The 56,184-nt window shown below is 73.3% G+C and carries 52 protein-coding genes and 1 tRNA gene (2 of these 53 only partly in view); 34 read left to right on the forward strand and 19 right to left on the reverse strand.

The genetic code is table 11. From position 1 onward, the window contains the following. On the forward strand, positions 1 to 1,170 hold the 3' portion of the coding sequence (locus HDG69_RS19585; protein ID WP_171783645.1) for a methyltransferase domain-containing protein. It extends 15 nt beyond the left edge of the window; 1,170 of the gene's 1,185 nt are visible here — the last part of the coding sequence; its start codon lies beyond the left edge, outside the window; it ends in the stop codon at positions 1,168 to 1,170. Here HDG69_RS19585 and HDG69_RS10060 read toward each other — a convergent pair. Then, positions 1,157 to 1,708, reverse strand: a complete 552-nt coding sequence (locus HDG69_RS10060; protein WP_171783646.1) for a dTDP-4-dehydrorhamnose 3,5-epimerase family protein — start codon at positions 1,706 to 1,708, stop codon at positions 1,157 to 1,159. The genes HDG69_RS19585 and HDG69_RS10060 overlap by 14 nt on opposite strands. Positions 1,709 to 1,867: 159 nt before the next feature. Between HDG69_RS10060 and HDG69_RS10065 the strand changes: the two genes are divergently transcribed. Genes HDG69_RS10065 through HDG69_RS10085 form a run of 5 tightly spaced genes read left to right on the forward strand, consistent with a single transcriptional unit; the run spans position 1,868 to position 6,854 of the window. After that, positions 1,868 to 3,289, forward strand: a complete 1,422-nt coding sequence (locus tag HDG69_RS10065; RefSeq protein WP_216645447.1) for a glutamate-1-semialdehyde 2,1-aminomutase — start codon at positions 1,868 to 1,870, stop codon at positions 3,287 to 3,289. Then, on the forward strand, positions 3,286 to 4,134 hold the full coding sequence (locus HDG69_RS10070; protein ID WP_171783648.1) for a sugar phosphate nucleotidyltransferase: 849 nt from the start codon (positions 3,286 to 3,288) through the stop codon (positions 4,132 to 4,134). The genes HDG69_RS10065 and HDG69_RS10070 overlap by 4 nt, the downstream gene beginning before the upstream one ends. Then, on the forward strand, positions 4,124 to 5,317 hold the full coding sequence (locus HDG69_RS10075; RefSeq protein WP_171783649.1) for a polysaccharide pyruvyl transferase family protein: 1,194 nt from the start codon (positions 4,124 to 4,126) through the stop codon (positions 5,315 to 5,317). Before HDG69_RS10070 ends, HDG69_RS10075 begins: the two co-directional genes overlap by 11 nt. After that, positions 5,314 to 5,949, forward strand: a complete 636-nt coding sequence (locus HDG69_RS10080) for a PIG-L deacetylase family protein (RefSeq protein ID WP_171783650.1) — start codon at positions 5,314 to 5,316, stop codon at positions 5,947 to 5,949. Before HDG69_RS10075 ends, HDG69_RS10080 begins: the two co-directional genes overlap by 4 nt. Further along, entirely contained in the window at positions 5,946 to 6,854 is a 909-nt protein-coding gene (locus tag HDG69_RS10085) for a glycosyltransferase (RefSeq protein WP_171783651.1), read from the forward strand. The genes HDG69_RS10080 and HDG69_RS10085 overlap by 4 nt, the downstream gene beginning before the upstream one ends. On the opposite strand, the gene HDG69_RS10090 is transcribed toward HDG69_RS10085, so the two are convergent. Genes HDG69_RS10090 through HDG69_RS10100 form a run of 3 tightly spaced genes read right to left on the reverse strand, consistent with a single transcriptional unit; the run spans position 6,805 to position 10,045 of the window. Further along, positions 6,805 to 7,737 (reverse strand): glycosyltransferase, encoded by a 933-nt coding sequence (locus tag HDG69_RS10090; RefSeq protein ID WP_171783652.1) that lies wholly within the window; start codon positions 7,735 to 7,737, stop codon positions 6,805 to 6,807. The two genes, HDG69_RS10085 and HDG69_RS10090, sit on opposite strands and share 50 nt — an antisense overlap. Continuing rightward, entirely contained in the window at positions 7,734 to 8,873 is a 1,140-nt protein-coding gene (locus HDG69_RS19590) for a glycosyltransferase (protein WP_171783653.1), read from the reverse strand. The genes HDG69_RS10090 and HDG69_RS19590 overlap by 4 nt, the downstream gene beginning before the upstream one ends. After that, entirely contained in the window at positions 8,870 to 10,045 is a 1,176-nt protein-coding gene (locus tag HDG69_RS10100) for a glycosyltransferase (RefSeq protein ID WP_171783654.1), read from the reverse strand. Before HDG69_RS10100 ends, HDG69_RS19590 begins: the two co-directional genes overlap by 4 nt. A 112-nt stretch (positions 10,046 to 10,157) precedes the next feature. On the opposite strand from HDG69_RS10100, the gene HDG69_RS10105 reads away from it, so the two are divergent. The 7 genes from HDG69_RS10105 to HDG69_RS10135 all read left to right on the forward strand — a co-directional run bounded on the left by HDG69_RS10105 (position 10,158) and on the right by HDG69_RS10135 (position 18,160). Continuing rightward, positions 10,158 to 11,222, forward strand: coding sequence for a glycosyltransferase family 4 protein (locus HDG69_RS10105; RefSeq protein WP_343036365.1), 1,065 nt, complete (start codon positions 10,158 to 10,160; stop codon positions 11,220 to 11,222). A 61-nt stretch (positions 11,223 to 11,283) separates the two neighbouring features. Next, on the forward strand, positions 11,284 to 12,498 hold the full coding sequence (locus HDG69_RS10110) for an ABC transporter ATP-binding protein (protein WP_216645448.1): 1,215 nt from the start codon (positions 11,284 to 11,286) through the stop codon (positions 12,496 to 12,498). Between the two features lies 1 nt (position 12,499). Next, positions 12,500 to 13,327, forward strand: coding sequence for an ABC transporter permease (locus HDG69_RS10115; protein WP_171783656.1), 828 nt, complete (start codon positions 12,500 to 12,502; stop codon positions 13,325 to 13,327). Beyond that, positions 13,327 to 14,184 (forward strand): glycosyltransferase family protein, encoded by an 858-nt coding sequence (locus tag HDG69_RS10120; RefSeq protein ID WP_171783657.1) that lies wholly within the window; start codon positions 13,327 to 13,329, stop codon positions 14,182 to 14,184. Before HDG69_RS10115 ends, HDG69_RS10120 begins: the two co-directional genes overlap by 1 nt. Beyond that, on the forward strand, positions 14,177 to 15,160 hold the full coding sequence (locus HDG69_RS10125; RefSeq protein ID WP_171783658.1) for a glycosyltransferase family 2 protein: 984 nt from the start codon (positions 14,177 to 14,179) through the stop codon (positions 15,158 to 15,160). The genes HDG69_RS10120 and HDG69_RS10125 overlap by 8 nt, the downstream gene beginning before the upstream one ends. Before the next feature lie 112 nt (positions 15,161 to 15,272). Further along, entirely contained in the window at positions 15,273 to 16,718 is a 1,446-nt protein-coding gene (locus tag HDG69_RS18685) for a hypothetical protein (protein ID WP_216645449.1), read from the forward strand. Further along, a complete protein-coding gene (locus HDG69_RS10135) occupies positions 16,715 to 18,160 on the forward strand; it encodes an apiosidase-like domain-containing protein (protein WP_171783659.1) in 1,446 nt (481 codons plus the stop codon). Before HDG69_RS18685 ends, HDG69_RS10135 begins: the two co-directional genes overlap by 4 nt. Before the next feature lie 16 nt (positions 18,161 to 18,176). On the opposite strand, the gene HDG69_RS10140 is transcribed toward HDG69_RS10135, so the two are convergent. After that, the gene (locus HDG69_RS10140) at positions 18,177 to 18,947 is read right to left on the reverse strand and encodes a phosphatase PAP2 family protein (protein ID WP_171783660.1); all 771 of its coding nucleotides are present in this window, start codon (positions 18,945 to 18,947) and stop codon (positions 18,177 to 18,179) included. Between HDG69_RS10140 and mfd the strand changes: the two genes are divergently transcribed. Further along, positions 18,946 to 22,581: a transcription-repair coupling factor gene (gene mfd / locus HDG69_RS10145; RefSeq protein ID WP_171783661.1), complete on the forward strand. Its 3,636-nt coding sequence runs from the start codon at positions 18,946 to 18,948 to the stop codon at positions 22,579 to 22,581. The two genes, HDG69_RS10140 and mfd, sit on opposite strands and share 2 nt — an antisense overlap. Before the next feature lie 39 nt (positions 22,582 to 22,620). Here mfd and HDG69_RS10150 read toward each other — a convergent pair whose 3' ends face one another. After that, positions 22,621 to 23,049, reverse strand: a complete 429-nt coding sequence (locus HDG69_RS10150) for a PPOX class F420-dependent oxidoreductase (protein WP_171783662.1) — start codon at positions 23,047 to 23,049, stop codon at positions 22,621 to 22,623. 201 nt (positions 23,050 to 23,250) lie between these two features. Here HDG69_RS10150 and HDG69_RS10155 point away from each other — a divergent pair, with 201 nt between their 5' ends. Then, entirely contained in the window at positions 23,251 to 26,658 is a 3,408-nt protein-coding gene (locus HDG69_RS10155; RefSeq protein ID WP_171783663.1) for an endo-1,4-beta-xylanase, read from the forward strand. An 88-nt stretch (positions 26,659 to 26,746) separates the two neighbouring features. Further along, complete coding sequence (locus HDG69_RS10160; RefSeq protein ID WP_171783664.1) at positions 26,747 to 27,427, forward strand: DNA alkylation repair protein; 681 nt, start codon at positions 26,747 to 26,749, stop codon at positions 27,425 to 27,427. Between the two features lie 6 nt (positions 27,428 to 27,433). Here the strand turns inward: HDG69_RS10160 and HDG69_RS10165 are convergent, their stop codons facing one another. Next, positions 27,434 to 28,156 carry a hypothetical protein gene (locus HDG69_RS10165; RefSeq protein WP_171783665.1) on the reverse strand — a complete coding sequence of 241 codons (723 nt, stop codon included), beginning with the start codon at positions 28,154 to 28,156 and terminating at the stop codon, positions 27,434 to 27,436. A 184-nt stretch (positions 28,157 to 28,340) separates the two neighbouring features. Here HDG69_RS10165 and eno point away from each other — a divergent pair, with 184 nt between their 5' ends. The 6 genes from eno (at position 28,341) to HDG69_RS10195 (ending at position 33,867) form a co-directional block, all read left to right on the forward strand. After that, entirely contained in the window at positions 28,341 to 29,621 is a 1,281-nt protein-coding gene (gene eno / locus HDG69_RS10170) for a phosphopyruvate hydratase (protein ID WP_171783666.1), read from the forward strand. A 172-nt stretch (positions 29,622 to 29,793) separates the two neighbouring features. Further along, entirely contained in the window at positions 29,794 to 30,468 is a 675-nt protein-coding gene (locus HDG69_RS10175) for an FtsB family cell division protein (RefSeq protein ID WP_343036366.1), read from the forward strand. A gap of 4 nt (positions 30,469 to 30,472) precedes the next feature. Further along, a complete protein-coding gene (locus HDG69_RS10180) occupies positions 30,473 to 30,994 on the forward strand; it encodes a DUF501 domain-containing protein (RefSeq protein WP_343036368.1) in 522 nt (173 codons plus the stop codon). A gap of 49 nt (positions 30,995 to 31,043) precedes the next feature. Further along, complete coding sequence (locus HDG69_RS10185) at positions 31,044 to 31,994, forward strand: Ppx/GppA phosphatase family protein (RefSeq protein WP_171783668.1); 951 nt, start codon at positions 31,044 to 31,046, stop codon at positions 31,992 to 31,994. A gap of 227 nt (positions 31,995 to 32,221) precedes the next feature. Beyond that, positions 32,222 to 33,673 carry an NAD(P)/FAD-dependent oxidoreductase gene (locus HDG69_RS10190; RefSeq protein ID WP_171783669.1) on the forward strand — a complete coding sequence of 484 codons (1,452 nt, stop codon included), beginning with the start codon at positions 32,222 to 32,224 and terminating at the stop codon, positions 33,671 to 33,673. A gap of 120 nt (positions 33,674 to 33,793) precedes the next feature. Next, positions 33,794 to 33,867: transfer RNA gene (locus HDG69_RS10195), tRNA-Leu, on the forward strand. 20 nt (positions 33,868 to 33,887) lie between these two features. Here the strand turns inward: HDG69_RS10195 and HDG69_RS10200 are convergent. Continuing rightward, positions 33,888 to 34,760, reverse strand: coding sequence for an alpha/beta fold hydrolase (locus tag HDG69_RS10200; protein ID WP_171783670.1), 873 nt, complete (start codon positions 34,758 to 34,760; stop codon positions 33,888 to 33,890). 116 nt (positions 34,761 to 34,876) lie between these two features. Here HDG69_RS10200 and HDG69_RS10205 point away from each other — a divergent pair, with 116 nt between their 5' ends. Together HDG69_RS10205 and HDG69_RS10210 are read left to right on the forward strand one after the other, a co-directional pair. Continuing rightward, entirely contained in the window at positions 34,877 to 35,356 is a 480-nt protein-coding gene (locus HDG69_RS10205; protein WP_246256409.1) for a CGNR zinc finger domain-containing protein, read from the forward strand. Between the two features lie 99 nt (positions 35,357 to 35,455). Beyond that, positions 35,456 to 35,815 (forward strand): helix-turn-helix domain-containing protein, encoded by a 360-nt coding sequence (locus tag HDG69_RS10210; RefSeq protein ID WP_171783672.1) that lies wholly within the window; start codon positions 35,456 to 35,458, stop codon positions 35,813 to 35,815. A 10-nt stretch (positions 35,816 to 35,825) separates the two neighbouring features. Here the strand turns inward: HDG69_RS10210 and HDG69_RS10215 are convergent, their stop codons facing one another. The 3 genes from HDG69_RS10215 to HDG69_RS10225 all read right to left on the reverse strand — a co-directional run bounded on the left by HDG69_RS10215 (position 35,826) and on the right by HDG69_RS10225 (position 38,059). Further along, complete coding sequence (locus HDG69_RS10215) at positions 35,826 to 36,437, reverse strand: ClpP family protease (protein WP_246256410.1); 612 nt, start codon at positions 36,435 to 36,437, stop codon at positions 35,826 to 35,828. 8 nt (positions 36,438 to 36,445) lie between these two features. Next, positions 36,446 to 37,069: a ClpP family protease gene (locus HDG69_RS10220; protein ID WP_171783674.1), complete on the reverse strand. Its 624-nt coding sequence runs from the start codon at positions 37,067 to 37,069 to the stop codon at positions 36,446 to 36,448. Between the two features lie 75 nt (positions 37,070 to 37,144). Then, positions 37,145 to 38,059: a LysR family transcriptional regulator gene (locus tag HDG69_RS10225; RefSeq protein WP_171783675.1), complete on the reverse strand. Its 915-nt coding sequence runs from the start codon at positions 38,057 to 38,059 to the stop codon at positions 37,145 to 37,147. Between the two features lie 71 nt (positions 38,060 to 38,130). Between HDG69_RS10225 and HDG69_RS10230 the strand changes: the two genes are divergently transcribed. Further along, positions 38,131 to 39,057: an EamA family transporter gene (locus HDG69_RS10230; protein WP_171783676.1), complete on the forward strand. Its 927-nt coding sequence runs from the start codon at positions 38,131 to 38,133 to the stop codon at positions 39,055 to 39,057. On the opposite strand, the gene HDG69_RS10235 is transcribed toward HDG69_RS10230, so the two are convergent. Then, a complete protein-coding gene (locus HDG69_RS10235) occupies positions 39,031 to 39,693 on the reverse strand; it encodes a winged helix-turn-helix domain-containing protein (RefSeq protein ID WP_171783677.1) in 663 nt (220 codons plus the stop codon). The two genes, HDG69_RS10230 and HDG69_RS10235, sit on opposite strands and share 27 nt — an antisense overlap. 534 nt (positions 39,694 to 40,227) lie before the next feature. Here HDG69_RS10235 and HDG69_RS10240 point away from each other — a divergent pair. After that, positions 40,228 to 43,554, forward strand: coding sequence for an efflux RND transporter permease subunit (locus HDG69_RS10240; RefSeq protein WP_246256411.1), 3,327 nt, complete (start codon positions 40,228 to 40,230; stop codon positions 43,552 to 43,554). A gap of 211 nt (positions 43,555 to 43,765) precedes the next feature. After that, positions 43,766 to 44,593, forward strand: a complete 828-nt coding sequence (locus tag HDG69_RS10245) for a Bax inhibitor-1/YccA family protein (protein WP_171783679.1) — start codon at positions 43,766 to 43,768, stop codon at positions 44,591 to 44,593. Between the two features lie 96 nt (positions 44,594 to 44,689). Here the strand turns inward: HDG69_RS10245 and HDG69_RS10250 are convergent, their stop codons facing one another. The 4 genes from HDG69_RS10250 to HDG69_RS10265 all read right to left on the reverse strand — a co-directional run bounded on the left by HDG69_RS10250 (position 44,690) and on the right by HDG69_RS10265 (position 48,790). Continuing rightward, positions 44,690 to 45,361, reverse strand: a complete 672-nt coding sequence (locus HDG69_RS10250) for a hypothetical protein (protein WP_171783680.1) — start codon at positions 45,359 to 45,361, stop codon at positions 44,690 to 44,692. Beyond that, entirely contained in the window at positions 45,358 to 45,954 is a 597-nt protein-coding gene (locus HDG69_RS10255) for a WHG domain-containing protein (RefSeq protein ID WP_171783681.1), read from the reverse strand. The genes HDG69_RS10250 and HDG69_RS10255 overlap by 4 nt, the downstream gene beginning before the upstream one ends. Then, on the reverse strand, positions 45,947 to 46,807 hold the full coding sequence (locus HDG69_RS10260) for an alpha/beta fold hydrolase (RefSeq protein ID WP_171783682.1): 861 nt from the start codon (positions 46,805 to 46,807) through the stop codon (positions 45,947 to 45,949). Before HDG69_RS10260 ends, HDG69_RS10255 begins: the two co-directional genes overlap by 8 nt. 66 nt (positions 46,808 to 46,873) lie before the next feature. Beyond that, positions 46,874 to 48,790, reverse strand: a complete 1,917-nt coding sequence (locus tag HDG69_RS10265) for a glycoside hydrolase family 15 protein (RefSeq protein WP_171783683.1) — start codon at positions 48,788 to 48,790, stop codon at positions 46,874 to 46,876. Between the two features lie 163 nt (positions 48,791 to 48,953). On the opposite strand from HDG69_RS10265, the gene HDG69_RS10270 reads away from it, so the two are divergent. The 3 genes from HDG69_RS10270 to HDG69_RS10280 are packed head-to-tail and all read left to right on the forward strand — an operon-like array spanning position 48,954 to position 51,177. After that, entirely contained in the window at positions 48,954 to 49,382 is a 429-nt protein-coding gene (locus HDG69_RS10270) for a YciI family protein (protein ID WP_171783684.1), read from the forward strand. A gap of 44 nt (positions 49,383 to 49,426) precedes the next feature. Further along, entirely contained in the window at positions 49,427 to 49,849 is a 423-nt protein-coding gene (locus tag HDG69_RS10275; RefSeq protein ID WP_216645450.1) for a YciI family protein, read from the forward strand. Then, the gene (locus HDG69_RS10280) at positions 49,846 to 51,177 is read left to right on the forward strand and encodes an RNA polymerase sigma factor (RefSeq protein WP_343036369.1); all 1,332 of its coding nucleotides are present in this window, start codon (positions 49,846 to 49,848) and stop codon (positions 51,175 to 51,177) included. Before HDG69_RS10275 ends, HDG69_RS10280 begins: the two co-directional genes overlap by 4 nt. Here HDG69_RS10280 and HDG69_RS10285 read toward each other — a convergent pair. Further along, a complete protein-coding gene (locus HDG69_RS10285) occupies positions 51,169 to 52,185 on the reverse strand; it encodes a DMT family transporter (RefSeq protein ID WP_171783685.1) in 1,017 nt (338 codons plus the stop codon). The genes HDG69_RS10280 and HDG69_RS10285 overlap by 9 nt on opposite strands. An 82-nt stretch (positions 52,186 to 52,267) precedes the next feature. Between HDG69_RS10285 and HDG69_RS10290 the strand changes: the two genes are divergently transcribed. Together HDG69_RS10290 and HDG69_RS10295 are read left to right on the forward strand one after the other, a co-directional pair. Continuing rightward, the gene (locus HDG69_RS10290) at positions 52,268 to 53,167 is read left to right on the forward strand and encodes a LysR family transcriptional regulator (RefSeq protein ID WP_171783686.1); all 900 of its coding nucleotides are present in this window, start codon (positions 52,268 to 52,270) and stop codon (positions 53,165 to 53,167) included. A 75-nt stretch (positions 53,168 to 53,242) separates the two neighbouring features. Then, on the forward strand, positions 53,243 to 53,644 hold the full coding sequence (locus tag HDG69_RS10295; protein ID WP_343036370.1) for an FKBP-type peptidyl-prolyl cis-trans isomerase: 402 nt from the start codon (positions 53,243 to 53,245) through the stop codon (positions 53,642 to 53,644). Positions 53,645 to 53,816: 172 nt separating this feature from the next. Here the strand turns inward: HDG69_RS10295 and HDG69_RS10300 are convergent, their stop codons facing one another. Continuing rightward, a complete protein-coding gene (locus tag HDG69_RS10300; RefSeq protein ID WP_343036371.1) occupies positions 53,817 to 55,055 on the reverse strand; it encodes a class I SAM-dependent methyltransferase in 1,239 nt (412 codons plus the stop codon). Positions 55,056 to 55,077: 22 nt separating this feature from the next. Between HDG69_RS10300 and HDG69_RS10305 the strand changes: the two genes are divergently transcribed. Then, positions 55,078 to 55,398: an Rdx family protein gene (locus HDG69_RS10305; protein WP_171783689.1), complete on the forward strand. Its 321-nt coding sequence runs from the start codon at positions 55,078 to 55,080 to the stop codon at positions 55,396 to 55,398. A 68-nt stretch (positions 55,399 to 55,466) separates the two neighbouring features. On the opposite strand, the gene HDG69_RS10310 is transcribed toward HDG69_RS10305, so the two are convergent. Then, on the reverse strand, positions 55,467 to 55,874 hold the full coding sequence (locus tag HDG69_RS10310) for a DUF5997 family protein (RefSeq protein ID WP_171783690.1): 408 nt from the start codon (positions 55,872 to 55,874) through the stop codon (positions 55,467 to 55,469). 52 nt (positions 55,875 to 55,926) lie between these two features. Here HDG69_RS10310 and HDG69_RS10315 point away from each other — a divergent pair, with 52 nt between their 5' ends. Then, positions 55,927 to 56,184, forward strand: the 5' portion of a protein-coding gene (locus HDG69_RS10315; protein WP_343036372.1) for a LysR substrate-binding domain-containing protein. It continues 645 nt past the right edge of the window; the window shows 258 of its 903 coding nt (coding positions 1–258); the start codon lies at positions 55,927 to 55,929; the stop codon falls past the right edge of the window.

Genomic DNA, 56,184 nt, shown 5'->3' on the forward strand with positions numbered 1-56,184 from the left:
CCCGCGGACGACCGCTCGCCCCGGGCGACCTGGAGCTGCCGCTGGTGCGCGGCACGGTCCGGCGAGGTGGTGCTCGACCTCGGCCGTCAGCCGGCCGCGGACCGGTTCCCGTCGGTCGGGGAGACCGAGCCGGACCCGCTGCACGAGCTGCGCATGGTGCTGTGCGGCCGCTGCGGGCTCGCCCAGCTCGAGGACGACCCGACCGGCGCCGAGGAGCCGCGGGGCGTCGAGCCGGTCGCGCTCGTGGAGCAGGCGCAGGACGCGGTCGCGGACCTGGTCGCCGCCGGCTGGGTCGCTGCGGGCTCGCGCGTCACCGAGTACGGCAGCCCGCACGGAGGTTCCTGGCTGGGACCCGTGGCGGCCGCCGTCCCTGCGGTGACGATCGTCGGCGACGGGGTCGCCGACCTGGTGATCGACTCGCTGGGCCTGATGCACGAGCCCGACGTCCGGGCGGCGTGGGACCGTCGCGTGGGTCGGCTGGCACCGGACGGCGTGCTGGCCCTGCACGTCCACCCGCTGTCGACCATCCTGCGGGACGGCACGTGGAACGCCCTGCGGCACGGCCACTACGCCTACTTCTCCCTCACCGTCCTGGTCGCGATGGCGCGCTCGTCAGGGCTCGTGCCGGTCGGGCTGTGGGACTACCCCCTGTACGGCGGTACCCAGGTCCTCACCCTGGCCCGTCACGGTTCCCGGCCGGCCGCTGCGGCGACCGCGGCGGAGCGGGTCGTCGCCGAGCTCACTCTCGACGTGAGGTCCGGTGTGTGCCGCGCGGAGGCGCTGCGCGACCTCGACCGGCACGTCGGTGCGTCGACGACGGCGTTGCGTGCGTGGCTCGACGCGCAGCCGGGCCCGGTGGTCGGGTACGGCGCCGCGTCGCGTGCCGTCGCGCTCCTCGCCGCGGCCGGGGTGACGTCGTCGGACGTGGAGGTCGTGGTGGACGCCTCGCCCGCCAAGCGGGGGCGGGCGATGCCGGGGCGGGCCGACGGCAGGGTGCCGATCGTCGGCCCGGAGGAGCTCGACCGGCTGCGGCCGGACCGGGTGCTGCTGCTCGTCCCTGATCTCCTGGACGAGGTCAGGCAGGCCTACCCGCAGGTGGAGCAGCACGGCGGGCGGTGGGTGGTCGCCGAACCCGAGCCTCGGGTCGTGCCGCCGCTCACCGGGAGCTGAGCCGGTCGACGAGCCGGGTCCACGAGCCCGCCGCGTCGTCGCGCGCGCTGACGACGGTCACCGGCTGCGGCCACTCGATCCCCAGGTGGGGGTCGAGGTGGTGGACCGCCACGTCCTCGGTCGGGTCGTGCTCGGCGTCGATGCGATAGCACACGTCCGACGTCTCGGTGAGCGTCTGGTGGCCGTGCAGGCAGCCTCGTGGCACGTGCAGCACCCGGAAGTCGACGTCGTCGAGCAGGAACGCCTCCCACCGTCCGAAGGTCGGCGAGCCCGGCCGGGCGTCGACCACGACGTCGTGGACGGCGCCGTGGGCCACCCGGACGAGCTTGGCCTCGCCGGACCCGGTCCGCCCGTGCAGCCCGCGCACCACGCCCCGGACAGAACGGGACTGGCTGTCCTGCACGAAGGACCGGGGGTCGAGGCCCGCCCGGGACGCGGTCTCGTCGTCGAACGTGCGGGTGAACAGACCGCGGTCGTCGCGGTGCGGCGTCGGCTCCAGGAGCAGCACCCCGGCCAGGGTCGTGGTCAGTACCTGCACGAGCCTCACGCTAGGCGAGCGCCGGGACGCCAGGGGGGTGAAATGCCCCGACGGACGGATGAAAAGCCGCCGCACGCCTTCAGCGAGGGGGCGTCGCGTCGGAGACTGGCCACGGGCGACCGGGTCGTGTCGCCCGTGGCCGTGCGGGAGGAGGGGACGATGTCCCAGCAGGTGCGCTTCGACGCCGGCGCAGCCGACGGCCCGCCCGACCAGCGGCTCGAGCGCTCGGTCGCCGCCCAGGCGCGCCTGCACGAGCTCGTCCCCGGGGGGGCCCACACGTACGCCCGTGCCTCCGACCAGTACCCGGAGGGTCTGGCGCCGGTCCTCGCGCGGGGCGCCGGCGCGCACGTCTGGGACGTGGACGGCAACGAGTACGTCGAGTACGGGATGGGTCTGCGCAGCGTCACCCTGGGCCACGGCTACCGCCCGGTGGTCGACGCGGTGACCACCGCGATCGCCGACGGCGTGAGCTTCTCGCGACCGAGCCGGTGGGAGCTCGACGCGGCCGAGGCCTTCTGCGCGCAGGTCCCCGGCGCGGAGATGGTCAAGTTCGCCAAGAACGGCTCGGACGCCACCACCGCCGCCGTGCGTCTCGCCCGGGCGGCGACCGGGCGGGACCTGGTGGCCGTGTGCACCGACCACCCGTTCTTCTCCACCGACGACTGGTTCATCGGCACCACCGCGATGGACGCCGGGATCCCGCGAGGGATCACCGACCTCACCGTCGGTTTCCGGTACGGCGACCTCGCGGGCACCGCCGAGCTCCTCGCCGCTCACCGCGGGGAGGTCGCCGCGCTCGTGCTGGAGGCCGCCACCGCCCACCAGGAGCCGCCGCCGGGCTACCTGGAAGGGCTGCGGGCGCTCTGCGACCGCGAGGGCGTGGTGCTGGTGTTCGACGAGATCATCACGGGGATGCGGTGGTCGTCGGGCGGGGCGCAGGCGGTCTACGGGGTCACCCCGGACCTGTCCACGTGGGGCAAGGCGATGGGCAACGGCTTCGCCGTCTCGGCGCTGGCGGGCCGGCGCGAGCTGATGGAGCTCGGCGGGCTCGCCACGGACGAGCGGAGGGTGTTCCTGCTGTCGACCACCCACGGGGCGGAGACCGCCGGCCTGGCGGCCTGGCTCGCGGTGCACCGTGAGTACGGCGCCCTCGACGTGCCGGCGGTGCTCGCCGAGCGCGGGCGTCGGCTGCGTGCCGGAGTCGAGCAGGTCGTGGGTGCCGCCGGACTGGCCGACCACGTGACGGTCTCCGGCCACCCGGCATGCCTCGTCTTCGGTACCCGGGACGGCTCGGGCGCGCCCTCTCAGCCGTTCCGCACGCTGTTCCTCGCCGAGCTGCTGCGCCGTGGCGTGCTGGCGCAGTCCTTCGTCGTCTCCGCCGCGCACACCGACACCGACCTCGACCGGACGGTGGACGCCGTCGCGGGCGCCCTGCCGACGTACGCGGCCGCCCTCGACGCCGGCAGCACCGACAAGTTCCTGGTCGGCCCCCCGGTGGCCCCCGCGCTGCGCGAGCGCGCCGCGCCCCGCCGGCTGCGGCACCGGCCCGAGCCCGTCCGACACCACGGAGGTGCGCGATGAAGGTCGTCCTGTTCTGCGGTGGCCTCGGCATGCGGATGCGGTCGGGCTCCGACTCGCTGCCCAAGCCGATGATGCCCATCGGCACCCGCCCGGTCCTGTGGCACATCATGAAGTACTACGCCCACTTCGGTCACACCGAGTTCATCCTGTGCCTGGGGCACGGCGCGAACGCGGTCAAGGACTACTTCCTCAACTACTCCGAGACACACTCGAACGACTTCGTGCTCACCAAGGGCGGCGAGCACGTCGAGCTGCTGTCGAGCGACATCAGCGAGTGGCGCATCACGTTCGTCGACACGGGCATGGACACGGCGATCGGTGAGCGGCTGCGCCGCGTGCGCCGCTACCTCGAGGACGACGACGTGTTCCTCGCCAACTACGGCGACGTGCTGACGGACGCCCCGATGAACCAGATCATCGACGACTTCGTCACGACCGACGCCGTGGGCACCCTGCTCGCGGTGCCTCCGCAGGACTCGTTCCACGTCGTGCGGTTCGACCCCGACGGCCGGATGCTGGACCTCGAACCCGTGGCCCGGATGAGCATGTGCATCAACGGCGGCTACTTCGTGCTGCGCCAGGGGATCTTCGACTACCTCGACGAGGGTGAGGACCTGGTGATGGACGCGTGCACCCGCGCCGCCCGCGACGGGAGGTTCAGGGTCCACCCGCACGCCGGGTTCTGGGCCCCGATGGACACGCTCAAGGAGCGCTCGGCGCTCGAGGAGATGAACCGGGTCGGTGACCGTCCGTGGGCGGTGTGGGACCGGGGTGCCCAGCACCGCGCGCGTCGCGTGCCGGAGGTCGCGGTGCCCGAGGTCGTGGGGCAGGTCCGTGGCGCCTGACGCCCCCGCGCCCCTGCGCCCGAGGGTGGCGCTCCTGGGCCAGTTCGGCATCGGCAACCTGGGCAACGAGGCGTCGCTCGACGCGATGCTCGACGTGCTCGGCGACGCCGACCTGGTCGTCCTCACCGAGGAGCCCGGCGCGGTCCTCGAGGCGCGGGGGCTGCCGGCCGTGGCGTTCACCGACCCCGGCGCCCGCCGCGGCGGCTGGCGAGGTGTGCTGGGCAAGGTCCGCGACCTGCGCTGGGCGTGGCGACGCGTCGGGGAGGTCGACGCGATCGTCGTCCCGGGGACCGGTCTGCTCGAGGGGTCGGCCGTCCGGGCGACCGCGGTGCCGCTGACGCTGGGCTGGTACGCCCTCGCCGCACGCTGCCGACGGCGTCCGCTGCACCTGCTGTCGGTCGGGGTGGACGACGGGGGGCACCGGCTGACGCGTGCGCTGTTCGGGTTCGTGCTGCGCGCGGCGACGACGGTCACCGTGCGCGACGACGGCTCGGCGGCGTGCGCCGAGCGACTCGGCCGCAGCCGCCCCCCGGTGGTCCCGGACCTGGTGCTCGCCGGGCAGGTGCAGGGGAGCGCCCGGTCCCACGGACCCTGGACGGTGGCGCTCGGGGTCATCGACACGCACGGCACCGGCACGATCGAGGCGGACTGGGACCGCGCCCGGTACCTCGCTGCGGTGGCCGAGCTGGTGCGACGGCTCGTCGTGGCCGGCGCACGGGTGCGCGTGGTGGGTGGCGCCGTGCTCGACGACCTGATCGCCGACGAGGTGGTGGCACGCGCCGGGCACGACGCCGTCGTCCGGGCACCTGCGGCCGACCTGGCCGAGCTCGACACCTGGTTCGCCGGCTGCCAGGTCGTCGTCGCGGCGCGGTACCACAACCTGGTGACGGCGGTCCGGGCAGGGGTCCCGCCCGTCTCGCTCGGGTACGCCCGCAAGCAGGACTGGTTGCTGGGCGACGTCGGCGCCCCTGCCCGGGCCCACGACGTCGCGGGCTTCGACCCGGCGCTCGTGGCGGACCAGGTGCTGCACCTGCTGTCCGACGGGGAGGCGTGGCAGGCGGCTCACGCCGACGCGACGGCCTGGGTGGACCAGGCCCGCCGGCTGCTCGCGGGACAGGCGTCGCGGCTGCGGGTCTCGCTGGGGCTGGTACCGGACGACGTGCCCCTGGAGGTGCGACCATGATGTCGTTGCTGCCCGCCACGGGCCCGCTGCACGTGGTCGCGCTGGCCGCGCACCCGGACGACCTCGAGATCGGGTGCGGCGGGACGCTGCTCCGGCTGGCCGCCCGCGTCGGGACGACGGCGTCGTTCCTCACCGTCACGGGGACTCCCGCGCGGTGCGAGGAGGCCCGTCGGGCCGCGGCCGAGGTGTGGCCCGGGTCGACGTCCACGTTCGTCGGGCTGCCGGACGGTCGCCTCCCGGAGCACTGGGGTGCGGTCAAGGCCGCCCTGCACACGCTGGCTGAGGTGACGGCCCCTCCCGACGTCGTCCTCGTCCCGCGGCGGGACGACGCCCATCAGGACCACCGTCTCCTCGGCGAGCTGGCTCCGACGGTCTGGCGGGACGCCCTGGTGCTGCACTACGAGATCCCGAAGTGGGACGGGGACCTGGGACGCCCCAGCCTCTACGTGCCGCTGCCCGAAGAGGTCGCCCACCGCAAGCTCGAGATCCTCGAGGAGTGCTACGGGTCCCAGAGCGGGCACGACTGGTGGGACCGGGAGACCTTCGGTGGTCTGATGCGGCTGCGGGGCATCGAGTGCCGGGCGCGGTACGCCGAGGCCTTCTTCGTGACGAAGGCGGTGCTCGCCCTGTGAGGCGACCGGTGGTGACCGTCGGCGTGCCGGTCTGGAACGGTGAGCGCTACCTCGCCGAGGCGCTCACGGCCCTGCGGGACCAGGACCTCGCAGACGTCCAGGTCGTCGTCTCCGACAACGGCTCGACCGACGACACGCTGGAGATCGCCCGGTCGTTCGCCGCCACGGACGACCGGTTCACCGTCCTGCACAGCGACACCAACAGGGGGGTCACGTGGAACTTCAACCGCGTGCTGGCGGCCGCGCAGGCTCCGCTGTTCATGTGGAACGCCGCGGACGACGTGGTCCGGCCGGGGCACCTCGCGCAGTGCCGTGCCGCCCTGGACCGGCATCCCGAGGCGACCATCGCCTTCTCCCGGGTGGTGCTGATCGGGGCCGACGGCGAACGCCTCGGTGAGCGGGACGACGTCGACCTGGACTTCCTCGGGGTGGGACCGCCGGAGCGTCTGCACCGGTTCTTCGTGCGTCAGGCGTACCAGGTGATCGGCTACGGCGGCGTCATCAGGACCGAGGTGCTGCGGTCGATGGGCGGCCACCCGGACTTCTACGGCGGGGACATGGCGCTCGCGGTGCGGATGGCGTTGCGCGCGCCGTGGGTGCAGGTGCCCGAGCAGCTGTACTGGGCGCGCAACCACGAGGAGCAGACCAACAAGCTGCAGGCGGCCGACCCGGTGCGCCAGACCCGCGCCTACCGCTCGCACCGGCGCGAGATCGCGTTCCCGCAGTGGTACCTCAACCACCGCCTGCTGACCGAGGCGGCGACCGCGCCGCTCGGCGTCCGCGACCGGGCGCGCGCGGTGCGCGTCGTGCTGCGGGACTGGACGGTCGAGAACTGGCGGTTCTTCCCCTACGACGTCAAGCGGAACGTGCAGCGGGTCGCGCGCGGGGCCGGGCGACGCGCCTGATCACCGCCTGCAGGGGAGCGCGGGGGGCGAAACGGAGCGCCCAGAAGATCTCGGCCCCTGTCGCACGGAGGTCACCGTCCCTGAGCGCGGCGCGTGCGGCGCGCCCGGCGGACCAGGCGGCGTAGCGGTCGTTCGCCGCCTGGGCCTCGACGAGCGCGTCGTGCAGCTCAGGTCGCGTCGTCGCGCCGCCGGACCGCAACCGCCGTGCGAGGACGTCCCGGATCGCCGCGGCGAGCTCGCGGTGTCGTCGGGTCGCGTTGTCCGGGTGCCGCCGGTACGCGACCAGCGAGCGGTCGCCGACCATGGCGACCCGGCCGTGGTCGGCCAGCCGGAGCACCAGGTCCAGGTCCTCGGCCAGCCGGAGCGACCCGTCGAAGCCGCCGACGGCCCGGAAGGCCTCGGCACGGACGACGGTGTTGGGCAGCAGGATGCCGGTCCGACGCCGGTAGACGTCGGCGGTCGTGGCGACCGGGACCTGGTCCGCGGGGTTGATGACGCGACCGCAGGCGTCGACGGAGTCCATGGGGCAGTAGGTGAGGGAGAGCGTCGGGTCGGCCTGCATCGCCCGGGCGTGCCGCTCCAGCCGGTCCGGGTCCCACGTGTCGTCGTCGTCCAGGAACGCCAGCAAGGTCCCCCGGGCCTGTGCGGCACCGATGTTGCGGGCCTCGGCCGGTCCACGGCCTGCGGTCCGGACCACTCGTGCGGCGAGCGGGGCCACCGGCAGGTCGCGCGCCTCGAAGGGGAGCGGACCGCCGTCGTCGACCACCACCAGCTCGATGTCCCGCAAGGTCTGCGCGCACACGGAGGCGAGCGCTTCGGCCAGGTACGGGTTGTCCGGCCCGCGGTTGGTCGCGACCACCACCGACACGGCCGGGACGGTCACGGCGTCCTCCGGGCGGGTTCGAGCACCGCGGCCAGCTCGGACGCGACCACGGACCAGTCCCGTGCCTCGGCGTGCGAGCGAGCCTTCCGCCGGGCCGTGGCGAGTGCCACGGGGTCGTCCGCGAGGTGTCCGAGGGCTGAGGCCAGGGCGGCCGTGTCACCCGGCGCCACGAGGGTGCCGGCGTCGGCCACGGTCTCGGGGATACCGCCCACGTCCGAGGCGACGAGGGCCGCGCCGGCGGCCATCCCCTCCAGCACGGTGAGGGGGCACGGGTCGGGCCAGACGGACGGGACGACGACGACGTCGGCCGACGCCAGCAGCCCGGGGACCTCGGTGCGCGGCACGAAGGGGCGGACGGTCGCCCGTCCTCCGAGGCGACCCGCGGTCGCGCGGAGCCGGCGCTCGTACGGGGTCAGCGGGTCGGTCGCGGAGAAGCCGGCGCTGCCCACGACGGTCACGTGGACGTCGTCGCGGTCGAGGGTCTCGACCGCGTCGAGCAGGACGGCGGGGCCCTTGTCCGGGATGGTCCGGCCGACGAAGACGATGCGCAGCTCCTGCACCCTGTCGGGGAAGCCGGGCCCCGGCCTGAACAGGTCGGTGTCGACGCCGTTGCGCACCACGTGGACACGTTCGCGCAGCGAGTGGGGGAGGCGGGCGGTGGTGCGCTCGGCGAGGTGGTCGCTCACGCACACGATCGCGGACACCTCGCCGAGCGCCCGCCCGGCCTCGCGCCGCGTGTAGGTGCGCAGCAGGTCGTTGTGCGCGTAGAGCACGGGCTGGTGCTGCGCGTGGACGAGGGCCACCGCCTGGGGTGCGTTGTGGAGCACCACGGTCGCGGGTTCCCAACTGTCCTGACCGGCGAGGGCTGCGGCCCAGGTGCGGCGTGCGGCCCGCGGCAGCCCGAGGGGTGCCCGGACCGCGTCGAGGCGGCGTTCCCAGCGTCCTGGGCCGGGCGCCGGCGTGTACTCGATCGCCTCGGCGTCGTCGTACCGGTCGGCGTAGGTCCCCCGGGCGACGACGACGGCCGGAGGGCTCGCGGTGGCGGCGTTGAGGCCGTGCACGACGGTCGGGACGGCGCTGCCCGTGCGCGGTGAGTAGTGGTCGCCGGGCGTCAGGACGTGCACATACCGGCTCACGTCGCGGCCTCGTGCGTCTCGACGGTGGTCAGGACGTCGCGGTACACCTGCTCGACCCGGTCCGTGACGGCCGTCCAGGTGTGCGCGACCGCTGTCCGGTGGCCGGCCGCCGCGAGACGCTGCCGCGAGCCCGGCTCCGTGACGTCGCCGAGGGCCGTGGCGAACCGGTCGGTGTCCTCCGGGTCGACGAGCAGCCCGTTGACCCCGTCCTGCACCAGCTCCGGTACCCCACCGCGGCGGGTCGCCAGCACCGGCACCCCGGCCCGCATCGCCTCGAGCACCACGATGCCGAACGCCTCGGCGCGGCTCGGCACGACCAGTGCCTCGGCCCGGTCCATGACGGCGACGACGGCGCCGCGGTCCAGCGACCCCGTCCAGTGCGTCCGGGACGCCACCCCCAGGTGGTGCGCCAGCTCCTGGACGGCGGCACGCTCGGGACCGTCGCCGCCGCAGACGAGGTGCAGGTCGTCGGCGAGGTCGCCGGCACCGGCTGCGCGGGCGTAGGCGCGCACGAGCAGGTCGAAGCCCTTGACGCGGTCGACGCGCCCGAGCGCGAGGAGGTAGCGCTGCGGGAGCCCCGGGGGCGGCGGGCCCGAGGGCTCGTCGAGCTCGACGCCGTTGCCCACCACGACGACGCGCCGCGGGTCGTGGCCGAACCGGGCGAGGTCCGCGGCGGCGTGACGGGAGCAGGCCGTGACCGCCGCTGCCCGGGCCAGAGAGGTACGCAGCGCGCGTCGCTGCAGCGCCGAGGTGTCGAACACGGCGTCGGCGTCACCCTGGGTCTCCCCGTGGACACCGACCACGAGCGGCCGACGGCGGGCCGCCGCGAGGGCCGTCGCCCAGGGTCCGTTCGGCCCGTAGCACTGGACGTGGAGCAGGTCCGGCGCGTCGTCGCGGGCTGCTCGGGCCCAGGCACGCCAGGCAGCGGGGAGGGCCGTGGCGAACCGGCCGACGCCGCCGAGCGACCGCGTGGGCAGCGGTGCCGGCAGGTAGCGCACACGGACATCGGGGACGGCGCTCTCGACCCCGGAGGTGTCGTCGCCCCGGTCGACCGACCAGACGGCGACGCGATGACCCCGCCGGCTCAGCTCGACGGCCAGTCGCCGGACGTGCTCCTCGACCCCGCCGGGACGGGGCCAGAACGAGCTCGTGACGAGGGCGATGGAGGCCACCTCGTGATCGTAGGGACACAGCCTGCCCCGCGACCGGACGGGGCGCGGATCTCACCCGCTCCACGGCGGATCTCACCCGCCCGTCCCTGCCTGGGCGGACCACAATGTGCCTGTGGAGCCCGTCCTGACCCTGGCCTCGTTCGCCTCCGCGCTGCCCATGGGACCGCAGGCGTACGAGGAGAACGTCGCTCGCCGTGCCCAGGCAGCCGTGGGCGACGCCGTGCGCGTGCGCCGCGCGCTCGTGCGGACCCTGCGCTCCGACCTGCCCGGTACGGCGCGTCTGCCCGGCGCGGTGCTCCGTGGGACGGTGCCGGGCTCACGCCGGGCCGCCGGGCGCTGGCTGTACCGCGGCGCCGCCGTCGTGCACCGGATGGGGCTGTCGATGCCGCCCGCCCCGGTGCCGGAGGTGGTCACGGTGCACGACACCGTGGCCTGGCGGTACCCCGACGAGGCCGCCCCGGAGCCCTACGCCGCCGAGGAGACCCGTCGGGCCGAGGCGGTCATCGCCGTCTCGCAGTTCTCCGCGGACGACATCGCCGAACGGTTCGGGCTCGACCGGGTGCACGTGGTGCACAACGGTGTCGACGCGCAGTACTTCGACGTCGCGCCGGCGGCGCCGGCCGACCTCGCGGCAGCAGGTGTCCGCGGCAGGTACGTGCTGCACGCCGGCGGCGCGACGGCACGCAAGAACCTCGAGGGTCTGGCCGACGCCTGGCCGAGCGTCCGGGCTGCCGTCCCGGACGTCCGGCTGGTCATGTGCGGACCGCCGGCGGCCCGCAGGGACCGCCTCTTCGGCGCGCTCGACGGCGTCGTGCGGCTGGGTCGCGTCCCCGACGGCGTCCTGCCCGGTCTCATGGCGGCGGCGGATGCCGTCGTGGTGCCGTCGCTGCACGAGGGGTTCGGCCTGCCCGCGCTGGAGGCGATGGCGTGCGGCGTCCCGGTCGTCGCGGCCGACCGCGCCGCGCTGCCGGAGGTGTGCGGAGGGGCCGCCTGGCTGGTGGAGCCGGACGGACCCGGCCTGGCCGACGGGCTGGTGCACGTGCTGGAGGGCGGCGCAGGGGTCGCCGACCGGGTGGCCGCGGGCCGGGACCGGGCGGCGACGTTCACCTGGGAGGCCAGCGCGGCAGGGCACGCCCGCGTCTGGCGGTCGCTCCTCGGCCATGCCGTGCCCGGGTGAAACCCGCACTTCACCCGGGCGAGACATGGGCTCGCACCAGCGCGCGCAATACGCTCCAAACGTGTCCGCCTCCCGCTCTGCCGTCTCCGTCCGCGGACTCGGCAAGACGTACCGCATCGGCCGTTCCGGCCACCGTCCGACGACGGTGGTCGAGGCCGTCGCCGCGCGCCTGCGGAGCCCGTGGGCCAAGTCCCGCTTCACCGAGTTCGACGCGCTCACCGGCGTCGACCTCGACGTGCCGTGGGGGGAGGCGCTCGGCATCGTCGGGCGCAACGGGGCCGGCAAGTCGACGCTGCTGAAGCTGCTCACCCGGGTCACCGCACCGACCCGGGGTCGTATCGAGCTCGCGGGTCGGATGGGCAGCCTGCTGGAGGTCGGGACAGGGTTCTCCGGCGAGCTGACCGGCCGGGAGAACATCTATCTGAACGGTGCCATCCTCGGCATGAGCCGCCGGGAGATCCGCTCGTCGTTCGACGAGATCGTGGCCTTCTCCGGGGTCGAGAAGTTCCTCGACACCCCGGTGAAGCGCTACTCCTCGGGGATGTACGTGCGACTGGCCTTCTCCGTCGCGGCGCACCTGCGCACCGAGATCCTGGCCATCGACGAGGTGCTGGCGGTGGGTGACGCGGAGTTCCAGCGCAAGTCGCTCGCCAAGATGCGCGACGTCGCCAAGGACGGCCGCACCGTCCTGTACGTCAGTCACCTGGTGCCGACGGTGACGGCGCTGTGCACGAGCGCCGTCTACCTCGACAAGGGGCGGCTCACGTACTCCGGGTCGGTGGACGGGGCTCTGGACGTGTACCGCCGCAGCTTCGCGCAGTTCGCCGCCGACCAGCAGGACCCCGACAGGCGGCCTGGTACGGGGCAGCTGCGGGCCGGGTCGGTCGTGCCCGAGTCCGACGTCTTCGACCCTGCCGAGACGAAGCGGTTCGTGCTCGGGGTCGGCTCGAGCCCCGACCTCGTCGGCTCGTACTTCGTCTCGGTGCACGTGAACGACGCCTCCGGTGCCGTCGTCGCCCAGTGCGACTCGCGCGCCGTGGGCGGGTGGTACGAGCCCAGCAAGGAGCAGGAGATCCAGCTCACGCTGCGTGCGCCGTGGCTCAAGCCCGGCCGCTACACCGTCGACGCCTTCGTCTGCCAGGCCGGCGTGCTCGACGCCTGGGAGGGCGCGGCCACCTTCGAGGTGCTGCCCGCCACTCCCTATCCGGAGATGACGCTCGACGAGGCGACGGCTCAGGCCGTCGTCCTCGCGGACTACGACTTCCAGGGACGCTGAGATGGCCACCGTCGTGATCACCCCGCCCGGACGGCTCGGCCTTCCCCGCTGGCGCGAGCTGTGGGCGGCGCGCGAGGTGATGTACCGCTTCGGCCTGCGCGACGTGCTGCTGAGGTACCGGCAGACCGCCGTCGGCGTGGCGTGGGTCGTGATCCAGCCTCTCCTCGGAGCGGGGATCTTCGCCCTGGTCTTCGGCGCCGTCGCCGGGCTGCCGACCAACGGGGTCCCGTACTTCCTGTTCAGCTTCATGGGGATGCTCGCCTGGAACCTCTTCAGCCAGACCATCGCGCGGTCCTCGGCGTCGCTCGTGGCGAACCAGGCACTGGTGGCCAAGGTGTTCTTCCCCCGGCTGCTGGTGCCGTTGTCCAGCTCGCTCGGGGTCCTGCTCGACTACGCGGTCGCCCTGGCCCTCGGTGCGCTGCTGCTCGTGGTGTACGGCGTGAACCCGGGCTGGGCGGTCCTGCTGCTGCCGGTGTGGACGCTCCTGCTGCTGCTCTTCGCGCTCGGCATCGGCATCGCCGCGTCGGCCGTGCAGGTGAAGTACCGCGACGTCGGCTACGTGATGCCGTGGCTGCTGCAGATGGGTCTCTACGCGACACCGGTGGCCTACTCGGTCGAGGCGACCCAGGACCTGCCGCCCGCCGCCCAGTGGCTCTTCCAGGCCAACCCGTTGACCTGGTTCCTGGAGGCCTACCGCTGGTCGCTCCTCGGTCAGCAGGTGCCACCCACGTGGCAGATCGTCGGCATGGTGGTCTCGAGCCTGCTCGTGCTGCTGGGCGGGATCCTCGTCTTCCAGCGGTACGAACGACAGTTCGCGGACGTGATCTGATGAGGATCCACGCCTACGTGCTGGCCGCGGACCCGCACTTCCTGGCCGCGAGCCTGCGCTCGTACTACGACCGTGTCGACCGGGTGGTCGTGTCCTACGACCGCAGCTCCACCTCGTGGACCGGCACCTCGCTGCCCGTCGACGAGTGCCTGCGGATCATCAAGGCGGTCGACGTCGACGGCAAGTGCGTCCTGGCCCCGGGTGACTTCTGGAACCCGGACGCCGAGCCGATCGCCAACGACACCGCGCAGCGCCAGACGGCTCTCGACCAGGCCGGCGACGGCGCCGACTGGGTGCTCCAGCTCGACACCGACGAGATCATGCCTGCCCCGGGCACCTTCCTCGCCATGGTGGACGAGGCGGAGGACGTCGGAGCCGACGCGCTGGAGTACCCGGCCCGCTGGCTGTACTCGCGGGTGGGTGACGCGCCCGGCGGTGGCCGGTACCTCGAGGCCTCCACCCGGTTCTGGCGGCCCGCTGCCAGCTTTCCCGGTCCCCTCGCGGTGCGTCCCGGGGTCACGCTCGACTGCGCCCGGCAGTCGTCGGCCGCGGTGCACTTCCGCGTGGACCTGCGGCCCTGGCACACCGACCGCGTCCAGGCGTACGAGCGACCGGTGCATGCCGTGATCCCGGTGAGCGACGCCGTCGTGCACTACTCGTGGGTGCGCCCGGACGAGCAGATGCGCCGCAAGTTCGGATGGTCGGGCCACGCCGCCGCGTACTCGCAGCCTGCCGTCTACGCGAAGTGGGTGGCACGGACCCGGCGCCCCTGGCGTGCCGTCCTGGCGACGCCGGTGCGCCGGCACCCGGCCTGGTTGCGGCTGTCCGTCATCGCCCCGGAGGCCGAGGATGTCTGAGCCGGGAGCCGGTGGGCTGTCCGTGAGCGTGGTGGTGCCGACGTACCGCCGGCCCGACTACGTCCGCGAGTGTCTGCGACACCTGGAGCTCCTGCGGACGTCGCCGCGCGAGGTGCTGGTCGTGGACGCCTCGCCGGACGAGCTGACGCGCGACGTCGTCGCGGAGTTCGCCGGAGCCTCCTACCTGCGCAACGACCTCGGGCCGAGCACCACACCCGAGTCACGTGACATCGGCCTGCGTGCGGCCACGGGAGACGTCGTGGCCTTCGTCGACGACGACGCCTACGTCGACGCGGACTGGCTCGACGAGCTGGTCGCCTGCTACGCCGACGCGCGCGTCGCCGGTGTCGGGGGCCGCATCGTCAACGGTCAGCCCGGCGAGGACCGGGACGGGCTGGACCGGATCGGTCGGCTGCTTCCCGACGGGCGTCTGCTGGGCCACTTCACGGCAGACCCTGGCCGCACCATCGGCGTCGACCACCTGCTCGGGGCCAACATGTCGTTCCGACGCAGCGCGCTGCTGGAGGTCGGTGGCGTCCACGGGCAGTACCCCGGTCCGTGCGTGTGCGAGGAGACCGACATCTCCTTGCGCCAGCGTGCGCGGGGCCGACGACTCGTCTTCAACCCTCGTGCGGTGGTCCGCCACGTGTCCGCGCCGTACGCGATCAAGGGTGACCGCTTCGACCGGCGCTGGCACTTCTACGCCCGCCGCAACCAGCAGGCGATGTACCTGCGGGTGTTCGGCCCACGGTCCGTCTACCCGGGCAGGTTGGCGGGCACGCTCCTGCGCGAGCTGAGGATGCGGTGCGCCTGGACGGTGCGGGCGGTCGGTGGCCGGGTGCCGGGCCTCGACCGCCGGGCGCGGTTGCGGGCGCCGGCCGTGATCCTGCGTTCGGCGATCGAGCTGACCGGCCTGGCCGTGGGGACGGGTGCCGGGCTGTGGGAGCGGCGAGCCGAGCGGAGGTCCGCCCGATGACGTCGGCCGGACCGCGATTCACCCGGTGGCGCTCTGTCCAGCGTCTCGCCGGGCTCCTACCGTTGCGAGAAGGGGGCGCGGTTCGACGCTGCCCCGACCCGGGGAGGGTGTCATGAGACTTCAGAACCCACGGCTGGCGCGAAGGCTGGGCGCGCTCCTGTTGTCCGTGACCGTCGCCCTCGGCATCGGTGCGACGGCGTCTGTGCCGGCTGCCGCGACGTCGACGACCTGGTCGGGGAGCTCCAGCACGCTGTCGTTGACCTGTACCGGCTCCCCGTGCCCCTGGGGCGCCTCGCTCTCCGGGCAGGCCGTCGCCTGGCCGAGCGAGCTCGGCGGGAGCACCGCCAGGCTCGGCTACACCGCGAGCGCGCCGGCCTACCTGCCGGCCGCGGTGGCGAACGGGTTGACCGTGAAGGCCGTCACCGGTCAGCTGCAGCTCACCGCCGGTGCACCCGACGCGACCACGCACCGTTCGTACAGCCTGGGGGCCGGCCAGTCCGTCCAGGTGACCGGCCTGGCAGCCGGAGAGGTGCTCGCGGTCCAGAGCTCGGTGGCCTTCACCTGGGAGGTGACGGGAACGGTGGCAGGCACGCCGAGCCCGTCGCCGTCGCCGAGCCCGTCGCCGTCGCCGAGCCCGTCGCCGTCGCCGAGCCCGAGCCCGTCGCCGTCGCCGAGCCCGTCGCCGAGCCCGAGCCCTGCGCCCGGTGGGTGGGAAGGACCGGCCACGGCGGCGTCTCTCGTCTGTGACACCTCGCAGTGCGCGTGGGGGCCGTCGCTCGCCGGCTACGGGCTGGTCTGGCCCGAGAGCCTGGGCGCCGGACCGGCCGGCCAGAGCGGTTACACGGCCACGCACCCCGTCTATCTGGACGGGGCGGTCGCCGAGGGCCTGTCGGTCACCGTGACCAGCGGCAGCGCGTCGATCTACGCCGGTCCGCCGGGTGGCGCCCACACCGTGCGCGCCACGTTGTCGGCCGGCACCACCCGGCTCATCACGGGGGTGCAGAGCGGTGACGTGGTCAGCGTGCAGAGCCTGACCGCGTTCGCGTACGTGCTGGCGTCGGGTGCCGAGGTGCCCGGAGACCCGATCGACCCGGGCGACCCCGGTCCGGGCGATCCCACGCCGACCGAGCCGTGCACGGACGTCAGCACCTGCGACGTCGTCACCGCGACCGCGTCGTCCTGGGAGTGCAACGTCTCCGACTGCTCGGGCGACCCCTGGTCGGGCTCCGCGATCTCCTGGCCGCAGGGCACCGCCTACCCCGACAACGGCCGGGCGGGCAACGCCTCGCGGACCGCCTTCGGTCCCGACGGGCAACCGATCTACCCGTACATGGGCGACTGGGCCGACGGCTGCCAGCTCGAGGTCGTCTGGGGGGCGGTGCTCGTGGTGGAGTGGCAGCGCGGGACCAACGTCTGGCGTGAGACGTTGCTGGCGCCGGGCGACACGCACACCATCGCGCTGGTCGGCGACGAGGACGGCGCGCTCGTCGAGGGTCACCCGAGCGGGTTCGGCGTCAGGCTGGGCGACTGCGCGCCGCAACCCCTGCCGTCGTCATGAGCCGGGCGGCCCGGGAGGAGGCGTGGGCACGATCCTCCGTCCCGCGCCCCCTGCCTGCGGCGTTGAGCCGGCGCGACTTCCTCGGTCTCGCCGGCGCGGCCTCCGGCCTGCTCCTGCTCTCGGCCTGCAGCGGCGGTGCCGAGCCGATGCTGCCGGAGGCGGCGGTCGACCGGTGGACGCAGAAGCCGGGTGCGCTCGTGGCGGGAGTCTCTGCGGACGGCCGCGCACTGGTGGACGACGACGGCGATCCCGTCCTGGTCCTGGCGGACACCGTGTGGAGCATGACCGGGGTCTACACCAGCGCGGAGGTGGCCACCTACTTCGCGACCCGGCGGGAGCAGGGCTTCAACGGGGTGCAGATCTCCTCGTTGCCGTTCCACATCGACGGCGAGAACCGGGTCGAAGGGTGCGTCGACGGACAGCAGGCGTTCGTCGACGGGGACGTCACGCGCTTCGACGAGGGCTACTGGCGGCGGTTGGACGAGGTCCTGGAGACCGCGGCGGCGCACGGGACCACGGTGCTGCTCGGTGCGATGGGTCCGTTGGTCGCCTACGGCATCGGAGACCTCGACCAGTGCCACGAGTTCGGGCGGCTGCTCGGCGAACGGTACGGGGGCCGCCCGGGCATCATCTGGTTGTTCGGCGTCGACTACGGCAGCGACCTGTGGGACGACCTCGACCCGCACCTCCTCGCGTGCCTGGACGGGATCCGCGCAGCAGGTGACGAGCACCCCGCCACGATCCAGTACCACAACAACTCCTCGCTCTCCTCGGACAACCCCCGGTGGGTGGGCCGCACGGACGTCGAGGCCGCGTACAGCTACGCGCCGACCTACGCCGTCGTGCGCAAGGGCTACGAGCTCGCCGCAGGCCCGGTCGTCCTCGTCGAGTCGAACTACGAGGACGAGAACAACACGCAGGGTCCCGACACCACCGACGAGTCGATCCGCCGTCAGGCGTTGTGGACCTACACCAGCGGGGGTGTCTACGTCGCCTACGGCCGGCGCGACGTGTGGAGCTCCCAGGGCGACTACCTGGACGCCCTGACGTCGACGGCCGTGACACAGCTCGGCATGATCCGTGCCCGGCTGGAGACGCTCGACTGGCCGGCGCTGGTCCCCGACCTCGACGGCTCCGTGCTCGTGGAGGGCGCGGGCGAGGACGTGCAGCACGGTTCCCAGCTCGACGGCACGGCCGACGTCCTGGAGTCCGACCTGGCGACGTGCGCGGCCGCCCCGGACGGATCGCTCACCGTCGTCTACGTGCCGTCGGCCCGGCCGGTCCGGCTGGCCCCGGGGTTCGCCACCGGCGCGGCGCAGTGGTGGGACCCGACGACGGGGGAGTCGCACGAGGCGCGGCTCGACGGCTCCGGGATGTACGTCCCTCCGGACGACCGGCACGCGGACCGGGCGACGGACTGGTTGCTCGTCGTCGAGGCCTGACGGCCGGGGCGTCCGCTCAGGGCCGCACCGAGGGCACGAGGGCGGTGGCGAGGAGCGAGCCCACGGCAGCCACCAGCAGGACGGAGCCGAGGACGTCGCTGGGCAGGTGCGCGTGCGTGGCGACGCTCGCCGCCGCGGCCACCACCACCAGCGCCGCAGCCACCCACCGCGTCTCGCGCCGCGGCCACCCCGCGGGTCTCAGCCACAGGCCGGCGACGCACAGGCACGCGACGATCGTCACGTGGGTGCTGGGATAGGTGCCGGTGCTGCCGGGCGGTGCCGCCAGCACCAGGTCGCGCAGCACGAGACTGAGCGTGGCGCTCCCGGCGACGAGGAGCACGGAGGCCACGAGCGCGCGCCAGGCCCCTCTCCGGATCGCCAGGACGCCGAGCACGAGGACCGTCGAGGCCAGGACGAGGGGGAGCCCGGCGCGTACCCACCCCGCGACGGTCGCCGGGACGTCGGCGCCGGGCATGCCGGCGAGGTTGCCCACCAGTGCGAGCACTCTTGTGTCGGTGGTGCGTCCCGCCGAGGTGTGGACGGCCAGGGCGTGCACACCCGCGACGCACGCCGCGGCCACGACCGCGACCACGGCGTGCTGCGTCCGAGTGCGGGCGTCCGGGTGCACCCCTCGATCCTTCCCGGCGCCGTCCGCACGGTCGAGGATGAAGTGTGACGGGCAGCGCAGGACCGCCGTCACCGCCCCGGCGTACCCTGGATCCGTCAGCCCGCCGCCTCCGTCCCGGGGCGAGATGGGCCCGTCGTCGTGCGCCCGAAGGACCCTCATGAACCTCACCGGCATCGTCCCCGCCCTGCTCGCCGACCCTGGTGCGGCCGCCGCCCTGGAGGCCGTGCCGGCCGGCGGGGAGGTCGACGTCGTCGGCCCGAAGGGTGTGCGTGCACCGCTCCTCGCCGCCGCGGCGCGCAAGCGTCCCCTGGTGGTCGTCACGGCGACGGGTCGTGACGCGGACGAGCTCGCCGCGGCGGTGCGGGCCTATCTGCCGGACGACCGTGCGGACGACGTCGCGGTGCTGCCGGCGTGGGAGACGCTGCCGCACGAGCGGTTGAGCCCCCGGGCCGACACGGTGGCCAAGCGCCTGGCGGTGTTCCGCCGGCTGGCCCACCCCGACGTCGACCCGGGCAACGCGCAGGCGGGTCCCGTCCGGGTCCTGGTCATGCCGGTGCGCGCCCTGCTGCAGCCGGTGGTCGAGGGTCTCGGCGAGCTGGTCCCCGTCGAGCTGCACACAGGGCAGACGGCGGACCTCACCGCGGTCGGGGACGCGCTCGTCGCGGCGGCGTACTCCCGGGTGGACATGGTGGAGCGGCGCGGTGAGTTCGCGGTGCGCGGCGGGATCCTCGACGTCTTCCCGCCCACGGAGGACCACCCGCTGCGCATCGAGTTCTGGGGCGACGAGGTCTCGGAGATCCGCTGGTTCTCCGTCGCGGACCAGCGCTCGCTGGAGATCGCCGACCGCGGGGTGTGGGCCCCGCCGTGCCGCGAGATCCTGCTGACGGACGCGGTCCGGCGTCGGGCGGCGGAGCTGACCGAGCAGCTGCCCGGCGCGATCGACATGCTGGACAGGCTGGCCGCGGGGATCGCCGTGGAGGGCATGGAGTCCCTCGCGCCGGTGCTGGTGGACCGGATGGTGCCGGTGCTGGACCTGGTGGGAGGCGACTCCCTGCTGGTGCTGGACGAGCCGGAGAGGGTGCGCCGTCGTGCCCACGACCTGGTCGCCACGACGGACGAGTTCCTCGCCGCGGCGTGGACGGGTGCCGTCGCGGGCGGGGAGGCGCCGCTCGACCTGTCGGCCGCCTCCTTCGCGACCTTCGCCGAGACGCGTGACGTGGCCGCGCGCCGGGGCCTCGGCTGGTGGACGCTGTCGGCCTTCTCCCTGGACGCCGCCGGCACCCCCGACGCGGACGACGACGGCACCCCGGCAGGTTCCGCGGCGGTCGACGCGGCCGGCGGCGGCACCACGTTCACGGTCGCGGCGCGCGACGTCGAGTCGTACCGCGGTGACGTCGCCCGGGCCCTGGACGACGTGCAGGGCCTGCAGAAGGCCGGGTGGCGCCTGGTGCTCACCACCGAGGGGCACGGCCCCGCCCAGCGCATGACCGAGCAGCTGCGGGCCGCGGACACGGCGGCCCGCCTGGTCACGGAGCTCACGGAGGTGCCGGAGGGCGGCGTGGTGCACGTCGCCCCGGCGCTCGTGGGCAAGGGCTTCGTGGTGCCGGAGCTGCGGCTGGCGGTGTTCAGCGAGTCGGACCTCACCGGTCGCCAGGGCTCGTCGACCCGGGACATGCGCAAGATGCCCTCGCGTCGCCGCAACGTCGTCGACCCCCTGCAGCTCAAGGCGGGGGACTTCGTGGTGCACGAGCAGCACGGCGTCGGGCGGTTCATCGAGATGGTGCAGCGCACGCTCGGTGCGGGTGCCAACGCGGCGACGCGCGAGTACCTGGTCATCGAGTACGCCTCCTCCAAGCGTGGGCAGCCGGGGGACCGGCTGTTCGTGCCCACCGACCAGCTCGACCAGGTCACCAAGTACACCGGCGGGGAGTCGCCCAGCCTGTCCAAGATGGGTGGCGCCGACTGGAAGAACACCAAGGCGCGCGCCCGCAAGCACGTCAAGGAGATCGCGAGCGAGCTGATCCGCCTGTACTCGGCGCGGATGGCGACGCAGGGGCACGCCTTCGCCCCGGACACGCCGTGGCAGCGCGAGCTCGAGGACGCGTTCGCCTACGTCGAGACGCCGGACCAGCTCTCCACGATCGACGAGGTCAAGGCCGACATGGAGAAGACCGTGCCGATGGACCGCCTGGTGTGCGGCGACGTCGGCTACGGCAAGACGGAGATCGCGCTGCGGGCAGCGTTCAAGGCGGTGCAGGACGGCAAGCAGGTCGCGATCCTGGTGCCCACGACCCTGCTGGTGCAGCAGCACTTCGACACGTTCTCCGAGCGGTACGCCGGGTTCCCCGTCACGGTGCGGGCGCTGTCCCGGTTCGAGAGCGCCAAGGAGTCCGAGGAGACTCTCGCCGGGCTCAAGGACGGCTCCGTCGACGTGGTCATCGGCACCCACCGCATCATCACCGGGTCGGTGCACTTCAAGGACCTCGGCCTGGTGATCATCGACGAGGAGCAGCGGTTCGGCGTCGAGCACAAGGAGACGCTCAAGCAGCTGCGCACCAACGTGGACGTGCTGGCGATGTCGGCGACGCCCATCCCGCGCACGCTGGAGATGGCGGTGACGGGCATCCGCGAGATGTCGACGCTGGCGACCCCGCCGGAGGAGCGGCACCCGGTGCTGACCTACGTCGGCGGCTACGACGAGAAGCAGATCACGGCGGCGGTGCGGCGCGAGCTGCTGCGCGAGGGCCAGGTCTTCTACGTCCACAACAAGGTGGAGTCGATCCAGCGGGCGGCGTCGCGCCTGGCGGAGCTCGTCCCGGAGGCCCGGATCGGCGTCGCGCACGGCAAGATGAGCGAGCACCAGCTGGACCAGGTGATCCGCGCCTTCTGGGAGAAGGAGCTGGACGTCCTGGTGTGCACCACCATCATCGAGACGGGCATGGACATCTCGAACGCGAACACGCTCATCCTGGAGCGGTCGGACACCCTCGGGCTGTCGCAGCTGCACCAGCTGCGGGGCCGGGTGGGACGTGGCCGGGAGCGGGCCTACGCCTACTTCCTCTACCCGCCGGAGAAGCCGCTGACGGAGACGGCGCACGACCGGCTGGCCACCATGGCGGCGAACACGGACCTCGGTGCGGGCATGCAGATCGCCATGAAGGACCTGGAGATCCGTGGAGCGGGCAACCTGCTGGGCGGCGAGCAGTCCGGGCACATCGCCGGCGTGGGCTTCGACCTGTACGTGCGGATGGTGGGGGAGGCCGTGGCGGCTTTCCGCGGCGACCGCGAACAGGAGCAGCCCGAGGTCACCATCGAGCTGCCGGTGGACGCCCACCTGCCCGAGTCGTACATCGCGACCGAGCGGCTGCGGCTCGAGGCGTACAAGAAGATCGCCGCCGCCCAGGACGCCGCGGCGCTCGGGGAGGTGCGGGCCGAGCTGGTGGACCGCTACGGCGCCCTGCCGGAGCCGACGGAGGCACTGTTCGAGGTCGCCGAGTTCCGCAACCACGCGCGGCGGGCCGGTCTGACGGACATCACGGCGCAGGGCAAGCACATCCGGTTCGCGCCGGTCGACCTGCCGGAGTCGGCGCAGCTGCGGTTGAAGCGGCTCTACCCGGGCACGATCCTCAAGCCGGGCATCCGGGCGATCCTGGTGCCGTTCCCGACGACGGCGCGCATCGGCGGCAAGCCGCTGCGGGGCACGGCGCTGCTCACCTGGGCCAAGCAGCTCATCGACGCGGTGGTCCTCGGCGAGGTGGGTGCCGCAGCGACGGTGGGCGCAGCGACCCGTTGAGCGGCGCGGCCTCGGGGCTGCCCGCGCGGTGACGGCACCTCAGGCGAACGAGGTGGCCGTGGCGCGGTCCACGGTGACCAGGAAGACGACGCGCTCCTCGTCGCGCGGATAGTCCGACCCCGTGTAGGACCGGGAGATCCGGTCCACGACCTCCCACCCGGCGGCGCCGTCGACGACGTCGACGACCCGTCCTCGCAGCATCGCCATCTGCCACGGGCGCTCGCTGTGCGCGACCGAGACGGTGACCCGGGGGTCGCGCCGGACGTTGCGTGCCTTGCGGGACGTCGGTCCGGTGAGGAACGCGAGGTGATCGTCCTCCCAGGCGGTCCACAGCGGGACGACGTGCGGGGCGCCGTCGGGCAGCAGGGTCGCGAGGTGGGCGAGGTGCGGGTCGGCGACGAGCGAGCGGGCGAGCTCGGGGAGGTGGTCGGGTCCGGGTAGCGGCGTCTGCGGTGCGGTGGTCGTCATGCAGGGGTGACTGGTGGTGCGGCGGCGACTCATCGCCCGTCGGGCCGGCAGGTCGGGGGGCGGTCCCGACGCGGTCGGCAGGATCGGCGTGGAACGATGTTGACATCGTTTTCGAAGCCCGCCATGCTCGTCCCAGGAGGGCGTTGCGGCGCCCTGCCCGGGGCAGCGCTGCACCGGGCCCACCATCGCGAAGGAGCGACGATGAGGCAGAGGTACAGCAGGGCGGTCGCGGGACTCACCGCGGGCGCGCTGGTGGCGGGGGGCGCGCTGGGCGCCGTCGTCATGGGCACGCAGGCAGCGGCGGCGGACGACTCCGTCGTGCTGGAAAACGATTTCGAGGAGACGTTCGAGCCGTGGGGCCCTCGAGGCCCGGTCACGCTCGAGCTGGTCGACGACGCGCGCACCGGCGACGGCGCGCTGAGCGTCACCGACCGCACCGGCGACTGGAACGGGCCGTCGACCCAGGTCGGTTCGTTGTTCAGCGCCGGCGCCACGTACGACGTCGAGGCCTGGGTCAAGCTGCCCGCCGACGCCCCGGACGCGACGGACCTGCACTTCACCGTGCAGGAGTCCTCGGCCGAGGGCGACGACTACGTCTGGGTGGGCGGGGCCGTCACGGCCACCGCCGACGAGTGGGTGCAGGTCGGGGGGGCCTACACCCTGCCGGCCGGGCTCACCGCCGCCGAGCTGTACCTCGAGGCCGCACCCGTGGACGGTGAGCACCCCCCGTTCCTGGTCGACGACCTGGTCGTCACCGCCGTCGAGTCCGGCCCGCCGGTCGACCAGCCCGAGCCGGGCGTGGTCCTGAGCACCGACTTCGAGGACGGCCTGGACGGCTGGGGGCCGCGCACCGGTGACGGCACCGCACCGACCGTCGAGGTGACCACCGCCGACGCCGCCTCCGGCGCGGCGAGCGCGATCGTCACCGACCGTGACGACCAGGGCGACGGCATCGGCCGCGACGTCTCCGGCGTGCTGTCCGGTGGTGTCCAGTACGAGATCAGCGCGCAGGTGCGGTTCGCCGAGGGTCAGGAGACCGACTCGGTGTGGCTGTCGCTGGCCTCCACCGCGGGTGGCAGCACCTCGTACGCCACGCTGGCCCAGTGGACCGGCGTGACCGACAGCGGGTGGACCGAGGTCACCGCCACCTTCCAGGCACCGACCGCGGACGAGCAGCTGCTCTACCTGGAGACGAGCTACAACGGCACGAACACCTCGGACCTCCTCGTCGACGACATCGTCCTCACCGTCCCCGACCCCGCCGAGATCGAGGACCTGGCCGGCATCCACACCACCCTGCCGTTCCCGGCCGGAGTCGCGATCGACTCCCGCGAGACGTCCGGCAAGGCCGCGGAGCTGCTGACGCGCCACTTCGACCAGATCACGGCCGAGAACCACATGAAGCCGGACGCCTGGTACGACGATGCCCGCACCTTCCGTCCGCACCCGCAGGCCGTCGAGCTCATGGACTTCGCCGCCGAGAACGGCCTCGACGTGTACGGCCACGTGCTCGTGTGGCACTCGCAGACGCCGGACTGGTTCTTCGAGGACGCCGACGGCGCCCCGCTGACGGACTCCGCCGCGGACCAGGAGATCCTGCGCGAGCGCATGCGCACGCACATCTTCGACATCGCGGAGTGGATGGCCGCCGACTACGGCGAGTTCGGTGCCGACAACCCCGTCACCGCGTGGGACGTCGTCAACGAGGTCGTCTCGGACGGCGGCACGGACGACGGCCTGCGACGCAGCGAGTGGTACCGGATCCTCGGCGAGGAGTTCATCGACCTGTCGTTCCGGTACGCCGACGAGGCCTTCAACGAGACCTACGCCGCCGAGGGTGCCGACCGTCCGGTGACCCTGTTCATCAACGACTACAACACCGAGCAGGGCGGCAAGCAGGACCGCTACCTCGCCCTCGTCGAGCGGCTCGTCGAGCGCGAGGTGCCGATCGACGGCGTCGGTCACCAGTTCCACGTGTCGCTGGCCATGCCCGTCGCGGCGCTGGAGGCCGCCATCGTGCGCTTCGAGCACCTGCCTCTCGTCCAGGCCGTCACCGAGCTCGACGTCACCGTCGGCACCCCGGTGACGCAGGCGAACCTCATCGAGCAGGGCTACTACTTCCGGGACGCCTTCCGGGTGTTCCGCGAGCACGCGGACGCGCTGTTCTGCGCCACCGTCTGGGGCCTGACGGACGGGCGCTCGTGGCGGGCCGACAACGGCGCGCCGCTCGTCTTCGACGACGCGTACCAGGCCAAGCCGGCGTACCACGGCATCGTGGACGGCGACCTGCCGGCGCAGCAGCGGTCCGCGCACGTCTTCGCCGGCAGCGTCGAGCTCGAGGGCTCCGCGGCGGCCTCGCCCCAGTGGGACCGGCTGCCGCTGCACCCGATCACCGCGTCCGGGCAGGAGGTCGCCGGCTTCCAGCTCCGCTGGGCCGCCGACCACCTCACCGCGTACGTCTCGGTCACCGACGCCTCGGACGAGGGGAGCGACGCCGTGACGTTCGACCTCGACGGCGGCACCGCCGTCGTCGGTCGCGACGGCACGGTCACGGGGGAGGGCTCCGCGGAGGTCGTCGAGACCGACGCCGGGTACGACGTCGTCGCGCACCTGCCGCTCGACGGCGCCGCGCAGGGCGGCACGCTCGGCTTCGACGTGCAGGTGTCCGACGGCGGCACCGTCGCCGGGTGGAACACGCCCGGCACGCTCGGGTCGCTGACGCTGATCGAGGAGCTCAGCTTCGTCGAGGTGGCCGAGGCGTCCACCGCGCCGGTGGTCGACGGCGACGTCGACGAGGTCTGGGCCGACGCGGACGTGGTGACCACCGAGCGACAGGTCGAGGGCGCCTCGGGCGCCGTCGCGACGGTCCGCACCCTGTGGGCCGAGGACACGTTGTACGTGCTCGCCGAGGTGACCGACCCCGTGGTGGACGTCAGCGCGTCCGACCCGTGGGTGCAGGACTCGGTGGAGATCTTCCTCGACACCGGGAACACCAAGAACGGGTCGTACGAGGCCGACGACACCCAGATCCGCATCAGCGCCGAGAACGCGGTGTCGTTCGGCACCGGGGACGCGGCCGAGCAGGAGGCCCGGCTGGACTCCGCGGCCACCCTGACCGACGACGGCTACGTCATCGAGGCGGCGATCGACCTGCTCGGCCAGGGCGGCGAAGGCTCCTTCCACGGCCTGGACTTCCAGGTCAACGACGCCACCGCCGGGACGCGGACCTCGGTGACCACCTGGGCCGACCCGACCGGCACCGGATACCAGTACACGAACCGCTGGGGCGTGGGCGAGCTGGTCGCCACCGAGGCGCCGGCGGCTCCCGGGTGGGTGACCGGCCAGGTGTACACGGCCGGTGACGAGGTCAGCCACGACGGGGCGCTCTACCGCGCCACGTGGTGGACCACCGAGACGCCGGGCGCCTCGCCGTGGGGCTCCTGGCAGGAGATCGCCACGGCACCGGACGGCACCGCCGTGTGGACCGCCTCGCGGATCTTCACCGCCGGCGACGTCGTCGTCCACGACGGTGACCGCTACGAGGCGAAGTGGTGGACCCGCAACCAGGCGCCGGGCGACCGGCACGGACCCTGGAAGCCGGTGTCCTGACCCTCCGGCGAGCCGGCGCACCACTCGAGGTGTGCCGGCTCGCCGCTCGTGGCAGCTCTCCGGCGGCCGGACTTCGTAGGGTGGTCGCATGGACCTCACCGCGGAGTCGCTCCTGGCAGAGCTGCATGCCGTCGCCGACCCTGTCGCGCACCCGAACCGCCACTACCCGGGCACCGGAGGCGTCCTGGGCGTGCGGATGGGCACCCTGTTCGACGTCGCGAAGCGGTACACGGACCTGCCGATCACCGAGGTCGAGACCCTCCTGGAGGAGCCCGCCTACGAGCCCCGGATAGCTGCCTTCTGCGTGCTCGACTTCGCGGTCCGGGGTCCTCGCACCACCGAGGCCGACCGGGAAGCCTGCTACCGCACCTATCTCGCCCGGCACGACCGGATCGACGCGTGGGACATGGTCGACCGCGCGGCGCCACGCGTCGTCGGCGGGTACCTCCGCCACCGCTCCCGTGCGCCGTTGTTCGAGCTGGCCGGGTCGGACGACCCGCTGCGACGGCGGACCGCGATCACCGCCCCGCTCGCCTACACCCGCCCCGCCGACCCGGAGGGCATCGCCGACCTGATCCGACTGGCCGAGGTCCTGGCCGCAGATCCGGACCCGGTCGTGTCGAAGCCGGTCGGGACCGCCCTCAAGCACGCCGGAGCGGCAGACCCGGCGGCGGTGACGGCGTTCCTGGCGAGGATGGGCGACCGCCTGCCCGCACCGGTCCGGCGCGCGGCACGCTCCAAGCTGCCGGGAGACCCGGCGCCGCGCTGAGCCCGATCAGTCCGTCGTGGGCTCGCCCCTGCGAGAGGCCGGGCCCAGCTCGCCCGCGATGCGCTGCTCGATGGCCTCGGTGGCGGCGTCGGGCAGCACGAGGATGCCCTCGAGCTCCTTCGTCGCCCGCCGGTAGGCCGCCTGCCGCTCGGCGTGCGACGCCCCGGCGTCGTCGGCGAGCGCGAGGAGCTTCTTCGCGCGGTCCAGCGCGTGTCGCTCCTCGGGGGTGAAGTCGGAGGCGAGCCGGCGCTTCGCCTCCCGTTCGGCGATGTCGAAGGTGAGCTGGTACTCGCGGACCGCCGCGCGGTACCGGTCCAGGCGACGGCGGTCGCGCAGCTCGTCCAGGTCGTCCGGTCGCAGGCCCTCCGCCTCGCGGCGGGCCCGGTGGAAGTCGACGGTGACCTGCTCGCGCATGTCCGTGATGACCGGGTACTCCAGCGTCTTGACGGCGTCGAGCTCATAGTCGAGCCACCGCCGGTCCGTGCGGTCGTGCTCGGCGACCGTCCGCTCGATCTCGCTGCTGAGCGCCTCCTCGGCCTCGGCCGTGGCGAGCCGGCCGGCGTGCTTGAGCCGGTACAGCTCGATCTTGTCGCGGCGTCGGCGCTCGTCCCACTTCTGCGCCCCCTTGACCCACCCGCCGACGATGCCGCTGAGCGGGAACACCAGCCACCAGTACGAGCCGAGGAAGTCCCAGAAGCCGTCCACCGGTCCCACGATAGTGCTGCTCATCGTGCCGGGCGGCGACGGGCGGTACCGGTGCGGTTGCCCGCCACGCGGGCGTGGGCGCACCGGGCGCGGGACCGGGCTACGCTGGGGGCGTCAACCCACCATCGTCGCGGGCGTCGGCGGCCCCGGGCGCATCCGCGCCTGAGCCGGGCTGCGACGGCCCGCGTGCCCTCTCAAAGGAGCATCCGTGGCAAGCATCGAAGCCGTTGGCGCGCGCGAGATCCTGGACTCTCGCGGCAACCCCACCGTGGAGGTCGAGATCGCCCTCGACGACGGCACGTTCGCACGTGCCGGCGTCCCGTCGGGCGCCTCCACGGGCGCCTTCGAGGCCGTCGAGCGCCGGGACGGCGACTCCGGCCGCTACCTGGGCAAGGGCGTCGAGGGCGCGGTCAACGCGGTCATCGACGACATCGCTCCTGAGCTGATCGGCTACGACGCCGAGGAGCAGCGCCTCATCGACCAGACGCTGATCGAGCTCGACGGCACCCCGAACAAGGCCAAGCTGGGCGCGAACGCCATCCTCGGTGTCTCCCTCGCCGTGGCGAAGGCCGCCGCGAAGAGCGCCGGGCTCGACCTGTTCCGCTACGTGGGCGGCCCGAACGCGCACGTGCTGCCCGTGCCGATGATGAACATCCTCAACGGCGGGTCCCACGCGGACTCGAACGTGGACATCCAGGAGTTCATGATCGCCCCGATCGGCGCCGAGTCCTTCAAGGAGGCCCTGCGCACCGGCGCCGAGGTCTACCACGCGCTGAAGTCCGTGCTCAAGAGCGAGGGCCTGTCCACCGGCCTCGGCGACGAGGGCGGCTTCGCCCCGAACCTGTCGAGCAACCGTGCCGCGCTCGACCTCATCCTGACCGCCATCGAGAAGGCCGGCTTCACGCCCGGCACCGACGTCGCGCTGGCGCTCGACGTGGCGGCGACCGAGTTCTACTCCGACGGTGCGTACCAGTGGGAGGGCGGCGCCAAGACGCCCGACGAGATGGTCGCGTTCTACGAGGGTCTCGTCGCGGACTACCCGCTGGTCTCCATCGAGGACCCGCTGGACGAGGACGCCTGGGACTCCTGGTCCGCGCTCGTCGCGAAGGTCGGCGACAAGGTGCAGATCGTCGGCGACGACCTGTTCGTCACCAACCCGGAGCGCCTGGCCAAGGGCATCGAGACCAAGGCCGCGAACTCCCTGCTGGTCAAGCTCAACCAGATCGGCACGCTCACCGAGACGCTCGACGCCGTCACGCTCGCGCAGCGCAACGGCTTCACCACGATGACCTCGCACCGCTCCGGCGAGACCGAGGACACCACCATCGCGGACCTGTCCGTGGCCACCAACGCCGGTCAGATCAAGACCGGTGCCCCGGCCCGTGGCGAGCGCATCAACAAGTACAACCAGCTCCTGCGCATCGAGGACGCCCTCGACGACGCCGGCCGGTACGCCGGTCGCTCGGCGTTCCCGCGCTTCCAGGGCTGACGCCGGGTCTCACCCGGTAGCCCTCAGGGCCCGACGACGGCCGGTCGCCTCCTTCCGGGAGGTGACCGGCCGTCGTCGTCCCCGGACCTGGGGCCCAGCCTCCCTCCCCCCGGGACGGGGCGCGCCGACGAGGGTGCGGCTCTCGTGGCGTCCGATTCGGCACAATCGAGACGTGCCGTCCCGCCGACCGACCACGCCTCGTCGCCCCGCCGCCCGTCCGGGCCCGCGCTCGCCGCGTCCGACGTCGACGGCGCGCTCGCGGGCGACCGGGTCGAGCAAGGCGTCGGGCTCCCAGCGGGGCACCGCACGTCGCCCGGCCGGACCGTCCCGTGACGACCGGCGCCGCAGCCGCCTGGGACTCGTGCTGCCCGAGGTCCTCACGGTCAGGTTGCTGGTGCTGTCCGTGGTGGTCCTGCTGGCCTTCGTGCTGCTGCTGCCCACGGTCCGCGGCGCGGTGCAGCAGCGGGCCGAGATCGACCGGCTGCAGGCCGAGCTCAGCGCGTACGAGGCGGAGCGTGCGGGCCTGGAGAACGAGCTCGGGCGGTGGGAGGACCGGTCCTACGTCGTCGAGCAGGCGCGTACCCGGCTGAACTACGTCATGCCGGGGGACACCGCGTGGCGGGTCATCGACGCGGACGAGGTGGCCGGCGGCGACGGCCCGGACGAGGACGAGGGCGCGGTGACGCCGGGTTCGGCGGCCGGGCCGACCGGTGCTCCCTGGTACCAGGCGATGTGGGAGTCGATGCGGGTCGTCGACGACCAGGGGACGCTCGACGGCGACCCGACCGAGGGTGACGAGGACGACGGCCCCGGCGTGGATCCGGACGGTGCCGACGGGGGAGAATGACCCCGTGACCTCTCAGCGCCCGGCCCCTGCCGACGACCCGACGGCCGTGACCGACGACGACCTCGAGGTGCTCGCCGAGCAGCTCGGCCGCGCGCCCCGCGGCGTCGTGGGCATCGCGGCACGCTGCGTGTGCGGCCGCCCCCTGGTGGTGCGCACCGCGCCGCGGCTGCCCGACGGCACCCCGTTCCCCACCACGTACTACCTGACGCACCCGGGCGCGGTCGCGGCGGCGTCGCGGCTCGAGGCCGACGGGGTCATGCGGGAGATGTCGCAGCGCCTCACCGAGGACGACGAGCTGGCTGCCGCCTACCGGCGTGCCCACGAGCACTACCTCGCGCGCCGTGCTGAGCTGGGGAGCGTCGAGGAGATCGACGGGATCTCGGCCGGTGGGATGCCCACCCGGGTCAAGTGCCTGCACGTGCTGATGGGGCACGCGCTGGCGGCAGGCCCGGGCGTCAACCCGCTGGGCGACGAGGCGTTGGAGCGGGTGCGCGACCAGTGGCGTCCGGACCGGTGCTCGTGCTGACGGGTCCGGGCGCGCGCCTGTCGGCCCCGGATGAGAAGGTGCGTCCGTGATGAGCAGCACCCGTGTCGCCGCCGTGGACTGCGGCACCAACTCGATCCGACTCCTCGTGGCCGACGTCGCCACCGACGGCACCCTCACCGAGCTCGACCGGCGCATGGAGATCGTGCGCCTCGGGCAGGGGGTCGACCGGACCGGTGAGCTGGCGCCGGAGGCGCTGGAGCGCACCCTGGCCGCCACGCGGGACTATGCCAAGGCGGCCGCGGAGCTCGGCGCCACCCGCGTCCGGTTCGTGGCGACGTCGGCCACGCGGGACGCCCGCAACCGCGGCGACTTCGTCGAGGGGGTGCGCGCGGCGCTCGGCGTCGACCCGGAGGTCGTCTCCGGCGAGGAGGAGGCGCGGCTGTCGTTCCTCGGCGCCACGAGCGGGTCGGCGGCGGACCACCCGGGGCCGTACCTGGTGGTGGACCTGGGCGGCGGCTCGACCGAGCTCGTGCTGGGCACGACGACGCCGGAGGCCGCGGTGTCGATGGACGTGGGCTCGGTGCGCCTCACCGAGCGTCACCTGCACTCCGACCCGCCGGGCGTGGACGAGGTCGACCGGGCTGCCGCGGACGTGGACGCCGCGCTGGACACGGCCTGCGCCGTCGTCCCGCTGGGGCGCACCGCGACCCTGGTCGGTCTGGCCGGCTCGGTGACGTCGGTGACGGCGCACTCGCTGGGACTGACGAGCTACCGGCGCGAGGCCGTCAACGGTGCCGTGCTGAGCGTGGGCGACGTGCTCGCGTCCTGCGACGACCTGCTGGGCCGGACCCGCGAGGAGCGTCTGGCGCTCGGCTTCATGCACCCGGGGAGGGCCGACGTCATCGGCGCCGGGGCGCTGGTGTGGTCGCGCGTGGTGCGCCGCGTGCGCGACGAGGTCGCGGCGTCGGGCGGCGAGCTGACGCAGGTGGTCACCTCCGAGAGCGACATCCTCGACGGGATCGCCCTCTCCCTCGCCTGACCCCCGGGTGTTGTGGGCGCGATTCCTGGCCCGATATGGCGGTTCTGCACCGCTCGGCGCACCAGAGATCGCGCCCACAACATCCTCGCGGCCGACGGCGGTGCGCCCGGCGGACCGGACGCCCTCCAGCGGTTCGACCAGCGTGCTGGACGCGAGCTCGCAGCGGTGACGGACGGGACAGCGGACGGACGCGCGAGCGGTCCGTGGACGGTCGTAGACTGGGAACCATGCCTCAGAACGTTCTGTCGACGGACACCCCTGCCCAGGACGCAGCCGCGCCCTCCCCGCGTCCGCGCAAGGTGCCGCGCATCGTCGTGCTCGGCGGTGGATCCGTCGGGCTGTACGTGGCGCGACGGCTGCGCAAGAAGCTCGGCAAGCGGGAGGCGGCGATCGTCGTCGTCGACCCGCGGCCGTACATGACGTACGCCCCGTTCCTTCCCGAGGCCGGTGCCGGCTCGATCGACGCCCGCGACGTCGTCGCGCCGCACCGCATCGCGCTCAAGGGCGTCGACGTGCTGCAGGGCAAGGTCTCGGCGATCGCCCACGGCGACAAGAAGATCACGATCCACCCGGAGTCGGGCCCGGACTACGAAGTCTCCTACGACCAGCTCGTGGTGGGCCTCGGCTCGGTCTCGCGCACGCTGCCGATCCCGGGGCTCGCCGAGAACGCCATCGGCTTCAAGAACGTGGAGGAGGCCATCGCCGTCCGCAACCACGTGCTCAACCGGATGGATGTCGCCTCGTCCACGTGGGACGCCGACCGGCGCCGCAAGATGCTGACGTTCACGTTCGTGGGCGGTGGCTTCGCGGGCATCGAGGCACTGGCCGAGATCGAGGACATGGCGCGCTACGCGACGCGCAACTACCCGACGATCGAGTCCGAGGACCTGCGCTTCGTCATGATCGAGGGTGCCGGACGCATCCTGCCGGAGGTCTCCGAGCCCATGGGCGAGTGGGCCCTGGAGGAGATGAAGAAGCGCGGCATCGAGTTCCACCTCAACACGTTCCTGTCCTCCTGCGAGGACGGCCACGTGGTGACCTCCACCGGCGTCGAGTTCGACACCGAGACGATCGTGTGGACCGCCGGCGTCAAGGCGAACCCGGTCCTCAAGGAGAGCTCGGACCTGCCGGTCGACAAGATGGGCCGGGTCACCGTCAAGGCGACGCTGCAGGTCGAGGACGAGAACGGCGAGATCGTCCCCGACGCCTGGGCCGCCGGCGACTGTGCCGCCGTGCCCGACCTGCTCAACCCGGGCAGCTTCTGCCCGCCCAACGCCCAGCACGCCATCCGTGAGGCGACGCAGCTCGCCGACAACATGATCGCGGCGCTCAAGGGCCAGCAGCCCGAGGAGTACAAGCACAAGAGCGTGGGTGTGGTGGCCTCGCTCGGCATGTACAAGGGTGTGGCTGAGCTGTTCGGCTTCCTCAAGCTCAAGGGCCCGCTGGCGTGGCTCGCCCACCGTGGTTACCACGTCATGGCGATGCCCACCGGGAACCGCAAGCTGCGCATCCTGGTCGGCTGGATCGGTCAGTTCCTCATGGGTCGCGAGATCGTCTCCCTCGGCTCCCTGCACGACCCGCGCGACGAGTTCCGCAAGGCGTCGGTGCCGCCGAAGCCGAAGAACGAGAAGGTCGACCAGCGGGCCGAGTCCTCGGCGTCGAGGGCCGAGAAGGGCTGACCTCTCAGCGACGTGCGACCGGGCGGTTCTGCTCGGTACCTTCCGCTCCGTTCGGTATCTTGAGCTGCCGATCGCGACGGGAGATACCGAACGGAGCCGCCCGTTCGTCTGTCGGTGACCGCCCCCGTAGCCCAACTGGCAGAGGCAGCCGGCTTAAACCCGGCCAAGTCCCGGTTCGAACCCGGGCGGGGGCACGCGGCGCACCGCGCCCGGGTCACTCCGGGGCGAGTGCCGCGCCGAGGAAGTCCCGGATCACGGCGGTGACCTCGTCGAGGTGGGACTCGAGGAGGAAGTGCCCGCCGGGCAGCAGCTCGATCCGCGCGTCGGGCAGATCGGCGGAGAAGGCCCTGGCGCCGTCGGGCCCGAAGATCTCGTCGTTCTCACCCCATACCGCCAGGAGCGGCACCTGCGAGGCGCGGAAGTACTCGTGCAGCGCCGGGTAGAGCGGTGGGTTGGTCGCGTAGTCGCGGAAGAGCTGGAGCTGGACCAGGTCGTTGCCCGGACGGGACACGAGCGCGACGTCGTGCTCCCAGGTCTCCGGGTCGACGAGGGTCGGGTCGGGGACGCCGTGCAGGTACTGCCACCGGATCGCCTCCCGGCCGAGCGCAGGGCGGATGGCGGCCTCTGTCCGCTCGTCCTGTGTCTCGGCCCAGGCCCACACGTCCGCCCAGAAGCCTTCGACGAACCCGGCGTCGTACGCGTTGCCGTTCTGGCTGATGATCGCCGTGACGGCGGAGGGGTTCTCGAGCGCGAGCCGCCAGCCGATCGGCGCGCCGTAGTCCTGCACGTAGATCGCGTACCGCGTGACCCCGAGCGACGCCAGCAGGCCCGAGGTGATCCGGGCGAGGGCGTCGAAGCTGTAGTCGAACTCGTCGATGCCGGGGGCCGCGGACAGGCCGAAGCCCAGGTGGTCCGGCGCGATCACGTGGTAGTCCTCGGCGAGCAGGGGGATGAGCCGGCGGAACATGTGGGAGCTCGTCGGGTACCCGTGCAGCAGCACGATCGTCGGTGCGTCGTGGGGGCCGGCCTCGCGATAGAAGACGGAGTGCCCGTCGACCTCGGTGAACCTGTGGTGGATGGCGACCATTTTTCTAACCCCTCCAGGTAGTTGGATGTAGTTATGAGACCACGGGGGTGGTAACCTGTCAACCCTAGGCGAGGGGGTTAGTGATGGACGTGGTGGCACGTGCGGACGAAGACCTGTTGATCGACCTGCTCAACACGACGTCCGTCGTCGACGGCCGGCGGACGGACGAGCTGACCGACGACGCCGGCCAGGCCTGGGCGAGGGCCCACGGCGGTGCCGGGCTCACCGAGGAGGTGGCGACGCTGCGGCGCGTCCGGGACGCGGTCCAGGAGGTGATCCACGGCGCGGCCGACCCTCAGGACGTGGCGGCCGACGTCGAGAAGGTCGCGGTGCACCCGGTCTGGCGCGAAGGTTCCCTCGGATGGGAGGTGCAGGCACCTGCCGAGCAGGTGCTCGCGTCACGAGCGCTGCTCGCCTGGGCGGTCGTCCACGAGCGCTCTCCCGGCCGCCTGCGGCCGTGCGCGAACCCGGAGTGCTGTCGCTTCCTGCTGGACCGCAGCAACGCGAACACGGCGCGGTGGTGCTCGATGGCGCTCTGCGGCAACCGGGTCAAGGCCCGGCGCCACTACCGGCGGACCAGGGCCGACGAGCAGTAGGCCGGCCGGCGGCCCCTGCCCTTCTGCCGTCGGCAGAACCGGGCGCCCGACCTGCCGGACAGGCCCTGTGGCGGGCCCGTCCGGAGTAGCGTCGGTTCCATGACGAGGAGCGACGGGACGCACGAGCCGCTGCTGCGACACCTGGTGGGTGCCCTCCTGCGGCGTGCTCGACGACGTCAGGGGCGCACCCTGCAGGAGGTCGCCGAGGTGGCCCGCATGTCGACGGCCTACCTGTCCGAGGTCGAGCGCGGGCGCAAGGAGCCGTCGTCGGAGGTGCTCGCCGCGGTGTGCCGGGCGCTGGACCTGCGGCTCGTCGACCTGGTCGCCGACGCCCACGCCTCCCTCGTCGCGGCGACCGAGCCGCGGGTACGGGTCCTGACGTCCACGGGCCCGACGTCGGTCCAGCACCTGCGGTCGGCGCCGTCCACCACGTCCGACGTCGTCGCGCTCGCCGCGTGAGCAGCCCGGGTCACGCGGCCGGATGCTTGCGCGAGGTGACGACGGCGTCGGCCACGCCGTAGGCGACGGCGTCGGCGGCCGAGAGGATGAGGTCGCGGTCGGTGTCCGCACGCAGCCGCTCGAGGGTCTGGCCGGTGTGGCGGGCGAGCAGCTCCTCGGTCTCGGCGCGAAGGCGCAGCACCTCGCGGGCCTGGATCGCCAGGTCTGACACGGTGCCCTGGGCCCGGGAGGAGGGCTGGTGCAGCAGCACGCGCGAGTGCTCCAGCACGGTGCGGCGCCCCGGTGTGCCCGCAGCCAGGAGCACGGCCGCGGCGGAGGCGGCCTGACCCATGCAGGTGGTGGCGACGTCGCAGCGGACGAACTGCATGGTGTCGTAGACGGCGGCCATCGCGGTGGCGGAGCCACCGGGGGAGTTGATGTACAGGCCGATCTCGAGCTCGGGGGCCTCGGACTCCAGGTGCAGCAGCTGCGCCATCACGACGTTCGCGACGCCGTCGTCGATCTCGGTGCCGAGGAAGATGATGCGGTCGCGCAGCAGGCGGCTGAAGACGTCGGAGGCGCGCTCGCCGAGCGGGGTCCTCTCGACGACGTGCGGGATCGTGTAGCTCGCGGTGCTCGTCATCCCCGTGCTCATAGCCCCGCCTTCCGGCCGGCGGCCGCGGGGCGTACGTCGTCGACGGACTCCACGATCCGGTCCACGAGCCCGTACTCCAGGGCCTCGGCGGCGGTGAACCACCGGTCGCGGTCGGCGTCCGCCGTGACCTGCTCGACGGTCCGCCCGGAGTGCTGGGCGGTGAGCTCGTGCATCAGCCGCTTGGTGTGCTCGAGGTTCTCGGCCTGGATGGCGATGTCGACGGCGGTGCCGCCGATCCCCGCCGACGGCTGGTGCATCATCACGCGCGTGTGGGGCAGGGCGTACCGCTTGCCGGCCGTGCCGGCGGTGAGCAGGAACTGGCCCATGCTGGCGGCGAACCCGAAGCCGACGGTGACGACGTCGTTCGGCAGCAGCCGCATCGTGTCGTAGACGGCGAGGCCGGCGCTGACCGAGCCGCCGGGGGAGTTGACGTAGAGGGCGACGTCGGAGGCGGGATCCTCGGCGGACAGCAGCAGGAGCTGGGCGCAGACACGGTTCGCGACGGCGTCGTCGACCTCGGTGCCGATGACGACGATGCGCTGGTGCAGCAGCCGGGTGGCGAGCTGGTCGTCGAACGGTGTGGTGGGTGGGGGAGTCTCTGAGCGGAGCGTCGGTTCCATGGCTTCACGATGCGCCGCCGCTGCCGGTGGCGGGGCGTCGATCTGCCCGCAGCGCATCTGCTCGTGGCAGACGGGTCACGCGAGGGCGTGGTGTCGTCGCGCCGTCTCCTGCGCCGCCCGCACGACGGCGTCGAGCACCTGGCGCACGGCCCGCCGTCGGGCGCGGTCCGGCCGCATCACCGCCGAGACGTGCCGCGTGGCGGGGACGCCGGTCAGGGGGCGCAGCGTCAGCCGGTCGTCCGTCGGCGTGGTGAAGCGGGGCAGGACCGCGAGGCGGTCCCCGGCGGCGACGAGCGCCTCGATGAGCCGGTTGTCGCGCAGTCTCTGCCGGACGTCGAGCTGGGCGCCGGTGGCCTGCTCGATGCTCTGCAGGACGGTGTCGAACGGGTACCCGGCGGGGACGCCGATCCAGGCAGCGCCGACGACGTCGTGGGCGTCGACGGTCTCCTGCGCGGCGAGCGGGTGGTGCGTGGACATCGCGACGTCGAGGGGTTCGCCGACCACGGGGACCACGGTGAGTCCGTGGGTCCCGGCGGGGCGCACGCTCGTCAGGCTGTGGGCGATGACGATGTCGTGGTCGGCAGTCAGCGCGCCGTAGGCGGCCTCGGCCAGGTCGACGTCGGTGCAGGTCAGCCGGATCCCGCTGCCGGCGAGGGCGACGTCGACGGTGGGCAGCAGGAAGGTCGCGGCGCTCGGCAGCGCGGCGACCGTGACGGTGCCGGCCGGTGCGTCCTGGAAGGCGTCCCAGCGTGCCTGGACCCCGGCGAGGGCGGTGGCGACCTCCACGGCACCGTCGGCGAGGAGGCGTCCCGCGTCGGTGAGCCGGACGCCCCGGCCGTGCGGTTCGACGAGCGGCGCCCCGAGGTCCCGCTGGGCCGTGCGCAGCTGCTGCGAGACGGCGGACGGCGTGCGGTGCGTGGCGGCGGCGACGGCGGAGACGCTGCCACGGTCGGCGAGCTCGCGCAGGAGCTCGAGGTGCCGGGGATCCATGAAGGCAGCCTACAGAGAGAGTGCAGAAAGTTTCGCTTGTCCTTCATCAATCTCCGACCGACGATGTCGGCATGCCGTTCCGTCACCGTCTCCTCGCCGCGTCCGTGGCCGTCATGTGGGGGCTGAACTTCCTGGCGATCGACGCCTCGCTCGGACACTTCCCACCGTTCTTCCTCGTCGCCCTCCGCTTCGCGATCATCGCCGTGCCCACGCTGCTGCTCGTGCCGCGCCCACGGGTGCCGGTGCGCTGGTTGGTCGGCTACGGCGTCGGGTTCGGCATCCTGCAGTTCACGTTCCTCTACTGGGGGATGGCGGTGGGGATGCCCGCGGGCCTGGCGTCCCTGGTGCTGCAGGCGTCCGGGCCCTTCACCGTGGTGCTGGGCGCGACGTTCCTGCGCGAGCGGGTGGGCGCGCGCCAGGTGGCGGGCGTCCTCGTGGCCGTCGCGGGCCTGACGGTGGTGGGGTGGCAGCAGGCGCAGACGGCGGCGCTGCTGCCGTTCCTGCTGACCCTCGCCGGTGCGCTGGGCTGGGCCATCGGCAACATCGCGAACCGCCAGGCGAGACCGGAGAACCCGCTGCACCTGACGCTGTGGATGTCGGTGGTGCCGCCGGTGCCCATGCTGGCCGTGGCGCTGGTGGTGGAGGGGCCGGCCCGGATCGTCGGGTCGTTGACCTCCTTCGACGAGCCGGGAGCGGTGGGCGCGCTGGTCGGCCTCGCCTACACCGTGGTGGTGGGCACCGTCCTGGGGTCCGGAGCGTGGACCTGGCTGATGGCCCGGCACCCGGCGGGCGTCGTCGCGCCGTACTCGATGCTGGTGCCGGTGGTGGGGATGACCGCGGCGTGGGTGGTGCTCGGTGAGCAGGTGAGCCTGCTCGCGCTCGCGGGCGGGGTGCTCGTGGTGGCCGGTGTGCTCTGGGGCGGGGCACGCCGCCGTGCGGCACCCCCGGCGCAACCGGCGACGACGCCGGCCTCAGCCCCGGTCGTCATCCGGGGCTGACGTCCCGGCGCGGGCCCCCGAGGCGCCCACCACGGGGAACGCGTTGAAGTGGATCTGCACGGGGACGGCGCCCGGCACGCCCTCCTGGTCCTTGAGCGGCGCGAGCTGTTCCTCGAGCGCGGCGGAGACGGCCTCGACGAGGCGGGCCAGCTGGTCGGGGGTGGCGAACAGGTTGCTGGTGGTGAGCGTGACCGCGTCCTTCCAGCGGGCGAGGGCGGAGTCGTCGATCGCGCTGTCGCCCATCATGTCGAGCAGCCGCCAGATCTTCTCCTGGCGGCTGCGCTCGAACTCGGCGTTCACCAGGGACTTCGTGGTGCGTGTGCCGACGTCGTCCTCCTGCTCGGGGCCGATGGAGAACCCGCCGGGCGCCGCTTCCCACCACCGCTCGCGTGCCGTGCCCCTGCCCTCGACCTCCTGGACGAACTGGTGCTTGGCGAGCTGGCGCAGGTGGTAGCTCGTCGAGCCGCTGGACTCGCCGACGAGCTCGGCGAGCCCGCTGGCGGTGAGCGCACCGTGGACCTGCAGCAGGTCGAGGATCCGCACGCGCAACGGGTGCGACAGTCCGCGCAGCCGGGTGGCGCTGAGCCTGTCGGGTCGTCGGCCGCGGCCGGTCGGCTCCTCGTGCGTCTCGCTCATGTCCTGACCGTACAGCGGTCCGGTCAGCGCAGTCCGAGGGGGTGGATCTGCGCGGCGTTGTCCCGGCGGTGAGCGTCCGCCGCGCGGCGCGCTGCCGCAGCGCCGCCAGCAGGGGACCGGCGGACCGGGGTGGCCCTGGCCGCGCTGACGAGGGTCCTCAGGGCGCGCCCGAGACGTGTCACGACGCGGTGCGCGAGGACGCGGACCGCGGTGCTTCGGGTCGCGGTGCCCTGGGCCGCCGGGCGGCGGGGTGACCGGGGGGCCGTGCGGAGGGTCGTCCGAGAGGTGGTCGAGAACGTGGGGGCGGTGGTGAGCAGCATGACGATCTCCCGTGGTGTGGTGTCCAGTGCTCCCAACATAGCGTTGCAAAGAAGGCTTTGCAACAGTGTCTTTGGAAGAGTTCTGTCCGGAGCGGGCAGAGGTGACCCCGCTCCGGGAACTCGACCGGCGTAGGCTCCGTTGTGCAGCCGTACGATGCCGCCGTCGTGCACCTCCCCTCGCCGCCCTGGAGTGTGTGTGTTCCGCCTTGCCCGCTTGTCCCTGGCCAATCGCGCCGTCGTCGCGCTCGCCACGATCGCGATCTTCGCGTTCGGCACCCTGAGCCTGACGACGCTGAAGCAGGAGCTCATCCCGTCCCTCGAGCTCCCCGCCGGTGCCGTCGTCGCCGTCTACCCGGGCGCGTCCCCGGAGGTCGTCGAGCAGAACGTCACCGCACCCCTCGAGGCCGCCGCGCAGACGGTGGACGGCATCGAGTCGCTCAGCTCCACGGCGTCCACCGGGATGTCGATGACCCTGGTCGAGTTCGAGTACGGCACCGACATGGACGCGGCCACCCAGCGCCTCACCACGGCGGTCACGCGGACACAGTCGCAGCTCCCGCAGGACGTCGAGCCGCAGGTGATCACCGGCTCCCTCGACGACCTGCCGGTCGTCCAGCTCGCCGCAGCCGGGTCCGACGACGTCGCCGCCCTCGCCGACGAGATCGACACCGTCCTGGTGCCGGAGCTCGAACGCCTCGACGACGTGCGCTCCGTGGCCGTCACCGGTGGGCAGACCGAGCAGGTCCTCATCGAGGTCGACCCCGCCGACCTCGCCGCCGACGGCCTCGACCTCGCCCACGTGACCGACGTCCTGGCCGACTACGGCGTGGTGATCCCGGCCGGGACCGTCACCGAGGACGGCGCCACGTACTCCCTGCAGGCCGGCACCCGGGTCGAGAGCCTCGAGGAACTGGAGGAGATCCCGCTGGTGCCGTCGGTACCGGAGGCGGGCGCCGGTGCCGGGCCCGCTGGAGCGGCCGAGGGCGACGCCGGTGCGGCCGGCGACGACGGCGCCACCACGCCCGACGGCGCGACGGACGTGCCGCCGTCGGACACCGGAGCCGAGCCCGGGACCGACGACGAGGCGATCGTCCCCGGCGACGACGCGCTGCTGCCGGACGCCAACGCGCCGCCGGAGCTGCCGGAGCCCGTGCTGCTCGGCGACGTCGCCGAGATCACCGTCGCCGCCACCGAGGCGACCTCCTTCTCCCGTCTGGACGGCGAGCCCTCGCTCGGCATCGCCATCACCAAGACGCCCCAGGGCAACACCGTGGACGTCTCGCACGCCGTGCAGGAGGTCCTCGACGACAACGCCGCCGAGCTCGACGCCGCCGGCATCAGCACCGCCGTCGTCTTCGACCAGGCGCCCTTCATCGAGGAGTCCATCGAGGGGCTGGCTACCGAGGGTGGCCTGGGTCTGATCTTCGCGATCCTCATCATCCTGGTGTTCCTGCTCTCGGTGCGCTCCACCCTGGTCTCGGCCGTGTCGATCCCGCTGTCCCTGGCCACCGCGTTCCTGGTCATGGACATCACCGGCTACACCCTGAACATCCTCACGCTCGCCGCGCTGACCATCTCGATCGGGCGCGTGGTCGACGACGCGATCGTCGTCATCGAGAACATCAAGAGACACCTGTCCTACGGCGAGGACAAGAAGCAGGCGATCCTCACCGCCGTCGGCGAGGTGGCCGGGGCGATCTCCTCGTCCACCATCTGTACGGTGGCGGTCTTCCTGCCGCTGGGGCTCGTCTCCGGCATGACCGGCGAGCTGTTCCGGCCGTTCGCGTTCACCGTCGCCATCGCGATGCTCGCCTCCCTGCTCGTGGCGCTCACCATCGTGCCGGTGCTGGCGTACTGGTTCGTCAAGGCCCCGCGCGGGACCGAGGGCGCCACCGACGGCGGCCAGGCCATCCGCGAGGCCGCCGAGGCCAAGGAGCGCCGCGGGCTCTGGCAGCGCGCCTACGTGCCCAGCCTGGCCGCCTCGCTGCGCCACCCGTGGATCTCGCTGGCGATCGCCGTCGGCATCCTCGCCGGGACGCTCGCCCTGGTGCCGCGCCTGGAGACGAACTTCATCGGCGACTCCGGCCAGGACACCGTCACCGTCACCCAGACGTTCACCGACACCGCGTCGCTCGAGGCGCAGGACGACGCCGCCCGCGACATGGAGGCGGCGCTCGACGATGTCGACGGGATCGAGACCGTCCAGACCTCCGTGGGCGCCGGTGACGCCGGCGAGGCCGCGTTCTTCGGCGGCGGGGCGACGCCGACGGCGACGTTCTCCGTCACGCTCGACGGTGAGGTCGACCCGGTCGCCGTGCAGGCCGAGATCCGCGCGGCGGCCGAAGAGTTCGCGGGCGAGGGCCCGACGACGGAGGTCAGCGTGGCCGGCGGCGACGCCGGCTTCGGCTCCACGACCATCGACCTCGTGGTCCGCGCGCACGACTCCGACGACCTCGCCTCGGCCGCGTCGGCGGCCCAGGACGCCGTCAGCGGGCTGGACGGCGTCGCGGAGGTCACCAACGACCTCGCCTCGGCGCAGCCGGTCCTGCAGGTGACGGTCGATCGCGAGGCGGCCGCCGAGGCGGGCCTGACCGAGACCCAGGTCGCCGGCATCGTCTCGGGAACCATGAACCCGGAGCAGACCGTCGGCGAGGTCGACCTCGGAGGCGGGCCGGTGGACGCCGTCGTCGTCACGGGCGAGGCGCCGGCGACGGTCGAGGAGGTCGAGGAGATCGAGATCCCGACCGCCACCGGCCTGGTGCCGCTCACCGACGTGGCCGAGGTCGAGGAGGTCGAGACGCCGACGTCGATCAGCCGGGTGGACGGGGAGCGGTCGGCCACCGTGTCGATCACCCCGGAGAGCCAGGACCTGGGCACGCTGGGCGCCGACGTGACGGCCGCCGTCGACGGGCTCGACCTGCCGCCGGGCGCGTCGGTCGAGATCGGCGGGGTCGCCGCCGACCAGGAGGAGGCCTTCGCCGACCTGGGCCTGGCGCTGCTCGCCGCGATCGCGATCGTCTACCTGATCATGGTCGCGACGTTCAAGTCCCTGGTCCAGCCGCTCATCCTGCTGGTCTCGGTGCCGCTGTCGGCGACCGGTGCGCTCGTCGCGCTGCTGGTCACGAACACCCCGCTCGGGGTGCCGGCGATCATCGGTGTGCTGATGCTGGTGGGCATCGTGGTGTCGAACGCCATCGTGCTCATCGACCTCATCAACCAGTACCGCCTGCGCGGCCGGTCGCTGGACGAGGCGGTGCGCGAGGGCGCCCGCAAGCGTCTGCGGCCGATCGTCATGACGGCGCTGGCCACCATCGGTGCGCTGACGCCCATGGCGATCGGCGTGACCGGGGGCGGGGCGTTCATCTCCCAGCCGCTCGCGCTCGTGGTGATCGGCGGTCTGATCTCGTCGACGTTGCTGACCCTGCTCATCGTCCCCGTGCTCTACGTGATGGTCGAGGGCCGCAAGGACCGCCGGGCGGCACGCCGGGAGCGCCGGGCCGCGAAGCGGGAGGCCAAGCAGGCCGAGCGGCAGGAGAGCTGAGGGTCGAGTCGGCACGTCGCGGCCGGGTCGGCACACATCCCTGCCGACCTGGCCGCGCCGTGCCGACCTGATCGGAGAACGTCACAGTTCGGCCGGGAACCTGACGGCCGGGTCGCGCGTTGCCTAGGATGATGGCCACGGCCAGCGACCCGGCCCTGTCCGCGCGACGACCCGTCGTCGGGCACCCGGCAGCCGCGACCAGGAGGAGCTCATGAGCAACCCCGTCTTCTCGAACAGCGACGTCTTCGGCGAGCCGCGCCGCGGTGCCAAGGGGGGCACGGCGACAGCCCCGTCCCCGTACACCCAGTACGGCGCCGGTGGCGCACAGGCGGCCGACGCCGCCTCGCTGCAGAACATGTACAACGCGCCGTCGGCGTCCCCCGTCGACACCAAGCGCCTGACCTACACCGACGTCATCATGAAGACGGCGGGCCTGTTCTCGCTCCTCGTGGTGGTCGCGGCGGCGACCTGGGTCGTCGCTCCGGGCCTCTGGGTCATCGGCATGATCGTCGGGCTCGTGCTCGGTCTGGTCAACGCCTTCAAGAAGAACCCGAGCCCGGTGCTCATCACCCTCTACGCGATCGCGCAGGGTGCGTTCCTCGGCGGCATCTCCAAGATGTACGAGTCCTTCCAGGACGGCATCGTCCTGCAGGCCGTCCTGGCGACCCTGTCGGTCTTCGCGGTCTCGCTGGCGCTGTTCAGCTCCGGCAAGGTGCGCGTCACCCCGAAGTTCACGCGCTGGGTGCTGATCTCGATGGTCGGCTACCTCGTCTTCTCGCTCGTCAACGTGGTTCTCGTGTGGACCGGTGTGCTCGACGGCTGGGGCATGCGCGGCGGCACGCTCGGCATCCTCATCGGGCTGTTCGCCGTCGGTCTTGCCGCGGCGATGCTCATGATCGACTTCGACTCCATCAAGCGCGGCGTCGAGGGCGGCGTCCCGGCCAAGTTCGCCTGGTCGGCGGCCTTCGGCCTCATGGTCACGCTCATCTGGATGTACCTGGAGATCCTGCGCCTCCTCGCGATCCTGCGCGGCGACTGACCTCAACGAGCGACAGCGGCCGGGCACCTCACCGAGGTGCCCGGCCGTTTCGCGTCCGGCGTGGTGGCGCAAGGCTCCGCGGAGGTGGCGTTCTGCTCAGCGCTCGGAGGAGAGCCGGGCCGCCGCCCACCCGAGCAGCAACGTCCCGGCGGCGAGCAGCACCCCGTGCGCGATCCGCAGACCTGGCCCGCCCCAGAACTGCGGCAGCAGGGTGACGAGCCCGAGGGCCAGCGGGATCCCGACCCACCGGGGCGACGCCCCCGCGCGCCACAGCGCCACGGCGACGAGCACGCCCGCCGCGGCCACCAGCAGCAGGCCGGCGCCGAAGAGTGCGACGGCGGCCGGCTCCAGCCGCAGCGCCTCGACCTCCGCGAGCAGCCCGAGGTCCCCGTCCCGCAGGGCCGCCTCCGCCACCGTGCGGACCCCGAACGTCTCGGCCCCGAAGTAGAGCGCCGAGAGTCCCGCGCCGACCCACGCGCTGACGACGGCGGCGGTCGCCGCGCGCTGTCCGGGCCGTGCGTCGCTTCCGGGCCGCGTGTCGGGGTCGCGCCGGACCAGGAGCGTGCGTACCCCGAGCAGCGCGGGGGCCAGCAGCCCGAGCCCCAGGATCCCGCACAGGTGCGCCAGCACCCAGCGGTCCGAGGCGAACGCTGCGGCGAGCTCCGCCGTCGCGACCGTCTCGTCGGGCCACGGCCGCAGCACCGGGAACAGCAGGAAGGCGGCCGCGGCCGCCACGGCGGCGGCGACGGTCCACCGGGTGGTGCTCACGGCGTCTCGTGCACGGAGAGCGCCGTGATCCCGGCGACCAGCATGTCCAGCAGGACGTCGAAGCTGGCGTCCACGCCCTGCGGCAGCCGGAACCCGCCGCCCAGCTCGAGGGCGACGAAGCCGTGCACGGCGGACCGGGCGGCGCGGACGGCGTCGACGAGCCGGTCGTCGGGCAGGTCGAAGGCGCGCAGGGCGGCGGCGGCCACCTCGACGCCCTGGGCGGCGACCTGACGGTGCGCGGCCTCGGCCGGGTCGTCGGGGTCGGGGGCGACCTGCGTCGCGGCGTAGCGTCCAGGGTGCTGGAGCGCGTAGCCGCGCCAGGCGTGGGCGAGGGCGCGCACGGCGTCGGGCCCGGAGCGTCCGACCGTCGCCCGCGACCCCGCCGCGGTCAGCTCCGTCGTGGCCTGGAGCGAGACCTCGCGGCGCAGCTCGGCCAGCGAGCCGACGTGCTTGTACAGGCTGGGCGTGGCCACCCCGGCCCTGCCGGCGACCTGCGCGAGCGTCAGACCGGCGAACCCCGCCGCGCCGCCGTCGTCGACCACCTCGAGTGCGAGGCGCACGACCGCCTCGCGGGACAGCCCGGCCCTAGGCACGTCGCTCACCGCCCGCCGCGGGCAGATGGGCGAGGAAGTCGAGCACGGACGCCGCCACGACGTCGGGTGCCTGGTGCTGCGGGTAGTGCCCCACGTCGGGGACCAGCACGGCGTGCTCGGGACGGATGCCGAGCGCCGCCTGGACCCACGCCAGCTCGGCGCCAGGGTCCGGGAAGTCCGGGTCGAGGGCGCCGACGACGGCGAGCGCGGGTGCCTGCACCGCGTCCAGCCGCCGCTCGACCACCGAGTGGTCCAGGGCCAGCGCGAGGTCGCGGAACGAGCGGAGGTGTGCGCGGTCGCGCATGGCGGCACGCACGGCGGTGACGTGCTCGGCATGCCGGGGGGAGCGCCGACCCTTGCTGATCGAGGAGTAGAACGCTCCCCAGGCCGCGGCGCCCCACGGCGGGCGGAACAGCACCCGGTAGAGGGCGTGCAGCAGCCGCTGCTTGCCCGGCGAGGCGGTCTCCCGCAGGAACGGGCCGAGCAGGACGAGCCCGCGGACGAGGTCGGGACGCTCGGCAGCCGCCCAGGCCGCGGCCGAGGCGCCCATGGAGCTGCCCATCAGCACCGCCGGGCCGGCGTCGAGGTGCTCGACGAGGGCCAGGAGGTCGGCGCCGGTGACGTCGTCCCCGTGGTGCGTGAAGGTCGTGTCGGAGTCGCCGTGGCCGCGCAGGTCGACGACCACGACGCGCCACCCGGCCTCGACCAGGGCCGGGGTGACGTCGTCGTAGGTGGAGCGCAGGTCGCCCATGCCCGGGACCGCGACGAGGAGCGGGTCGCTCGGTGCGCCGGTGTCGGAGTAGGCGAGGCGACCCTCGGGAAGGTGGAGGAAGCGTGCTGGGGTATCAGCCATAGCCTGAAAGCTACGCCTGTTAGCCAAAAGTGTCAAGAGGCCCTCGGGTGCCCTCCCGCGCGACGCTCAGGTGCCGTTCGGCGTCCGGAAGGCCCGGTGGTCGGAGGGCTCCTCCTCGGCGCGGATCACGTGCATCACCGCGTTGATGAGCGCCAGGTGGGTGAACGCCTGCGGGAAGTTCCCCAGGTGCCGGCCGGTGCGGGGGTCGATCTCCTCGGCGTAGAGGTTCAGCGACGACGCGAACGACAGCAGGCGCTCGCACAGGGACCGGGCCCGCTCGATCTCGCCGATCTCGCAGAGCGCGCTCACCAGCCAGAACGAGCAGATCGTGAAGGTGCCCTCCTCGCCGGCCAGCCCGTCGTCGGTCTCCTCGACCCGGTAGCGCAGCACCAGGCCCTCCTCGGTGAGCTCGTCCGCGATCGCCAGCACGGTGGCCCGCACGCGCTCGTCGTCCGGCGGCAGGAACCGCAGCAGCGGGACCAGCAGCAGCGAGGCGTCCAGCGCGTCGTCCCCGTAGCGCTGGGTGAACACGCCTCGCTGGTCGATGCCCTTGGCGCAGATGTCGGCGTGGATCTCGTCGGCGAGCTTCTGCCACTGCTCGGCGAAGTCCGGCTCGTCGTAGAGGCGCGCCAGCCGTGCACCCCGGTCCAGCGCCACCCAGCACATGAGCTTGGACGAGGTGAAGTGCTGTGGTTCGCCGCGCACCTCCCAGATGCCCCGGTCGGGCAGGTGCCAGTGCTTGGCCGCCTCCTCGACCTGACGCTTGAGCACCGGCCACAGGGCCTCGGGGAGCTGCTCGCGGTTGCGCGTGTGCAGGTAGACGGAGTCCAGCACCGCCCCCCACACGTCGTGCTGACGCTGGTTGTAGGCGGCGTTGCCCACGCGGACCGGCCGGGCGCCCTCGTAGCCGGTCAGATGGTTGAGCTCGGACTCGGTGAGCTTCTCCTCCCCGCCGACGCCGTACATGATCTGGAGCTGCTTGTTGTCGTGGCAGGCGTCCTGGATGAACGCGAAGAAGTCGTTGGCCTCCCGGTCCAGCCCGAGGGTGTACAGGCCCCACAGGGCGAACGTCGAGTCCCGGATCCACGCGTAGCGGTAGTCCCAGTTGCGTTCACCGCCCGGGGTCTCGGGCAACGACGTCGTCGCCGCGGCCAGCAGGGCTCCCGTCGGGGCGTACGTCAGCCCCTTGAGCGTGAGGGCGGACCGCTGCAGGAAGATGCGCCACGGGTGGTCGGGGAAGGACCCCTGCGTGATCCAGTCGCGCCAGAACTGCTCGGTGCGCCACATCTTGTCCACGGCCTCGTCCCAGGTCGCGGGGGCGGGCAGGGGGGACCACGCGAGCGCCACGAAGGCCGTCTCGCCCTCGCTCATCCGGGTGCGCGCCTGGGCGCGCTGGCCCTCGAGGCCGAACCGCAGGTTGGAGCTGAGCCGCAGGTCCGGGTTCTCGTCGCCCATCCGTGCCACGACGGACGAGTAGCCGTCGTCCAGGTACTCCCACCCCGGTTCCCCCCGCGCGTAGTCGGGCTTGGGGGAGCAGACCACCTCGAGGTCGACCGTGCCCGAGACGCACTTCACCGTGCGCAGCAGCACGTGCTCGGCGTCGTGGTCGGTGGGGGTGCGCTTGTGCGTCTGGGAGCGCTCGGCGAGGTTGTGCCAGGGCCCCATGACCATCGCGTCACGCACGACGAGCCAGCCGGTGGAGGTCTGCCAGGTCGTCTCGAGGATGAGGGTGCCCGGCAGGTAGCGGCGCGCGACCGGGACGCGGGCGCCGTGCGGGCCCACCCGGAACATCCCCGCTCCTCGGTCGAGGATCGCCGAGAAGACGCTGGGGGAGTCGGGCCGGGGCAGGCACATCCACTCGATGGCGCCGCTCGGGGCCACCAGAGCGTTGGTCTCGCAGTCGGACAGGAACGCGTACTCCGCGATCGACGGGAAGGTGCTGCGGCCGTCGGACCGTGGGGTGGGCTGGGCATCGAGCGTCATGGGTCCAGAGTGCGTCGCGCGGGGGGCGATGCGCCAGTTCGCGTCCCCGTGGGCGACGAAGTTTCACACAGTTGTGACGTCTCGTGTCGATCCACGAGTTTCCTGTTCGACCTGGGGGTGAGAAGGTCCCAGACGGGGGCCGTCGACACGGGAGACGAGAACCATGGCGAAGTACATGCTGATCATGCGCAGCACCGACGAGGCCGAGGCGGCGTTCGCCGAGTCCGGCATCGACTTCGAGGCGATGCTCGCCACGATGGGGCGCTTCAACGAGGAGATGATCGAGGCCGGGGTGCTGCTGGCCGCCGAAGGGCTCGAGGAGCCGGACAAGGGCGTCGTGGTCGACTACTCCACCGAGGAGCCGACCGTCACCGACGGCCCGTACGGCGAGACCAAGGAGCTGTTCAACGGGTACTGGATCCTCGACGTCCCCACCATCGACGACGCCGTCGCGTGGGCCAAGAAGGCTCCGCTGGCCGGGCCGGGCATGAAGTCCGAGATCCGCCGCATCCCGACGATCGACGAGTTCCCGGCGGACAACGAGTGGATCCGTCGCGAGCGTGCCTGGCGCGAGCGCACGGGCCAGCTCTGAGCCGGACCGTCGACCACCCCACCAGACCTGAGGACGAGGACATCATGACGAAGTACATGCTGATCATGCGAGGGACCGACGAGGGCAGGGCTGCCTTCGAGGCGACGGACTTCACCGAGGTCATCGCTGCGATGGGCCGCTACAACGAGCAGATGATGGACGCGGGGGTGCTCGCCGCGGGCGAAGGGCTCGCCGACGCCTCCGAGGGCGCCGTCGTCGACTTCTCCACCGACACGCCGGTGGTGACGGACGGCCCCTACGGGGAGACCAAGGAGCTGTTCAACGGCTTCTGGATCCTGGACGTCTCCAGCCGCGACGAGGCGATCGAGTGGGCCAAGCGGGCGCCGCTCAGCGGCCCGGGGACCCGGCTCGAGGTGCGGCGCATCAACGGCGTCGAGGACTTCCCGCAGGACAACGAGTGGATCCAGAAGGAGAAGGAGTGGCGCCAGGAGCTCGGGACCGAGTGAGCGGCGCACGGGAGGTGTCCGGCGTCGGGGCCGAGCAGGGTCCCGACGCCGCGCGCCGTGCGGTCGAGGCGACGTGGCGCATCGAGTCCGCCCGGATCGTCGGCGCGCTGGCCCGCTACACCGGCGAGCTCGCGCTGGCCGAGGACGTCGCCTCCGAGGCCGTCGCCGAGGCGCTGGTCGGCTGGCCACGGGACGGCGTGCCCCGCGACCCGACGGGATGGTTGCTGGCCACCGGGCGCCGACGGGCCATCGACGCGTTCCGTCGGCGGTCGGCGCGCGACGTGCGCTACGCGGCCTTCGCCCGGGACCTGGGCGAGGGTGGGGCGCACGGCGGCGCGACGCCGTCGGGCGCCGAGGAGCCCGACCTGCTGTGGGACCCCGACCGCATCGAGGACGACAAGCTCGCCCTGATCTTCACCTCGTGCCACCCCGTGCTGTCCAAGGAGGCGCGGGTCGCGCTGACGCTGCGCGTCGTCGGTGGGCTGACCAGCGAGGAGATCGCCCGCGCCTTCCTGGTGCCGACGGCCACGATCCAGGCCCGCATCACCCGGGCGAAGAAGGCCCTGGGTGCGGCGCGGGTGCCGTTCGAGGTGCCGCCGGCCGCCGAGCGGGCCGCACGCCTCGGCTCGGTGCTCAACGTCCTGTACGTGATCTTCACCGAGGGGTCGTCGGCCTCCGGGGGCGACGACTGGATCCGCGCGGACCTGGCCCGGGAGGCGATCCGGCTGTCCAGGGTCCTGACGCGGCTCGTGCCCGACGAGCCGGAGGCCGCCGGACTGCTCGCGCTGCTCGAGCTGACGGCCGCCCGCTTCCCGGCGCGCACCGGTCCGGACGGCGAGCCGATCCTGCTGGCCGACCAGGACCGACGTCGGTGGGACGCCTCGGCGATCCGGCGCGGACGGGCAGCGTTGGCGCGCGCCGAGGCTGCCGGGCGCGGTCTGGGGCCGTACGGGCTCCAGGCCGCGATCGCCGAGCAGCACGACGTCGCACCCTCGGTGGAGGGCACCGACTGGGCGCGCATCGTCGTGCTGTACGAGGCGCTCGGCCGGGTGGCGCCGTCGCCGGTGGTGGACCTGAACCGGGCCGTGGCCGTGTCGATGGCCTCCGGGCCCGCCGAGGCGCTCGAGATCGTCGACGGGCTCGTCGCCGGCGGCGCCCTGCCGGGCTCGTACCTCCTGCCGAGCGTGCGCGGCGAGCTGCTGTCCCGGCTCGGACGGCCGGACGAGGCGCGGCGCGAGCTGGAGGCCGCGGCACGGCTGTGCGGCAACGAGCGCGAGCGAGCAGTCCTGCAGGCCAAGGCCGCCGCGCTGGAGGAGCTCTCAGGCTGAGGGAACCGGACGAGGCGGCCGACGGCGCGAGGGCAGCGTGGCCACCGCGACCCCCACCAGGGCGAGGACGCCGCCGACCAGGGCAGCCGGGGGAGGAACCTCGGCGAGCAGGGTCCACGACAGCAGGACGACGACGGCCGGCACCGCGTACGTCGTGGCGGCGGTGCGCCCGGCGCTGGCCCGCGTCAGGACGTACCCCCAGGTGCTGAACGCGATGGCCGTGGGGAAGACGCCGAGGTAGATGATGCCGAGGACGGTCGACGTCGTGGCCCCGGACACCTGGCTCACCAGGCCCGGCAGGAACGGCAGCGACACCGCCGTGCCGGCCAGGCAGCCCATCCACGTCATGGTGAGGGCGTCGACGAACGGGAGCAGGCGCTTCTGCAGCGTGGCAGCACCGGCGTAGAGGACGGCGGACACCAGGCCCAGCAGCACGCCCACGGCGTCGAACCGCCCGGACGAGGTGGCGGCGGCGATGACGACGACACCGGCGAACGCGACCGCGATCCCGACCAGCAGTCGCCGGGGGAAGCCTTCGCCGAGGACCAGCCCGGCGAGCACCGCGACCAGCATCGGGGCGATGTTGACCAGCAGCGCGGTGGTCCCGGCGTCCAGGTGCTGCTCGGCGGCGTTGAGGGTGAGGTTGTACGCGCCGAACCACGCCACGCCCCAGACCAGGACGAGCAGCAGCACGCGGCCGCGCGGGACGGCGGTGCGCCCCGGGCGCGTCGTCCGGTGGGCGCCGTGCGGAGCGCCCTCGCTGCCCACCGCGCGCAGGCGTCGCCGGGTCCGGACGACGAGGACCATCGCCGTCAGGGCGACGCTGCCCACGGCGACACGGCCCAGCGTCAGCGGACCGGGGTCGACGTGGTGGCCGACGGCTCGGATCGCGACGAAGGCCGAGGCCCACAGCAGCACGGTGACGGCAATCGCCGTGGCCGTGAGGAGGCCGGCCCGGGGGGTGCCGGTCCGGCCGGGGGCGGTCGCCGGAGGGTGAGTCGTGGTCATGGTCCGATGGTCACCCGAGACAAAGGTTCAGCACTAGTCCTGATATCTACCGGACTCTTCAGTCGCGCTGTAGCGTTGACCCATGCTCGACGTCCACCGTCTGCGCGTCTTCCGGTCCGTGGTGGCGAGCGGCTCCGTCGCCGCAGCCGCCGCCAACCTCGGGTACACGCCGTCCGCCGTGAGCCAGCACGTGTCGGCGCTCCAGCGCGAGACCGGCCTGCAGCTCCTCGCCCGGCACGGCCGCGGGGTCCGCCCCACGGCGGCCGGAGAGGCGCTCGCGGCCCAGGCCGACGCCGTCCTCGCCCGGCTCGGCGAGGCGGAGTCGTTCGTCGCGGACCTGCGCTCCGGCCGCACCGGAAGGCTCTCGATCGCCTACTTCGCCTCGGTCGGCGCGGCCTGGCTGCCGCACGTGGTCAGCGCGCTCACCGACAGGTTCCCCCGCCTGCGTCTGGAGCTGGAGCTGCGTGAGGACGTGCCCACCGACCCCGGGCAGCGTGCCGACCTGCAGGTGCTGGTGGCCCGACGAGGCCACGAGCCCGGCCGGGGCCTCACGGCGCACCACCTGCTCGACGACCCGTACGTCGCCGTCCTGCCCACCGATCACCCGTTCGCGGACCGTGACGAGATCGAGCTCGCCGAGCTCGCCGACGAGGCGTGGATCGACAACGACTTCGCCCGTGGCTGGTGCCGCCGCAACCTCCTCGAGGCCTGCCGGGCCGCCGGCTTCAGCCCGGCGTTCCGTGTCGAGGCGCACGACTACCCGACCGCGCTGGCCTTCGTCGCGGCGGGCATCGGCCTCACGGTGCTCCCCGCGCTCGGCGCCGTGCACCTGCCGCCCGGCACCGTCGGCGTCCCGGTCGTGCGCCCCACTCCCTCGCGGACGGTCTTCGCGGTGGTGCAGGACGCCGTCGCGCACACCCCACCGCTCCGGGCGGCGCTCGAGAGCCTCCGCCACGTCGCCGGCGTGCCGACGCCGGGTTGACCGACCCCGCGTACGCTTGACGTGCCCCGCCGCCGGGCCTGACCCGCGGCTCCCCGAGAACGGATGAGGTTTCCCGTGACCACCCTGCCCACCGCCACCGGTTCCTTCGGCGACAAGCCCGAGATCACCTTCCCCGCGGGCGACGCGCCGTCCGGCCTGCAGGTGCAGGTCCTCGCCGAGGGCGACGGCCCCGTCGTCGACGCCGGCCGCACCATCGTCGTCAACTACCTCGGCCAGACCTGGGGCGGCGACGTCTTCGACAACTCCTGGGACCGCGGCCAGACCATCGACTTCCCGATCGGCGTCGGCGCCGTCATCGGCGGCTGGGACAAGGGTCTCGTCGGGCGCAACGTGGGTGACCGCGTGCTGCTGTCCATCCCCGCCGAGCACGGCTACGGCTCGCGGGGCGTGCCGCAGGCCGGCATCCCCGGTGGGGCGACGCTCGTCTTCGTCGTCGACGTCGTCGGGGTGCGCTGAGCCTTTGTCGGGCGGGGCAGGAGACCCCGCGCACGGTCGCGTTCACGCGCCCCAGGGGGCGCTCCACTTCGGGGATGACGACCGTGCGCAGGGTCTCCTGCCCCGCCCTTCGTCGTTCCGCTCGCCCGGCGCTGGGCACTCGGGTCTCGGTGCTTGAGGGGGGCAGAGGCGGTCAGGGCTTGCGGGAGCGGGTGACCGTGAAGCGGGGGTCCTGGGCCACGTGCTCCGTGGGGCCGACCGCGCGGGCCAGCGAGCCGCGGTAGCGCAGCTTCGTGTTGAACACGCACCACAGCTCGCCGCCGGGCCGCAGGATGCGCCCGGCGGTCGCGAACATCCGGTGCGCGGCGTCGGTGCTGACGGCCGCACGGTCGTGGAACGGCGGGTTGAGCAGCACGAGGTCCGCGCTCGAGTCCGGCAGGTCGCTGCCGACGTCGCCCCGTGACACGGAGCCCTCGACCCCGTTGGCCGCGAGGGTGGCCCGTGCGGAGGCGACCGCCGCCGCCGACCGGTCGGTGGCGGCCACCCGGGAGTCCGGGTAGCGCCGGCCCAGGACCACGGCCAGCAGCCCCGTACCGCACCCGAGGTCGACGGCGTCCTGCACGCGGGCCGCGCTCGGCCAGCGACCGGCCGTGCTGAGCAGGAACCGGGTGCCGTGGTCGAGCCCGGTGCCCGCGAAGGTGCCCCCGTGCGCGACGACGTCGACGTGCTCGGGCGCGGTCGCGTCGTCGTGCGTGGGGGTGGCCGCCGCGAGCAGCTCCGGGTCGGTCAGGCGTGCCCGGGCCGGGTAGAGCGGGGTCGCGGTGCGGGCCTCGGGTCGCACCCCGGTGGCGACGAGGGCGCGGGACTTGCTGCGCGCCAGCGTGGCCCGGACCTCGGTGAACCGGTCGGCGAGCACGTCGTTCATGGACCGGGTCATGTGCTTGAGGCGGCCACCGGCCAGCACCGTGACGTCGTCGGCGGCGTACCGGGCCACGGCCTCGGTGATCTCGGTGAGCTCGCCCAGCGACTTGGGGAGCTGCAGCAGCACGAGCCGGGCACCGTCGAGCAGCTCCGGGCCCAGCTCGTCCGACGTCGCGATGCGAGACGGGGCGTCCGGCAGGTCGAGCGCCTCCTGCGCCCGGGTGGCGTTGTGCAGCGTCGCGGCCTCCGAGTCGATCGTGTCGTGGTGGGCGCGGACGGTCTCGGCCCCGAGCGCCAGGACGCCCAGCGTCAGCGCCCCGAACCGGTCACCGAGGACGACGACGCCGCGCGGACCGGCGCCGGCGACCAGCAGGGCCGACTCGGTCAGCAGCAGGCGGTCCGTGGCGTCGACGGCGACGGGGCCGTCGGGGCGGGTGCCGTCGTCGGGCCAGGGGACCAGCGAGGCGAGGGCGTCGGTCACGGTCGGGGGCAGTGCGGCGGGGGGTGTCACGGCACGACCGTAGTCTGAGCGCATGACCGAAGCCACGTCGTCGGACGCTCGGGTGTCCATCACGTACTGCACGCAGTGCCGCTGGCTGATGCGCGCCGCCTGGGTGGCCCAGGAGCTGCTGCAGACCTTCCGCACGCGGCTCGGCGAGGTCGCGCTGGTCCCCGGGACGGACGGAGTCTTCCGGGTCGAGCTGGTGCGCACGCCCGGCGAGGAGCCGGTGCTGCTGTGGGACCGCAAGTCCCAGGGCGGGTTCCCGGAGATCCCGCCGCTGAAGAGGGCGATCCGTGACGCCGTCGCGCCGGACCTGCCGCTCGGGCACACCGACCGCGCGGGCAGCGCGTGATCTGAGCGGCAGTTCGTGGTCTGATCGTCAGTTCGTCCTGCCGTTCAGATCACGAAGTGCCGTTCAGATCAGCGGTTCTCGCGGGAAGTCTTCTTGGCCGCCTGCTCCGCCTCGGCGGCGACGCGCTCCTCCTCGGCGCGGACCTTCGCGGCGGTCTCGCGCTCGCGGACCAGCCACTGCGGCGGGTCGGCGCGCAGCTCGTCGATCTGCTCGGTGGTCAGCGGGTCGGTGATCCCGCCGCGGGCGAGCCCCGCGATGGAGATGCCGAGCCGACCGGCCACGACGGGACGGGGGTGGGGCCCGTTGCGGCGCAGCTCGGCGAGCCACTCGGGCGGGTGCTCCTCGAGCTTCTCGAGCTCGGCACGGGTGATCCCGTGCTCCTGGAACTCCGGGGGAGTGGCGGGCAGGTACACCCCGAGCTTCTTCGCCGCGTTCGACGGCTTGAGGACCTGCTGGGAGAAGGGGGTTCCGGCCATGGGCCCAGCGTAGTCGCCGGTGGGCTGCCGCGGCGCCCCGTAGCCTGAGCGGGTGAGCGACGACACGCACCCCGCGCCGACCGGGGACGACGACGGCGGGACGGGTCCGGGCGGCAGCCCACGGCTGCGCTGGGGCTACGTCCCGGGCGCCACCCCCGGCAGGTGGGCGCGGACGTGGGAGCAGCGGATCACGGACGTCCCCCTGGAGCTGGTCCCGCTGGCCGCCGCCGACGTGCCCGCGGCCCTGCGCGACGGCGACGTCGAGGCGGCGCTCGCGCGTCTGCCCGTCGACAAGGACGTGTTCCACGCC

The sequence above is a fragment of the Isoptericola halotolerans genome (assembly GCF_013149785.1).
GTDB lineage: Bacteria > Actinomycetota > Actinomycetes > Actinomycetales > Cellulomonadaceae > Isoptericola > Isoptericola halotolerans.

Bases quoted from the DNA above. Each gene is read 5' to 3' on its own strand.
- HDG69_RS10125 (WP_171783658.1), top strand. From the start codon at position 14,177: ATGTCTGAGCCGGGAGCCGGTGGGCTGTCCGTGAGCGTGGTGGTGCCG.
- HDG69_RS10310 (WP_171783690.1), bottom strand. From the start codon at position 55,874: ATGGCCGGAACCCCCTTCTCCCAGCAGGTCCTCAAGCCGTCGAACGCG.
- HDG69_RS10265 (WP_171783683.1), bottom strand. From the start codon at position 48,790: ATGACGCTCGATGCCCAGCCCACCCCACGGTCCGACGGCCGCAGCACC.
- HDG69_RS10290 (WP_171783686.1), top strand. From the start codon at position 52,268: ATGCTCGACGTCCACCGTCTGCGCGTCTTCCGGTCCGTGGTGGCGAGC.
- HDG69_RS10200 (WP_171783670.1), bottom strand. From the start codon at position 34,760: ATGGTCGCCATCCACCACAGGTTCACCGAGGTCGACGGGCACTCCGTC.
- HDG69_RS10210 (WP_171783672.1), top strand. From the start codon at position 35,456: ATGACGAGGAGCGACGGGACGCACGAGCCGCTGCTGCGACACCTGGTG.
- HDG69_RS10215 (WP_246256410.1), bottom strand. From the start codon at position 36,437: ATGACGAGCACCGCGAGCTACACGATCCCGCACGTCGTCGAGAGGACC.
- HDG69_RS10285 (WP_171783685.1), bottom strand. From the start codon at position 52,185: ATGACCACGACTCACCCTCCGGCGACCGCCCCCGGCCGGACCGGCACC.
- HDG69_RS10190 (WP_171783669.1), top strand. From the start codon at position 32,222: ATGCCTCAGAACGTTCTGTCGACGGACACCCCTGCCCAGGACGCAGCC.
- HDG69_RS10080 (WP_171783650.1), top strand. From the start codon at position 5,314: ATGATGTCGTTGCTGCCCGCCACGGGCCCGCTGCACGTGGTCGCGCTG.
- HDG69_RS10115 (WP_171783656.1), top strand. From the start codon at position 12,500: ATGGCCACCGTCGTGATCACCCCGCCCGGACGGCTCGGCCTTCCCCGC.
- HDG69_RS10160 (WP_171783664.1), top strand. From the start codon at position 26,747: ATGGACCTCACCGCGGAGTCGCTCCTGGCAGAGCTGCATGCCGTCGCC.
- HDG69_RS10270 (WP_171783684.1), top strand. From the start codon at position 48,954: ATGGCGAAGTACATGCTGATCATGCGCAGCACCGACGAGGCCGAGGCG.
- HDG69_RS10140 (WP_171783660.1), bottom strand. From the start codon at position 18,947: ATGAGGGTCCTTCGGGCGCACGACGACGGGCCCATCTCGCCCCGGGAC.
- HDG69_RS10150 (WP_171783662.1), bottom strand. From the start codon at position 23,049: ATGACGACCACCGCACCGCAGACGCCGCTACCCGGACCCGACCACCTC.
- HDG69_RS10305 (WP_171783689.1), top strand. From the start codon at position 55,078: ATGACCGAAGCCACGTCGTCGGACGCTCGGGTGTCCATCACGTACTGC.
- HDG69_RS10220 (WP_171783674.1), bottom strand. From the start codon at position 37,069: ATGGAACCGACGCTCCGCTCAGAGACTCCCCCACCCACCACACCGTTC.
- HDG69_RS10260 (WP_171783682.1), bottom strand. From the start codon at position 46,807: ATGGCTGATACCCCAGCACGCTTCCTCCACCTTCCCGAGGGTCGCCTC.
- HDG69_RS10235 (WP_171783677.1), bottom strand. From the start codon at position 39,693: ATGAGCGAGACGCACGAGGAGCCGACCGGCCGCGGCCGACGACCCGAC.
- HDG69_RS10120 (WP_171783657.1), top strand. From the start codon at position 13,327: ATGAGGATCCACGCCTACGTGCTGGCCGCGGACCCGCACTTCCTGGCC.
- HDG69_RS10225 (WP_171783675.1), bottom strand. From the start codon at position 38,059: ATGGATCCCCGGCACCTCGAGCTCCTGCGCGAGCTCGCCGACCGTGGC.
- HDG69_RS10135 (WP_171783659.1), top strand. From the start codon at position 16,715: ATGAGCCGGGCGGCCCGGGAGGAGGCGTGGGCACGATCCTCCGTCCCG.
- HDG69_RS10245 (WP_171783679.1), top strand. From the start codon at position 43,766: ATGAGCAACCCCGTCTTCTCGAACAGCGACGTCTTCGGCGAGCCGCGC.
- HDG69_RS10155 (WP_171783663.1), top strand. From the start codon at position 23,251: ATGAGGCAGAGGTACAGCAGGGCGGTCGCGGGACTCACCGCGGGCGCG.
- HDG69_RS10275 (WP_216645450.1), top strand. From the start codon at position 49,427: ATGACGAAGTACATGCTGATCATGCGAGGGACCGACGAGGGCAGGGCT.
- HDG69_RS10070 (WP_171783648.1), top strand. From the start codon at position 3,286: ATGAAGGTCGTCCTGTTCTGCGGTGGCCTCGGCATGCGGATGCGGTCG.
- mfd (WP_171783661.1), top strand. From the start codon at position 18,946: ATGAACCTCACCGGCATCGTCCCCGCCCTGCTCGCCGACCCTGGTGCG.
- HDG69_RS10230 (WP_171783676.1), top strand. From the start codon at position 38,131: ATGCCGTTCCGTCACCGTCTCCTCGCCGCGTCCGTGGCCGTCATGTGG.
- HDG69_RS10065 (WP_216645447.1), top strand. From the start codon at position 1,868: ATGTCCCAGCAGGTGCGCTTCGACGCCGGCGCAGCCGACGGCCCGCCC.
- HDG69_RS18685 (WP_216645449.1), top strand. From the start codon at position 15,273: ATGAGACTTCAGAACCCACGGCTGGCGCGAAGGCTGGGCGCGCTCCTG.
- HDG69_RS10165 (WP_171783665.1), bottom strand. From the start codon at position 28,156: ATGAGCAGCACTATCGTGGGACCGGTGGACGGCTTCTGGGACTTCCTC.
- HDG69_RS10185 (WP_171783668.1), top strand. From the start codon at position 31,044: ATGAGCAGCACCCGTGTCGCCGCCGTGGACTGCGGCACCAACTCGATC.